The organism is Vibrio coralliilyticus ATCC BAA-450 (genome assembly GCF_000176135.1).
Classification (GTDB): Bacteria; Pseudomonadota; Gammaproteobacteria; order Enterobacterales; family Vibrionaceae; genus Vibrio; species Vibrio coralliilyticus.
The window spans coordinates 346,030-398,614 of sequence record NZ_ACZN01000014.1 but is presented as its reverse complement, the minus strand read 5'-3'; the positions used below and the strand labels follow the sequence as shown (position 1 = coordinate 398,614).

42 protein-coding genes and 1 pseudogene (1 of these 43 cut by a window edge) are annotated in these 52,585 nt (G+C 49.7%); 23 read left to right on the top strand and 20 right to left on the bottom strand.

The window, feature by feature from the left end:
* Positions 1-29 precede the first annotated feature (29 nt).
* Together VIC_RS07415 and VIC_RS07410 are read left to right on the top strand one after the other, a co-directional pair.
* Positions 30-9,422, top strand: coding sequence for a hypothetical protein (locus tag VIC_RS07415; protein WP_006958808.1), 9,393 nt, complete (start codon positions 30-32; stop codon positions 9,420-9,422).
* 416 nt (positions 9,423-9,838) lie between these two features.
* Entirely contained in the window at positions 9,839-10,729 is an 891-nt protein-coding gene (locus VIC_RS07410) for a hypothetical protein (protein ID WP_006958807.1), read from the top strand.
* Positions 10,730-11,233: 504 nt separating this feature from the next.
* On the opposite strand, the pseudogene VIC_RS27270 reads toward VIC_RS07410, so the two are convergent.
* Positions 11,234-11,579, bottom strand: a pseudogene (locus tag VIC_RS27270) (ISNCY family transposase); the annotation flags it as partial.
* A gap of 158 nt (positions 11,580-11,737) precedes the next feature.
* Positions 11,738-12,049, bottom strand: coding sequence for a hypothetical protein (locus VIC_RS07400; RefSeq protein WP_006958805.1), 312 nt, complete (start codon positions 12,047-12,049; stop codon positions 11,738-11,740).
* 448 nt (positions 12,050-12,497) lie between these two features.
* Between VIC_RS07400 and VIC_RS07395 the strand changes: the two genes are divergently transcribed.
* Entirely contained in the window at positions 12,498-13,319 is an 822-nt protein-coding gene (locus tag VIC_RS07395) for a hypothetical protein (protein WP_006958804.1), read from the top strand.
* Between the two features lie 1,025 nt (positions 13,320-14,344).
* Here the strand turns inward: VIC_RS07395 and VIC_RS07390 are convergent.
* On the bottom strand, positions 14,345-15,079 hold the full coding sequence (locus VIC_RS07390) for a substrate-binding periplasmic protein (protein WP_006958803.1): 735 nt from the start codon (positions 15,077-15,079) through the stop codon (positions 14,345-14,347).
* 463 nt (positions 15,080-15,542) lie between these two features.
* Here VIC_RS07390 and VIC_RS07380 point away from each other — a divergent pair, with 463 nt between their 5' ends.
* Complete coding sequence (locus VIC_RS07380) at positions 15,543-16,019, top strand: hypothetical protein (protein ID WP_039951479.1); 477 nt, start codon at positions 15,543-15,545, stop codon at positions 16,017-16,019.
* Between the two features lie 352 nt (positions 16,020-16,371).
* Here the strand turns inward: VIC_RS07380 and VIC_RS07375 are convergent, their stop codons facing one another.
* Positions 16,372-17,220, bottom strand: coding sequence for a hypothetical protein (locus tag VIC_RS07375; protein ID WP_006958801.1), 849 nt, complete (start codon positions 17,218-17,220; stop codon positions 16,372-16,374).
* A 356-nt stretch (positions 17,221-17,576) separates the two neighbouring features.
* Here VIC_RS07375 and VIC_RS07370 point away from each other — a divergent pair, with 356 nt between their 5' ends.
* Positions 17,577-17,789: a universal stress protein gene (locus tag VIC_RS07370; protein ID WP_006958800.1), complete on the top strand. Its 213-nt coding sequence runs from the start codon at positions 17,577-17,579 to the stop codon at positions 17,787-17,789.
* Here VIC_RS07370 and VIC_RS07365 read toward each other — a convergent pair.
* The 5 genes from VIC_RS07365 to VIC_RS07340 all read right to left on the bottom strand — a co-directional run bounded on the left by VIC_RS07365 (position 17,777) and on the right by VIC_RS07340 (position 24,540).
* Positions 17,777-18,859 (bottom strand): ParB family protein, encoded by a 1,083-nt coding sequence (locus tag VIC_RS07365; protein WP_006958799.1) that lies wholly within the window; start codon positions 18,857-18,859, stop codon positions 17,777-17,779. The two genes, VIC_RS07370 and VIC_RS07365, sit on opposite strands and share 13 nt — an antisense overlap.
* A complete protein-coding gene (locus tag VIC_RS07360) occupies positions 18,859-20,058 on the bottom strand; it encodes a ParA family protein (RefSeq protein ID WP_006958798.1) in 1,200 nt (399 codons plus the stop codon). Before VIC_RS07360 ends, VIC_RS07365 begins: the two co-directional genes overlap by 1 nt.
* 187 nt (positions 20,059-20,245) lie before the next feature.
* On the bottom strand, positions 20,246-21,310 hold the full coding sequence (locus VIC_RS07355) for a replication initiation protein (RefSeq protein WP_172845700.1): 1,065 nt from the start codon (positions 21,308-21,310) through the stop codon (positions 20,246-20,248).
* Positions 21,311-22,175: 865 nt separating this feature from the next.
* On the bottom strand, positions 22,176-22,646 hold the full coding sequence (locus VIC_RS07345) for a hypothetical protein (protein WP_039951473.1): 471 nt from the start codon (positions 22,644-22,646) through the stop codon (positions 22,176-22,178).
* Positions 22,647-22,944: 298 nt separating this feature from the next.
* Entirely contained in the window at positions 22,945-24,540 is a 1,596-nt protein-coding gene (locus VIC_RS07340) for a BCCT family transporter (protein ID WP_006958795.1), read from the bottom strand.
* 913 nt (positions 24,541-25,453) lie between these two features.
* Here VIC_RS07340 and VIC_RS26700 point away from each other — a divergent pair.
* From VIC_RS26700 to VIC_RS07320, 4 genes are all read left to right on the top strand, one after another.
* Entirely contained in the window at positions 25,454-25,972 is a 519-nt protein-coding gene (locus VIC_RS26700) for a hypothetical protein (protein WP_157622124.1), read from the top strand.
* 733 nt (positions 25,973-26,705) lie between these two features.
* On the top strand, positions 26,706-29,039 hold the full coding sequence (locus VIC_RS07330; protein WP_236612160.1) for an AAA family ATPase: 2,334 nt from the start codon (positions 26,706-26,708) through the stop codon (positions 29,037-29,039).
* Positions 29,040-29,066: 27 nt separating this feature from the next.
* Positions 29,067-30,323 (top strand): S-methyl thiohydantoin desulfurase domain-containing protein, encoded by a 1,257-nt coding sequence (locus VIC_RS07325; RefSeq protein ID WP_006958792.1) that lies wholly within the window; start codon positions 29,067-29,069, stop codon positions 30,321-30,323.
* Positions 30,304-31,062, top strand: a complete 759-nt coding sequence (locus tag VIC_RS07320; RefSeq protein WP_330217466.1) for an aspartate/glutamate racemase family protein — start codon at positions 30,304-30,306, stop codon at positions 31,060-31,062. The genes VIC_RS07325 and VIC_RS07320 overlap by 20 nt, the downstream gene beginning before the upstream one ends.
* A gap of 37 nt (positions 31,063-31,099) precedes the next feature.
* Here VIC_RS07320 and VIC_RS07315 read toward each other — a convergent pair whose 3' ends face one another.
* Positions 31,100-31,339 carry a hypothetical protein gene (locus VIC_RS07315; RefSeq protein ID WP_039951472.1) on the bottom strand — a complete coding sequence of 80 codons (240 nt, stop codon included), beginning with the start codon at positions 31,337-31,339 and terminating at the stop codon, positions 31,100-31,102.
* A gap of 178 nt (positions 31,340-31,517) precedes the next feature.
* Between VIC_RS07315 and VIC_RS07310 the strand changes: the two genes are divergently transcribed.
* Together VIC_RS07310 and VIC_RS07305 are read left to right on the top strand one after the other, a co-directional pair.
* A complete protein-coding gene (locus VIC_RS07310; RefSeq protein ID WP_006958788.1) occupies positions 31,518-32,246 on the top strand; it encodes a hypothetical protein in 729 nt (242 codons plus the stop codon).
* Between the two features lie 348 nt (positions 32,247-32,594).
* Complete coding sequence (locus tag VIC_RS07305) at positions 32,595-32,972, top strand: Rid family detoxifying hydrolase (RefSeq protein WP_039951471.1); 378 nt, start codon at positions 32,595-32,597, stop codon at positions 32,970-32,972.
* Positions 32,973-32,999: 27 nt separating this feature from the next.
* Here the strand turns inward: VIC_RS07305 and VIC_RS07300 are convergent, their stop codons facing one another.
* Together VIC_RS07300 and VIC_RS27265 are read right to left on the bottom strand one after the other, a co-directional pair.
* The gene (locus VIC_RS07300; RefSeq protein ID WP_039951469.1) at positions 33,000-33,215 is read right to left on the bottom strand and encodes a DUF2798 domain-containing protein; all 216 of its coding nucleotides are present in this window, start codon (positions 33,213-33,215) and stop codon (positions 33,000-33,002) included.
* Complete coding sequence (locus VIC_RS27265; RefSeq protein WP_039951568.1) at positions 33,215-33,514, bottom strand: putative quinol monooxygenase; 300 nt, start codon at positions 33,512-33,514, stop codon at positions 33,215-33,217. Before VIC_RS27265 ends, VIC_RS07300 begins: the two co-directional genes overlap by 1 nt.
* A gap of 97 nt (positions 33,515-33,611) precedes the next feature.
* Between VIC_RS27265 and VIC_RS07290 the strand changes: the two genes are divergently transcribed.
* Positions 33,612-34,532, top strand: coding sequence for a LysR family transcriptional regulator (locus tag VIC_RS07290; RefSeq protein ID WP_006958785.1), 921 nt, complete (start codon positions 33,612-33,614; stop codon positions 34,530-34,532).
* 120 nt (positions 34,533-34,652) lie between these two features.
* A complete protein-coding gene (locus VIC_RS07285) occupies positions 34,653-34,868 on the top strand; it encodes a tautomerase family protein (RefSeq protein WP_006958784.1) in 216 nt (71 codons plus the stop codon).
* Positions 34,869-35,081: 213 nt separating this feature from the next.
* On the opposite strand, the gene VIC_RS07280 is transcribed toward VIC_RS07285, so the two are convergent.
* Complete coding sequence (locus VIC_RS07280) at positions 35,082-35,492, bottom strand: BLUF domain-containing protein (protein ID WP_006958783.1); 411 nt, start codon at positions 35,490-35,492, stop codon at positions 35,082-35,084.
* A 66-nt stretch (positions 35,493-35,558) separates the two neighbouring features.
* On the opposite strand from VIC_RS07280, the gene VIC_RS07275 reads away from it, so the two are divergent.
* A complete protein-coding gene (locus VIC_RS07275) occupies positions 35,559-37,244 on the top strand; it encodes a sensor histidine kinase (RefSeq protein WP_006958782.1) in 1,686 nt (561 codons plus the stop codon).
* Between the two features lie 7 nt (positions 37,245-37,251).
* On the opposite strand, the gene VIC_RS07270 is transcribed toward VIC_RS07275, so the two are convergent.
* From VIC_RS07270 to VIC_RS27015, 3 genes are all read right to left on the bottom strand, one after another.
* Entirely contained in the window at positions 37,252-38,193 is a 942-nt protein-coding gene (locus VIC_RS07270) for a hypothetical protein (RefSeq protein ID WP_162048698.1), read from the bottom strand.
* Positions 38,194-38,288: 95 nt separating this feature from the next.
* Positions 38,289-39,836 carry a peptide ABC transporter substrate-binding protein gene (locus VIC_RS07265; protein ID WP_413788331.1) on the bottom strand — a complete coding sequence of 516 codons (1,548 nt, stop codon included), beginning with the start codon at positions 39,834-39,836 and terminating at the stop codon, positions 38,289-38,291.
* Positions 39,829-39,999, bottom strand: coding sequence for a hypothetical protein (locus tag VIC_RS27015; RefSeq protein ID WP_229630884.1), 171 nt, complete (start codon positions 39,997-39,999; stop codon positions 39,829-39,831). Before VIC_RS27015 ends, VIC_RS07265 begins: the two co-directional genes overlap by 8 nt.
* Positions 40,000-40,298: 299 nt before the next feature.
* On the opposite strand from VIC_RS27015, the gene VIC_RS07260 reads away from it, so the two are divergent.
* A complete protein-coding gene (locus VIC_RS07260; RefSeq protein ID WP_157622120.1) occupies positions 40,299-40,526 on the top strand; it encodes an H-NS family histone-like protein in 228 nt (75 codons plus the stop codon).
* Between the two features lie 9 nt (positions 40,527-40,535).
* Here the strand turns inward: VIC_RS07260 and VIC_RS07255 are convergent, their stop codons facing one another.
* The gene (locus VIC_RS07255) at positions 40,536-41,321 is read right to left on the bottom strand and encodes a substrate-binding periplasmic protein (protein ID WP_006958778.1); all 786 of its coding nucleotides are present in this window, start codon (positions 41,319-41,321) and stop codon (positions 40,536-40,538) included.
* Between the two features lie 196 nt (positions 41,322-41,517).
* On the opposite strand from VIC_RS07255, the gene VIC_RS07250 reads away from it, so the two are divergent.
* From VIC_RS07250 to VIC_RS07240, 3 genes are all read left to right on the top strand, one after another.
* Positions 41,518-42,777 carry an EAL and HDOD domain-containing protein gene (locus VIC_RS07250; RefSeq protein ID WP_006958777.1) on the top strand — a complete coding sequence of 420 codons (1,260 nt, stop codon included), beginning with the start codon at positions 41,518-41,520 and terminating at the stop codon, positions 42,775-42,777.
* A gap of 152 nt (positions 42,778-42,929) precedes the next feature.
* Positions 42,930-44,741 (top strand): methyl-accepting chemotaxis protein, encoded by a 1,812-nt coding sequence (locus VIC_RS07245; RefSeq protein ID WP_236612158.1) that lies wholly within the window; start codon positions 42,930-42,932, stop codon positions 44,739-44,741.
* Positions 44,742-44,889: 148 nt separating this feature from the next.
* Entirely contained in the window at positions 44,890-45,492 is a 603-nt protein-coding gene (locus tag VIC_RS07240; RefSeq protein WP_039951558.1) for a 3,4-dihydroxy-2-butanone-4-phosphate synthase, read from the top strand.
* Between the two features lie 141 nt (positions 45,493-45,633).
* Here VIC_RS07240 and VIC_RS07235 read toward each other — a convergent pair whose 3' ends face one another.
* The 3 genes from VIC_RS07235 to VIC_RS07225 form a co-directional block, all read right to left on the bottom strand.
* Positions 45,634-45,921: a hypothetical protein gene (locus tag VIC_RS07235; RefSeq protein ID WP_157622118.1), complete on the bottom strand. Its 288-nt coding sequence runs from the start codon at positions 45,919-45,921 to the stop codon at positions 45,634-45,636.
* Positions 45,922-46,043: 122 nt separating this feature from the next.
* Positions 46,044-46,358: a hypothetical protein gene (locus VIC_RS07230; RefSeq protein WP_039951463.1), complete on the bottom strand. Its 315-nt coding sequence runs from the start codon at positions 46,356-46,358 to the stop codon at positions 46,044-46,046.
* Between the two features lie 86 nt (positions 46,359-46,444).
* Positions 46,445-47,467, bottom strand: coding sequence for a tyrosine-type recombinase/integrase (locus VIC_RS07225; protein WP_236612157.1), 1,023 nt, complete (start codon positions 47,465-47,467; stop codon positions 46,445-46,447).
* Between the two features lie 563 nt (positions 47,468-48,030).
* Between VIC_RS07225 and VIC_RS07220 the strand changes: the two genes are divergently transcribed.
* From VIC_RS07220 to VIC_RS07205, 5 genes are all read left to right on the top strand, one after another.
* A complete protein-coding gene (locus tag VIC_RS07220) occupies positions 48,031-49,710 on the top strand; it encodes a methyl-accepting chemotaxis protein (RefSeq protein ID WP_039951461.1) in 1,680 nt (559 codons plus the stop codon).
* A gap of 112 nt (positions 49,711-49,822) precedes the next feature.
* Positions 49,823-50,923 carry an FAD-dependent oxidoreductase gene (locus VIC_RS07215; RefSeq protein WP_006958767.1) on the top strand — a complete coding sequence of 367 codons (1,101 nt, stop codon included), beginning with the start codon at positions 49,823-49,825 and terminating at the stop codon, positions 50,921-50,923.
* Positions 50,924-51,201: 278 nt separating this feature from the next.
* Entirely contained in the window at positions 51,202-51,861 is a 660-nt protein-coding gene (locus VIC_RS07210) for an outer membrane beta-barrel protein (protein WP_006958766.1), read from the top strand.
* A gap of 143 nt (positions 51,862-52,004) precedes the next feature.
* Positions 52,005-52,175, top strand: a complete 171-nt coding sequence (locus VIC_RS26695; RefSeq protein ID WP_006958765.1) for a hypothetical protein — start codon at positions 52,005-52,007, stop codon at positions 52,173-52,175.
* Between the two features lie 168 nt (positions 52,176-52,343).
* Positions 52,344-52,585 carry the 5' end (the start) of a hypothetical protein gene (locus tag VIC_RS07205; protein WP_039951459.1) on the top strand. It continues 595 nt past the right edge of the window, so only the first 242 of its 837 coding nucleotides appear in the window; its start codon is at positions 52,344-52,346; its stop codon lies off the right edge, out of view.

The window sequence follows — 52,585 nt, the reverse complement described above, 5'->3', positions numbered from 1 at the left end:
TTTTGATCAACCAGAGGCCCCAGGAATTGATGGGATTAAAGGAGACTCTGGATTGGCATCAATTGCACAAGGCAAGAGTTCAAGCTGAGTTGGAAGAACAATTGGCGCAGCTTAAATGCACTTGCCAAACAATAGATGACGAGATCAAAAAGTTGTCTCCGCTCTTGGGGCGTCAAACTGAAACAGTTCGTCATGAGGGAGCGGCAGCTTATTTAAATGTCACTTACACTCTGTTAAAGGAAGCAACCTGCTGTTTAAAAAGTGGTATGGAAACCTTACAGCAACAATTGGAAAAACTGCAAGATATACAGCGCTCAAGAGGAGAGATCCATGCCACTTGGAGTCCTCCTTTGACAAAATCAACGGTGCATCCTTCGATCACTGAATGGTTCACCCAAAAAGTTGCTCTGTCTAAGCAAGAAACGTCCAGCATCAAAAGCAAAGCAAATATTATCGCTCAGAAAGCGTTGACGTTAGGTCAGAGCGGGTTGCAAGCGATTGATGAGTTTCACCAGCCCAAAACAGATACTCAACTTCTGAGTGACTCGATTGTTCGTAGCATCTTGTGGCGTTTACAACAGCATCCAGTGGCGTTAATCCAAGTGGCTATCCCCTTGATGTACTGTCTATCTGAGTTGGATAAAATGAAAGGAGGAAAGTCGATTGAACCTGCAGGAGTTCCGACTCTGCCATCTAACGCGTCACCTAACGACCGACTGCAACATATGCTATTGCTTGAATCTCCAGAAATGAAGCATCGAACGAAACTTATGACATTGAGTACTTTGCTCAACGCACGCCTGGATGAAGTCGAACGTGTCTGTGATACGGTCAAGCTCAATGGCACAATCTCGGCACTGAAGTCGCAAGCGGAAGCGTTTTATGAGTTAACGGACGATGAGGCAATCAGTTTAGGTAAAACTGATAGACATCAACTGGTGGATAGGTGTGATCGTGTGTGCTTCAAGGGACATAACGCTGAGATTCGTGTTCTAGCAGAAGATCTTCGCCAGTCAACCGATCTGCTCAGACAGGCTATTACTGCAGGTAAAAGACGTACCCGAAATCTGTCTGAGGTTAAAAGGTTAGTTGAGCAGGCAGTAACGAAAGCCGTATTTGCAAAAGGGCGTTTGTCTAAACTCTCGGTGAGTGAAACGGGTCGTGATTTGAATGCACTATCGAGGGGAGCCCATCTCGCCAAATACTGGGCGATGATGTTGTCTGAACACATCAACGCCCAAGATGGAGTACCTAGTATTAGACAAATATTAACCTTGATTCACCAACATGATCTCCAAGAGCAAACACTCTCGAAGGGAGACCCAAAAGGTATCTTGCTCGCCACTCGCGTTACCATTGAGCTAAATAAGGCACAAATTGGCGAATTACAGCTGAGTATGACACCACAACAATACGCAGATCATGAAAAGGATATGTTGGAGTTTATGGTTTCATGGGGCCAACGACGCTTTACTCGTGGTTTATTGCAACATCCGATCGGGGCCTTTGAATTGGCATTCAGTATCTCGTCCCTAATGACGTTCAACATCTTAAGCCCACTTTATCGACTACCAGTGGCCTCGCTTCAAATTCCGTACAAAATTCACAAAACGAAAGAGTTTATTGCACCTGGTCACGACAAACCCTACAAAGCGATCGAAACCGTAATCAAAAAACGATTAACGCAGCTGGGTCTTCACATGGTGACGTCGCCTTTACCTAGCCCCATCAAAACTGGTCTGGGGTTCGCGATAGCCAGTGCAGGCTATGTTTATAACAATAAAATGGAAGAAAAAGATCGTACGGTGGACGCTACGTTTGAACGTTTAATAGAAGGTAAGTCAAGCCAAAAAATTAGGATGGAAACCATCAAGACTTTAACACTCCAGTCCATCACCGCGTTGCCGCATTCCGGTATAGAGGCGGCATCGCGCACCATTCTCTCGTCGGGGATACCGAAAACGCGACAGGAGGATCGTTTGGTAATGGAGTTGAAAAGTAGAGCTGACCAAGATTTCGATCACTTGGTTGAAACGGTCGATGAAGATTCGTCTAGCTCATCGCACCACACTAAACGAACTCGTCGATCGATTGACAGCATTGAGGGGCGTCGCTTATCGGTGAACTCTCTAGAGAAATCTTATTTTGAGAGGTTTGGGGGGGACATTCAGCAGTTCAGTGAGAAAATGTACAATCAACTGGAGCGCATTAACCAGCCTGAAGCGTTTATGGATTACCTAGATAAACAGGTGGGAAAAATGCAGAGAATGATCAACCGAGCTGAACGGCCAGCTCATCAAGAGTTCTTCCAGTCGGCACTAGAGTTACTAGAAGCCGCGAAAGATGCTGGGAATAAATTTCAGAGTCTCAAGGTTTTTCAGCCACCTCTGAGCCAGATCGATGAGCTGCTGTTCGAAACAATGAGTTTTAAAGTAGGGCTTAAGTACGCCGAGATTCAGCCCTTAATTGAGTTTCAGAAATCGCTTTGGTCGTTGTATCTGGTGCTGAGTGAAAAGGATTTTGAAGCTCATCTAGCTCGTTATTTGGAGCAATGTCAGCAATTCACCCATGGGTTGGATATACAGGACCCCAATCTCACAGATACAGAACGGTCTAATTTTAATACAGAGATGGTGATCAATAGCTTTCGTTTTGCGGATGATCGGGACTCAATGTTTAAAGAGTACATCGAGACTTTGGTTGAAAACATCAAAGCAAATGCGAGCCGCGAGGAGCTCTCGTCCTCGATACGTGAAGTGCAGTACAGAAAACAGTCGAGTGATCATCCGCTAGATAAGATTGTGTATACCTTTTGCGAGCAACTTCTTCTCAATGAATTTATTGAACTCACCGACTACAGAATCCGAGTTGCCAATGTGACGGAGTATATCTTTAAGGATCCACGCTTTGAATATCTGAGGGTTAGCTTATTGCCTAGCGAATTAATGTACATTCAAGATAATCTGTCGCTAAGCTCTCAAAAGATAGTTGATGAACTTCTTCTCTACCGTATGGGGGAAAAATTGTCGCTACATGACGATATCGAAAACGCTGAAGCACGGTACCTAAGCGCAATCAAAGACCACCGCCTACCGAATGGGTCTAGTTATACTCGTCAACAACAGATCGAGGAAATCAATCATCAAGGTGGACTCATCACTTATGAACGAGCGACTTTACGAACCAATCGCATTCTGCAAGCCAGACGCGACATCGAGCTTCAGAACTTATCGCGTCAATTTTGGCAGGAGCAGGGCATTGATCACCCAGATAAGGTCTCCTACATATATCGCTACCCTTCACTTCCTGCTGCCGCCCTTTATACGATGCCGGACGAAAATAGTCCTCGCTCAGAACAAATTGAGCGTTTAGAACACATTAAACGTTTCGAACCAAGCTACAACCGAGTCATCGAGTCTAAGATGGGGCCGAAATATTTACATAGTGTGAACCGTACCGAGCTAAGCCAAGATGAGATCAACTGGGATGTCGATAAGTATCATGAACATCTCAAGCTACGCTTGACCCACTTATGGGCTGCACAACCAGATGACAAGAAGGAGTACCTTAACAACGTGCTCCCCAGCGCACTAACGCCTCCAAAATATACTGAGTCCGTCGCAAAGGCACCGTATTTTATAAAACCTAGCATCAACGACTGGCCATTGGAGAACATGTTGCTGCTCAAAGATGGACTGACATATACCGTCATCAGCCTGCTTCCACCGTCCGGCAAAATTGAGGTCTTTGAGGGACGAGATGATCTAATATCCTTTTTTGTCGCGCCTGGGAATCATGAATGGGTGCTGTCGCATGCGAGTCTCTATCATCAAATGGATGGCAGGGAGCGCTACGGTATTGAATCGGCATTGGAATCGATACGGGCAGGTACACCGGCGTCAGATTGGAAATTCATACCAGAGACATCGAACTTTCGCATGGTCGAACCCGGTGTGCTTCGCACAATTGCACAGACTTCGATGGGAAATCAAGGTACAGGGCATTATGTGAGAACTAGCTTGGTCGAGGCGACATCACGCAGTTATTGGCAGGGAATATCTGGAAACCATAGTATTGAAGTGAGCGGAGAGTACTCACTGCCAGAGAAGTGGAAGGGTGCCAATGGTCAAGCGTCGTTTGACAAGCTATATGCTCTGCAAAAAACTATCGATATGCAGAGATTGGCAGAAACGGCCATCAGCCAATTCAAAAACAAACACTTTGAGGCGTACTCAGATCACCTCAAGGATAATTTTTATCGTCTGATTAACACTGCGAGGCATCGCTATGACCGTCTTCCTTGGAAAAACGAGCTACTTGAGAAGATATGCTTTGAGCCGGACAAAGTCGAGGCCTCTATACCGGGCTTGTTAGGGAAAAGCGGTGAGCATCTGCCCTTAGAGGGTATGATCATGTTTCATGACTCTAGCCCAGACAAGGCAAAGTACGTGATGGTGAGTCTCCTCGGAGAGGGGGCGCTGGTGGAGTTTGACACGATTGAGGACGTGCATCATTTTTTTGCCAACCCGGGTAATCGATATTTCCTATTGTCACATATCAGCGAACATAACAAGCAACCTGAGCCGCTTGGCGTATCGACCCCCGCGGATACATTGGATGTAATGGAAGAACAAGCCACACAATATCCTCGAAAAGTCGGAATATCACCTTTCTGGTCGAGCACTCGAAGTACTTTCAGTGTACATAAAGGTAAGATTCCGGTAAGTCCTTTAGACCCGATCGGTTCAGCCATACGTATCGCAGCCGTTACAGCGACAGACGTGACCACCGATGCACTCAACATTTCCTGTGTCTCCTTGACCAGGGATTGGCATGTGAGCATGTTTGATACTTTAGCTACTCGAAACCTTCAAAGGTTAGAGTCTGATGCAGATACGTTGTTTAAGTCCCATGATGAGTGGCGAACAGAAAAGGCATTGGAGATCACTAGTGCGGTCTTAGCTATACCCGCAATTGCTTTGAGCATGTCGGCGATTGCTGCTTCTGGGGGAGCTGCAGCGGCGCCATTAGCTGCGGCGGCTTTGACCATCGATGGCCTTAGCTTTGCTACAACTATGGCCGAGGGCATCTACATGCTTACTCAAGCAGACAGTTCTGAAGAGCGCATCATGGGATTGGTTCCGATCGCATTAGCACCATTGGATCTTCTGGGAGCAGCCGCCAGTACTAGTGATTTTATGAAAGCTATCAATGTGATGAAAAGAGCGAAAGTGATGAAGGTCGCGGGCTCTGTCAGTGATGCTGCGTTTACTGGCACACGTAACAATGATGCAATAGGCTTACTCAACGTGTTTAGTCGAGAGTCGGGAGTTGATTCAAAAAGTGTGTTTGAGGAACCTCTCAACCGAATCACAAACAGTCTGGATGAAAACTTTTTACTGAAAAGAGATTTGTCAGAGTTGGTGGAAAGTTATCCTAAAGGAACATTACCTTCTGCGGACTTAGAGGATTTCAGTTTGGATGAGAATCATCAGGTTGCAGTTCAACGTTTGGGGTCGCCCAAGCTGGCCAAAGGCAAGTGGGGTGGAATCATACAGGATGATAGCGAGGTTATACCGGCAGTACGCTCAAGTCGGGGGGAGTACATGTTTTCAGACACCCCGACGGGAGCCAAGTCAATAGGCCTTTCTGCAAACAACAGGATCACACTGATGCGATATTTGGAGGCATACCCCGACCGACAAGTAGTCAGTGACATTGAAGAAATGCCTTCAATTTACGTACGAATAGGCTCACGGCCGGGTGCTGCACGTATCAAAGGCCTCTTCCCTTTAGAAGACGCTGTAAAAAGTCTCCTCAACGGCTTAAACAACTTGGCTATAAGAACTGGAGGGATCCCCGGGCCCACTTCCTCAGCGATTCCTACTCCAGGAAGCGTTGCGAAGCCGCTGTCTAGTGTGACCGCACGCTATAGAAAAATTGTGGGGTGGGAAAAGTCACTCTCTGCTGAAGCTGGGCATGGTGTCATGCTAGAGATATCGCCATATCCGGGTGCGGGGATGATCAAAGTGGGAGAAGGTAAGGTATCATTTCGAGACATTGCAGCAGCGGCGTTTCGTGAGCCTACTAGTAACCAGATGCCACAAGTGGCGAGTCAATCTACAGAGATTGGGCTTGAGGGACGTTCCATAAACTGGAACCAGATGTCATTGCGTGCCCCTTTGATAAATGGTTCGGCTTGGCAGGGCCTTCCTGGAGTGCTCCCTGGCAGCGATCTCGATTTTTACCTTTACAAAGCACTTGGCGGACAGCCTGATGTCTACTTTTCCATACTAAAAGAAGCCAAGCCTAATATACCAGCTAAAGGGTTTAAATTCGACAATCAACGGTTGCTAGGTAAAGTGGAAGAAGGCCAATTTAGAGTCTCAGTTGATAAAGGGCTGAGATGGGAAACTGGGTCATGGCAACAAGAGTGGCAATGGCGCTTTCGTTATCGAAAAGGCGTAGTGGATTCAACAGAGGAGCTAGACAAACGCCTTATGAGGGCTAAGGAGCTAAGGACTACTGGTGGAGAGATAACTGCCTTTGAAGACGCAAAATATGCGGGTGAGCTGGACCAAAAAGTAGTGACTTGGTTAGCGAAAGGGAATAGTCCATTAGATATAAAACGGCGTGACCAGTTGTTTAATCTTGTAGGCAAGGAACCTAAAGCTTTACTGGAGAGTGGCGAGCTTCGTCAATCTGGTTTTCTTGTATTAATGGACCAAAACAGCATACCGACAGGTCAAACCTTGTATGTACATGTGTCCCCCGAAGGGGCTCACCTTTACCTATCAGAAAACCCCACCCTACAAGACGCTATGGGCAAAGGTGTTAGTCTGAGAAAGCCAGCTCCGCAAAGTTCTGTATTACGCACTAAGTATCGTATGGATGAACAGGGGATGACGAACTTCAATAAGTATATCCAGTCTCAGAATCAGGCCGTCGTTTTTACTAGCGTAGATGAAGTACACCAAAACTATATTGGGGTAAGAATGCACATAGAACGACAAAATGAGGAGATGGTCGTTAAAATCGATGGGCACACGGAGCACATGCAAATTTTATCGCCCAGGACTGTAGTCGGACGCTTGCCTTTAAATGATTCATCGGCGCAGTCGCTGTCCGACCCGCTCGTCCAATACACTGATCAATTCAAAGGTCAAAGAGGGGTCCAAGCTATCTCTGTTCATGCTGATGCTAAAGGGGGCTTTTACTACAAGGATGAAGGGGAAGTGGCGACAGCGCATAGCGCTTCAGAGTTAATGGCCTACTTGAAAGAGCACGGTGTCGACTTGAGGCAAGGCCATGGGCCAATTCATTTACTGTCTTGTTACGCCAAAAACGAAAAAAGTGGTGCCGCGAAAGCCTTAGCAAATGTGACTCAACGTCCAGTAGTCGCTTATTCAAATCGTAAACTCCGAATGAACTCACCTCAGTTAATTGGCAATAAGGAACTTAAATTGGAGACTCAAACGGGTCGACTTCGTCGTTTGCTCAGTCGAGAGGACTTTAAGCCAGCGTCCGAGAAAGTGTTTTATCCAAAAACTAGTGGCGATGCGCTCACCGAAAAAAATAACACCTTGCCCCTACGAACCAACGATTGGCATCAAACCATGACGCTTCAACCGCATAATATTTCTGACAAATACGCGGTTGAGCAAACCTCTCAATTCACAAAACCAGTATTTGATAAATATGCAAATGAACCATTGGAAAATTGTGAAAATGCATCGCGTGAGTTAAGTGATATCCTGAAAGTAAACCCCGATTATAGTAACGTTCGCCTTGGCAACTTGGCGTTTTGGGACAGCGCCTATGGTCGTGAAGCTGATGTGTATACAAACCACTGGGTGGTGATGGCCAAATTTAAGGGAGTAGAATTAGTTTTAGACCCAACTGCTCATCAGTTTTCCAATAAATTGGGTATTGAAAAACCTATATTGGATACATACTCCAATTGGGTCGCTCGATACCAAAAGGGGCTTAACCAAAAACGCATGACGCTTGCGAAAATAGTGGAGGTAAAGAGTTTCACTCAAGGTCCTTTTGCGTCGAACAATGAATTTTCTGGGTTTCGCTTTATACCAAATGCTAAAGTCTTGTCGGTTTCCCGCTGGTATCACCAGTCTGGCTATGATCAATACATCCAATCACTGCGAAGCAACGTACGAGCCCAATTTTTCATAAACGAGCCGAGCACATCATTTTCAATAGGTAGAGAGCAGGGCCTCCATACTGAAATGTCCCCAAAACAGTATTTTTCAAAATTTAAGCAAGGAAAAGTTCAAGACGGGATTTTTTTTGTGTCGATGGATTTGGGTAATACATGGCGACGAGGTAATTGGCGCGAAGAGTTTGCTTTTCGTATAGGAGGACGCCTACAGACGTTAAATGATCACCAAGTAGATGCAGCGATCAACGAGGCCAGTCGAAGAGATCCTAGTTACAGCCGCATTTGCTACACGGGGGCGTTTAATGATGCCGAGCAAGCCGGGGGAATAAGCCCTGAGTTGGCGTATCAATTGCACCATAAAATTGCGAAAAAAGACGCTAGAAACGAAATCATTAATAGTGAAGTCTATGGTAAAACCTTCGGCCTGTTTGGGCGCGGCAATGCCCCTCTCAATCGTTATGATCCCGATGTTTTCAGTGAGCCTGGCTTTATACACCTTGGAGAAGAAGTGGATTACCAAGCTTTGCCATGGGGTAAAATTGTGTATGATCATGTTGTGTATGTGCACGTTCATAATAACCAAGTTTTCTTCTATCAAGTAAATGGTTCTGATTTTCAGGACGCTCTTGGGCCTTTCGAACAAATTGGCTCAAACGTATCAAAAAATCACAGTAAACATTTGATGGATAAAGAAAGAATATCTAGTTTTAATAATTATTTTGAAGCGAACCCAAGAGCAGTTTATCACTTTACACCCACGAAGAATGTTGCCAAAGCAACAAACCAGCACGCCGCAGTCAAGGGACTGTTACAAGCATGGAGTCTAGACATTGAGTCTTTGCGGAACTTCTCTCGTATCGAAGGCAAAGTATACCTCTATTTTCCTGAACTTAATGCTGAACACATAAATACCCGACTAATTCCTCTGCTACGTTTTCTTCACGAGGAAGGGGAAAAGCCTGTCGAAATCGTATTTCGTGACTCAGAACAGGTAAGGTTGTTCAAACAAGTGCTAGTGGATACGTATGGGCCGGAACGATCCTCTGTACTCGAACCAGAGCACAGATATCTCTACTCCGTGGGAAGAACGAAGCTGCATGATTTGAGCGAAGATGACTCGGTGCGCGTTATAAATGAGGTCGATGGGGCGTCGGACAATGAAGTTTGGGAAATGGTCGAAAAGGCGATGAAGGAGATGCGCTTACCACGTTATGTAGTTGTCGACTTTACCAAAAAAGCTATCTGACGTGTAACTAGGGATTTTGTGTCCATTTCAGCAGAAAGTCCAATGTGATCCTGCTGTTCTTTTTCTATATGACCTCCCGAGAACAGGGAGTATTTAGTTTATTGCGGCTTAACAGTGCATTAGTTTTTTTCCCAAAGAGCGTTGTTTGACTGAACATGAATCTTCGCTGTTTGTTGAGATAGTAGTCTGATGGAGCGCATCTTCAATCTTCACAAGCTTAAAATTGGAGTGAAATCTCAAACGGCAAAAAACAAATTTTAGGAATGCTAAAAGTGTAGCAACATCAATGATTCAATCTAAGACCCTTGATTAAGGCTTTTTACCTTAGTGAATAGGCGGCGCTACGGGAACTTTTTACGCACGATAACCACTTACAAAACACATACATTATTATTTATCCGCCATAGAGAAAAGCCATGGACCAATTAAGAAGCCAACTCAATAAACTCTCGCTCAAACATACGCACACACCGCTTGAAAAAACGATGAGAGCTGAAGCTGAGCAATTAATCAAGTCACTCAAAAAGCCCAGTATGACAGCAGACGCCGCCAAGCAGAAAATCGATGATGCTTTATATCGACAAGTTATTCATCATAACGATAATTACCATACCAAAGCCAAACAGTTGCTCGACAAACTCACTCACTCCGAACAGTTCCAATCTCCCGGTTCACTTTACGCACCTCGCTTGGCTAACTTTACAAGTCCACTCTCAGGCATAGGCTTTGACTCTAACTCATCCGTTGAGCCTTTTGTGCATTGGCTGTCCGCGAAATTTTACGAGGGGCACCACGGTGAAAAAAAACTTGGCAAAGCTATGGAGCAAGCCCAGATGATCTTCGACAATTTGAATTCACATCGGTTCGACATCCCACAATTCATTTACCGTGCGGACAAAACTGCCCCTTCAATTACACAAACACAGGGATTGGTAGCTAATAGTCATACTAACGACAGGAACCAGAATTTGATTGACGCGGTTCGACATACAGGTTCGAGCAATGGATTGGGTGCCATCAAGTCATTCTCGGCAAGCTCCGGGGTGGCGAGCAGCTATGCTGGAAAACAATCAGGCTCTGTATACAACCACAAATTCGATACATCTAGATACAACCCAGATGACTTCATTACCACACCCGATTTACTGCTAGATCTTGCCCCTGAATTGATTAAAAAAGGCGACATGGAGTGGAAACCCTTTTTGGTTGCGATCAGAAGAGCGACAGACTCTATGTCATTAGTAGAGAAAGAAGTATTCTATATCGGACCAGAGCCCCTAAGAGCAGAACAGCAGGACCATTACTAATCACAAAGTGTTATTTTGAATATCCTTGAGATGTCGCAGAAGCTTGATGACGCCCTTCTTTGGACAATCTGAAGACAAAGCCTAATATTTTCTGTTAAACCCACTCGCCGAAATGTCCAGGAAGTGGGATATCCATACGATCAAATACATACTCGTGCACATAGGATATATCTAAACTACACCTACAAACTATGTCAATCCCAGTTAAAAATATCCTATTGTCTACGGAGCTAAAATTATAAGCATTTAGTTTTACACAGGTGTTTGAACAAAGCGATGTAGAGCATCAATTCAAAGTCTTGGCCTTAGTTCACTTACTAAAAGATGAGGAAGTCCAAGCAAATGTAGCTTGCGATAAAACTGAAGAAGAGTTGAGGCTTGGGAGTTCCTCAAAAGCGACAAGCATACGAGAATATGTTTAGAGATCGTAAGTTCTCTTGAGGATGAAACGAATTATGGCGTCTTTTTATCCGTATCGTCGATCAGATAAAGCACTTCGTTCTATTGGAATGTCAACGACTTGGAAAGTTTAAGTGCGGTCTGCCAAACAAAAATATCATCCAACTCGTCCTGGCGTTCTCACCTCCAAGATGAATCGATCTTTTAACATCTTATTCGCTTGTTCAATACGTATCATAGCCTGAGAGCTGGTCTTAAGTCACTCGAAATATCGTGCGTTTCTTTGCTGTAAAAAGCCACAGGCTTGCGATGTTAATCCAGATATTCCCGTGTAATCAAAGGCCGACTCGGTATCACTGAAGCGTAAGTTCATCAAACGTCCCGTTGCACCATCGATGTAAACCGGTAGACAGCACTTAGGACTACGTCCTTCAAACCAATCGTGGTGTGAGCAACCAGTTCGCCCAAACTAACATCCGCAAGCTGTTTATTGTTGTGCTGCTCGTTTAAGTCGAGGTAATCCGCTTCTATAAGAAGAAGCGCACCAATCATCATCCAACTGGTTTTATAGGTGTAACTTTAACAGCCCTTGGCTCACTAATACCTCCACTAAAACAACTCCTTTGCGGAAAAATCAATTGACATACCTTCCTCAAGCACACAATGAAGCCCTATATTGGTCAGCTTATCAGCCAGAAGTTGGGCTTTTTCTTCACAATATCCCACCTCATGTTGTGCAACCCATAGCGTCTCGGTTTTGGATCCTTTCGTATACCTTACCTCACATGGCACCAAGGCCTCGACGTCATCGCGTACTACCTCAATAACGCGTTCAGTATTTTCATTTTTACAAAGGTAACGCGGTTGTGCGCAAATTTGATTAGAGATAAAGATTAGTAGAACAAATAAACCATATTTCATGACACATTCCTTTTAAGTGGCAACCTATTGATAGTCAGCGTCAGGAACTAAAAAAACATACAACTTATAGCCCACTCACTAACTGTCCATCATTAGTATCATTTGAATCATTTGAGTTCCCTTTATGCATGAATACATGGAGGAGAAGAATAAACTGAACACATCATTGGTCCCACGTAGTACAGAGATACTTTACTTGCTTAAGTCACTTTGTCGGAACTCAATAAATGTCAATACCACAGAATGACTAATCATAGAACTATGGAGAGTAGTGATGCCTTGGTACGGTTTATTGAGTGTGATTGCTTATTGCCTGATCAGCAGTGTATGGCTTATCAATTTGGGAAACATTTTTGGTTAACAAGGACAGCTCCGCAGAACCATTCTCGGAACCCCTATATCTCAAGATCCACTCATAGAAAAGATATCCCCACAAAGGAGGCCAACCATGATGCCTACAACTTCATTTTCGACAACTCTCAACCACCAAAACGCTGCATGTTCCTATCAAGCGACTGATCGTATGGCAAACACCGAGCCACGCGTTCAAGAAAAACCAGCCAACCTCTTACTTTATAATTCACTAACATTTCGAGATGTTCAGAACGGACGAATTGGCGAAGAAGCCCAAAAAAAATTTACTCCTCCGTTAAAGATACAACATTGTTGGGACGACATTTATTCTCAGTTTGGCATCAAGCAAGAACGCGCGAGTGAGCTCATAATTGCCATAAACCATGAACTGGATAAGACGACAGATGATCCACTTCAGGTCGATCGAACGCTGGATTCCTATCTTAGAAAGCAAAAAACCGAACTCTTGGACCTCAAGTCTAAGAACAAAACGATCGAAGCTTGCTTTGATTTCGTTTCCGTTGTCTGTACTGGTTCTTTAGGGCTAATGGCAGCTTCATATTGGAAAGCCTATAATGACTGGGATAACGATAGCGCGAAAAGTGCGGCGCGAAATATAACTATTGCATCGAGTGCCGTCACCACAGCCCTAGCAGCCAAAACGTTTGTACCTAAATACAACGAAGGCTGGCGTCAAACACCAGCTGAAAAAGAGTTAGCGTTTACCGAAGAGATGGTCAAAGCTGCAAAAGACATCAACAAAGACGCAGACAACAAAGTGTATTTTCTGCCGTTGCCCCCAGGAGAAGCTCAGTTCAAGCCGATCGCAGAGCTCAACCTTCCAAACGTACGACTACAGCCTGCAGAGCAAGGTAAGCCAGAACACACCGTAGTTGATATTGAGACTCACCTTTAAACCAAAACTGAGAAAAGTCCTCTGAGTTACTCTAAGCTCAGGGGACATAACAAAATATTGCCCTTTCTCTATTTGTCCACCTTTCCTAGTCCCTTAGAAGCAGCCTTGATAGCAATCATAGTGACGGTTCGAGAAATATAGACTGACGGACATCAGCCAAATTACCGTCACACCCTGCAGAGAGAAGCTCGTACGTCGTTCTCTTACTTTAGTTAAAGATAAGACACAGGCTAAATACGTTGAATAGTAAACCTTGTCGATTGGTTTAAGCTTATCACCGACACTAGCGCCATAAAATAAAAAAACTTGCGCTTGATTTCGTGGCATCAAGCGCAAGGCAAAACGATAGTAAACGAAAACACACCACTTGCGTAACACCTTGACGTTTTAGGTCACATTGGAGTCGGTGGCAAGCAACTCAGTTCACTATCAAATGAGACACACTATACGGCGTTATCAGTGGTATAGTGACCTTGGTTTGAGTCGGGTTTAACTATATACAGAGTACCATTGCACCAAATACTGCAGGAAAACATTATTTTCCTCTTAGCCCTATCAATGAGTAAAGGGAGATGTTGTGTTGAGTCCACGTCGCGAAAGGTACAATGAATATGAAAACCTTCTAACGAGGCCATCACCTCACTGGATAGTGTATCCATGAGAGAATCTAATGTACTCGCAATGTGTACAGGCGCTTTATGCTTACGTGGGCTCACTATAGCGATCTCATTGTTATTACATTTCCGTGTAACCAAGGGTAATGAACTTACCACGACCATGTCTAGATGCAGAGGGGTTAATAACCTAAAATTTACTCAAACCTCTGAAAAATAGTTATAATTTTCCAAATCAACCGATAATAATGCAGTATTCTAAAATAATGTGAAGTGCAATCCCATAGTTTGCCCAGGACACAAGCAAGACGTCATGACAAACGCATTTTATCGATAGCTTTAAATAGCCATCCGTAAAACAGACTCACCGCCCTATCATATTGAGCAACCCCGGTTAGCGAGGAAATGCGTTTAATGCTGGCTGTATCGCTTTAAAATAATGCGATAACGTTCGGTCTGTTTAAAACGGAACAGAGATTGTTGCCAAGAGGCAACGATCGCCTCATCAGTCTGTTTCGAAAAAGCTATGTACAAGTCCACATGAAACAGCCGCACGTCACTACGAAAAAAACTCAGTGACGAGAGGCCCAAAGAATCAAGCAATGGCAGAAACGCATACTCACCTGACACGATCGCATCAACGCGATTTTTGACTAGCAGTCTTACATTTTGTAAGGGCATAGACGTTGCCAATAAGTTGGTGAAGTTATGACTTTGAAGAAAGTTGTATTCTGGGTAATCTTGGGTCACAGCAATAGCTGTCAATACTCTCGCTGCCGCCAAATTTTCCAGAGCTCGGACATTATTCTTATACTGATAGAAATACACCCCATCTGACAGTAATGGACCCACCCACCAATAGTGTTCCTCCCTTTCTGGGGTTCTCGCCATGCAAAATAATGCGTGATTGGGCTGCGTATCGAGTTGCTTCAAGGCACGAGACCATGGCAAGACAGTGATCGATATGGGTAGCTCCATTTCAGCTAAGAGGCCCTTAACAAGTTCGACTCCGACCCCAGTTAACTGCCCTTGGTCATCATAAAAGCCAAACGGCGGAAACTCTTCCGTCATGAGTTGAACACGGGGCATCGCAACTGACATCGGTATACTGGACATATACCATATCAAAATAAACCAGCGTTTCATAAAATTCCCCCTGTTCTTCTATGACCTCATGCTGATGGAGTGCTCTCTGAAAGTCGTTGGGATGGACTGTGGCAAAGCATTGAACATGATCCATCTTTTGCTCTGCTTGTTCTTCCATTGTTGCGTCTTCTGCATAACAGTAGCACATTTCATACGGTGTCGACTCTTGGTACTGATCGAAGGCAAGCTCATGGCCTGAAATTCTTCAGGTGCAAAGGGACACGGTGAAATAAATGTAAAAGCCCTGAAACAGAAGGGGGATTGAGCCGTGTGATCCATCATAGCGCTGATAACCATCATTTTCAGTTCCTCACCAAATAGAATACTTCAGACTGATTGAGCGACGGTTCGCTTGAGCTCAATGGGTTTCAAACAGGTGTTATCATCAGCATGATCAGCGATGAGGAACTTTTATTTCGCCCTGACCACTGATCTAAGATACATAACCAGCAGCGAGGTCATCATGAATCTAGATAAAATTCCGCAAGATCTGTATCACGGCTTAAGGGAAGCCTTCACCCTCCGACCCGATACTCCAACCTCCGTTCAACCCGAACGCCAGCAACTCAAAGAACATCTCCAGAAAGAAGAACAATTTTACTCCTCAAGTAAAGCGCGAAGCAGCAGAGTTTTTGCCCACTGCCTAAATCAAGTGAACGATAACCTTATCTCTCACCAACATACTGGCTTACCTGCTCAGAAAACAGAAGGATACAAACAGCTCGCATCAGAGGTATATCGTGGCGAACGCTCGAATACCTCTGCGTTTATGGCTTCTGCTGGTCAGTGGCTCGACGCGTTCAACGGCGCGTCAACACAAAGAGACAAAGTTGACTGTTTGATCGGACTAGTGGCGAACACCGCCGGAGGCTCTATGTCGGGCGCTTTGGATGATAATAACTACAAAACAGGTAAAGCCTTGCATCCAGCAAAAGAGTGAGCATCATACTAGGCTGAGTCAGACGAAATTACTATAGTTTAGCGGTTTACAAAAACGCACTCCCCCATAAAGGGGGTCTCCTAGCGCTGAATTTTACCGCTTATTAAAATTTAGGCTAACCATGACCTTTGGGCACGATTTTCCCACACTTTTGTCCTTTTTTGGTAGTCGCAATCTGCTGAAACGCGTTTTACCAACACAAGCTGACTCAAGAACATACATCTTTCTGTTCTTGAGTCAGCCTGAACAATTCGAAGTAAGTGCTACAACACCTTGAATCTAGAGTTAAAAACTAAGACGTTGTCAGGCCGATTAAGGATTCATATTCGAGTATCCAAATACACACCACTGGTCAACTCATGGTTTGGAAGTTTACATCGTGCATAGCGCGTTGCTCACCGTCAATCACAATACCCTCCCCAATCTCTGAATGTACATTTCCGTTCTCATCCGTAAAACTCTGATCTGTTGTATAACCGAGGTTCACAGAATTGACTGTATTATCCGCTACTGTGCCATCGGCATTCATAAGCACAAGTCCCGTATTTTCGTGGATTTCTTTTAGTTCCGATTGATCAAGTACACCATCGGCAGTCGAGCCAGGGGATCCCTCCTCAGCTAACGCTTCCAAAGCTTCAAACCCATTACCATAGCCATCTGGTTTGCCATCACCATCCACATCTGAGTAATTTCCTAGTAATTCTTTCCCATCTTCACCTGCAACCCCATTTCCATTAGCATCAAATGCAGGTATTGCATCGCCCTCACCAACACCCGCCACAGTTTCTAATTTACCATCACCATTAGCATCGAATTTTTTGTCCATTTTGGTGGTAGTGATTTCTCTATCCCCGTCCTTATCGACAACTAAAGGATCGACCATAGCCACAGCCGATGCCCCAGCAACAGCGACAGGGGCTAGTTTAATGCATGCTTGAATGGCAAAACTAACCATTTTCATCAGACCTTGCGCCATGTTTTTAAAGAACCCAGGGCCAGAAGAGCCCGAAGCACTCTCTGATGAGCTCCCCTCCGAATTCGCGGTAATGCTAGTATCCGAAGTGATTGAGCTATCTGAAATGTTCCCATAGCTGACTTGATTGCTTGAATTGACGTTGCGATCATGGTCAGATTGCTCGGATACATTTTGCTGGGGAGGCTCCTGACGTAGCGCAGGGATTGTATTGCTGATTGTGTTCATGTTGTCTGTTCCTTTAGTTATCAACTTCTCCAATAATATGTGTCGCTGATTCGAAACAAATTCCAAATTTCTGCCTCAATCATCCTCTTTGATCGCCAACAGTCCCTCATCGAGTTCTTTATACAGACATGGTAATTCCGTCAGCATACGTGAGCTATGACCACAATAGTTTCATCCTGGCACGAAACTTAGCATATTTGGTTAAGTAGGCGTTTTCGGCAACGCTCGCCATCGAACACCACTGGGATGTCGTACTTCTTAGTTACCAGGTTAGGGGAGGAGGGAGAAACGCCCGTTCAGGAATGGGGCAGCTCAAGCACTATCTTCAAAAGCTGAGTGAACGCGGAGTTGATGTCATGAGCGAAGCCAGTTCTGATGTGCTGCCCATGCAAGTGGCGAAAACGATTATCCGCCGGGGTGAGGCATTAGATGAGCAGTTGCTCGTGATGGTCAAGCACAGTCATGCTTCCTTCATCCTACGCGCGTTATCATTTTCAGTGACTCAAGAGGTGACCGAGCAGGCTCGCTGCCCGGTATTGGTGATCCCGAAAGGCGATCAGTCTTCGTGATACGCGTCTAGGACCTGGCACACCGCATCATCGAGCGCTTGCTGCACGGATTTGGGTAATCGCCCAAATTCGTAACTGAAGTTACGCCCTTTCACTCGCTTTCGGGCGAACTGCGCACTCGATGAGAACGCTTTTAACTGGGTGACTGACACGCTGGCATCGACCTGCTTCGCTGTCACTATTTTCAGTTCCGCTCCAATTCGCTGGATCAACCACTCCTTGACGGTCAATTCTGCTTCATCTCGCTCGCTGCCAGACAACTGTTCCGCCAAACGCTCAATGAAGGCCACTAAGCCGGCCTCGTCGCGTTGGAACGTCTTCATCACTTTATCCAAAACCGCGTAGTCGGTATGGGATAAATCATTGACCACAGGGAACAGGGCAATCAGCCGCGCGTCCACGTTTGCGGCTTTGAGTGCTCGGCCGACGGCCTGACGGCTAATCCCTAGCACCTGCGCCGCGTCTTCTTGGGTACAGTCTTCACTTTGCATAATGGTCAAGCACTGCAAACCAATTTCACGCTGGTTGTGCTCTTTCGCCGATTGAAGCTGTTTCGCCAACGCTTTGGCTTCCGACGTGGTAATCGACTCTTTGGTTACCAACACCCGAAATGTCACCACCTCACCTTGCTGGAGTAGGAACCAAGCACGGCGACGAGAGCCGTCGAGGATATCAATCTTACCGTCCACTTCACGACCCACCGCCGGATAAAACTGCTGAAACGCCAGTGAATTGAGATCCGTCAGCGACGCTTCGGTCAATTGCGTCTGATCGCGACCGTTAACATCAAAGGTGACCACCGTTTCGTCACGAACCTGTTCGTACGTCAGCGTCAGCTCATTGAACGACACCGTACGACCGGTGTTCAATCGCCATTCGACGCTTTGCCCGACCGATTCAACACCAAAGTGGCGCTGTAAGAACTTCTGAGCGCTTTCTCCTGAATTCTCTAACTCCACATCAAGTTGGCGCGTTAAAGACTCCAGAGTGGCCTTAGCGGCGCTTTTCTGGGCTTGTTCGGATCCGACTGCATTCCCTAATGGACTGATTGCTCCGCGTTTCTTCGCCATTATGCTTGCTCCTGCTCACGCCAAACGTTGATGATGTCGCGTAAGATCTGGCTGGTCACTTCGTACGCGTTCTGCTGTGCACTCTGGAATGTGGCTTTGCTCTTAGGGTATTCACTTTTCGACATGTCAAAGACCGTCGACAGCAAGGAAGAAGACTGTCGAATCGCTTCGCTGTGCTTGAATTCCTTGGAATAAAGGTAAGACGCGAAATGATCGTACAGGCTGTTCATCAGCTCAGTCGTCGTCGAGCTATCACGATGGTTGGTCAGCAAGATCTTCATGAAATCGTAGCCTTGATGGTCTGCATTGGCGAGCAGGGCCCAGACTTGGGGTATGTAGCTGAAATACGAACAGGTCGCGTCGATGTCGTTTTCGGTGATCGACAGCGGGAAGACCACACTGGTGGCGGCAAAGTAGGCGTTGTAGGTCGCATACCCCAATGACGGAGGCGTATCAATGATCAAGATATCGAACTCGTCTTCTACCGCCGCAATGATGTCTCGCAGTAATGAGTACGGCGAGGCCAACTTCTGGCTAAAGACCTGCTCATGAAACCAACCTTCAATCGCGCGATCGGTTTGAGAGGCAGGCAGTATACGTAGGTTAGGGATGGTCGTTTCTAAAAAGGCCTCTGATACCGCCTGTTCATACGTTTCGCCTTCGTCCAACTCGAAATTGCGCATCATTAAGTCGCCAATCGACAAGCACCCTTCCATTTCAGACTCTGGGGCATAGTACATGGACAGCGTTGCCTGGCCGTCCATGTCGATCAGACCAACACGGTATTCTTGGTGAAATTCGGTTGCCAGACCAGACGCTAGGGTGGCCGCAGAGACGGTTTTGCCAACCCCACCTTTTTGGTTTTGGATCACCACCACTTGCATCGACTGCTTCTCGCTGCGAGCGAACTTCGGTTCTTTACGCAGTGCGTCCGGCAGCAGATCGCGGACTCGATACATTTCCGCCATGTCGATGGACCATTGCGACTCCTCGTGGCGGCGCGGGTCGATTTCAGCCGTCGCTACGTATTTATCTAAGGTTTTGGCGTCGATGTCCAAGTAAGTCGACGCTTCCGCACGCGTGAAGTTACGCAATTCTTTACGATGATTGGCCAGTAAACGTAGATTGCGTCGCTTAATGTAGCGATCGGCGCCTTCTTTTAGATTTTGAAAGGTTGCCGTTGTTTGCAGGGTATCCATTTCTATCTCCACCAAGATTCTGGATTTAGTATATCCTTCACTTTTTGGTTTACACAACAAAAATTAATGGAAACTGAGAAAATAAATCCCGAAAGACGACAGGAAACGAAGAGGGGAGGACGATACACAACAAAAAAGTTTGCTTTGTGCGGCTAAGCAAACTTTTCTGTGTGGTAAAAATCCAGACTCAGTAGCCCTTACTGCCGTTCATGCGTTCCAGCTCGGCCAATTTGTCCAAAAAGGACTTATCTTCGAGCACTTCTTCCACTACATCGTCGGCAGGCGCATCGTGGCTTCCGCTGCTCTGACGGCTAGCCAGTGCTTCTTCGACGAACTGAGCTTTCTCTTCCTCATCGATGGAGCGATAGGAGCTTGCCAGCAATTCAAGTTCATCGACGGTCAAGGGTTCTTCGGTGGTCAGTCGCTTGGTTTCAAGCCGAGTGATGTTGCGCTTGGCGTCTTCAAAATTGAGTTTATCCACGGGTGTGGTGGTGTTGATCCAGCGATACAAGAACTCCACAGCGTGAATATTGCGCCCGTGTTTATGGAGTTTCAGTCCCAGGCCGTCCTCGGACTCAAGAAACAAGATCTCCTTGCGCGTTTTGGGATCCTCACTGAGCTCCTCGATGCTTTCCTTGATGCAACGCGAGATAAATACGCTGTTGTTTTTGAATGACGTCTTATTGGCTTTGAGAGACCCATCCTCGTTGAGCAGGCCCATAAAAGCGCGCAGATCGTCGACCTCAATGGGTTTGAGGCTGGTGCCGTCGGTTTTAAAACGCGACAGGATTTCGTAGAGTCGCTTCGTGTACTCTCGCTTGAGTCCCAGAAAGCTTTTGGTATTGATAAGCGAAAACCCTTGGTTGTACTCAATGTACTCTTTAGACAAAGCATCGTTGGGGATCAACGTCAACACGCGATCTTTATAGGTGGCTTTCTTAAACAGGGGAGTGAACTCGAACTCGGTATCGCCTTGCTTCTCAATGATGATCCCGATCTTTCGAGAGGCTAATCGACCCACCACTTGCTTCAATTGTGATCCTATCGCTCGGTTGCTAAGTCCCAGCCATTCGGAGAGTTGGGCGGCCGTGAATCGATACTCTGGGGTTTGATTATCCCAGTCTTCTTGTTTCATGTTTGCGATCATAAGCCCGAATAGGTTCGCTTCGCGTGCGGTCAGATCTTGTTGCGAGAAGACCAGCTCGTGGCCTTTTTTGATGTGCTTGGGTAAATTCTTCGGGCTTGTGCTCATACCATACAGTTTTGTTTGCTTAAGCAAACTTTTTTGGTCTACATGGCGTTTAGAATGACACATTTTAACCAATAAGCAAACATTTATGTAGTATTAGGGCCTTTACCGCACAAATTTGTTTGCATACATCACATTTTTTGTACCGTGAGCAAAATAAGCAAACTTTTCTGTGTGGTAAATGACATCAAAATGATCATAGTGCAAACTTTTTTGTTGTGTAAAGCAAACAAAAATGATCGCAAAGCAAACTTATATGATCACAAAGCAAACAAAAATGATCACAAAGCAAACTTATATGATCACAAAGCAAACTTTTTTGTAGTGTATTTCCTGAATTCTCTTTTTAAATCAATGAGTTGGAAGCGCTATAGTTTTATAGTTTAATAGTTATATAGTTTAAATAGATCTTTATAGATAAATAGATCTTTATAGGAACTGTGGATAACTTTTCAGGTTAAAAACACGTATGAGCACGACCAAATAGCCACAGCGACGACACTCTACATCATTCATTTAATATGGTAGAAAGATAAAAAACTATATATTACAATAAGTTAATAGTAAGCAGCGTCATACAACACAATTTTATGCACCTTAAAGCAAACTTTTTTGTACTGTTTAGTCAATACCACACAAATTTATGTCACCTCAGATGAACCACTCTCAAAACGCTCTGTCAATACCACACATTTTCGTGTCATTGTGCGGCTACTCAGCGCGGAAATACGATGCAAACATATAAGTTAGTACTTACCAACAAAAAGAGTTCATTGTTGACACACGTAGAGTCACAAAACCAACAAGCCGTTTTTCATCCTGTAGACTTGCTCCACAATGGTGTCTGTATCTAAAACGCTTGGTGTACCTATTGTTCAGCCTCTAGTTCAATTTGAATATGTGCGTCCAATTGATCGTGAAAATTAGCGAAACACGCTAATTGCAAGGGCTGCCCAGCAGTTAAACAACGCTCAACACCAAGTGTCATAGTCACTCTACGGGTGTCTCGTCGAGGAAGTTGCATGGTACCGACACAATGACAGGTGATCATTTTGAATTGATTGAGCGTGGCTGGGGTGCATTCTCTTTGCAGCCACTTTTTACCCCAACGAGCACACAAAATTAGGGTGATCCCATGTAGCAGCATCACAGTGTCGGTTGGGGAAAGGCACCGTTCTACTGGGCTAGATTGACCAACAAATCGGCGCAACTCGAGCTGACTGTGTAGGTGCATGCTGCGTTGTTTAGGTTTTTGCAGGTATTCTGGGTGGATCAATACTTGGCTGATTGGATAGGCACAACGTGTGTTGATGCACTCATAAATGGGTTCCATACGCATAATCAGGATCACTCTTGGTTAAATATGAGAGTGATTGTATATAGGCACTTGGAGTAACGGCAGTTTTGTTAATCATTAATAATCCCCAAGCTGGACCGAAAAGTCTGTAACAACAATTAATAATTTTTAAGCAGTGGAAATGTTGATTCGGTTTGTTAGTCTGAATGAAGTCGTTCAGCGCAGTAGTAGACATGAGGCTGCAAAAAATACAATCGTTCGACGTCAGTTCCTGCATTCCCCCCCAGGGTGTTGGTATTGGCTGGCCTCTGTACTCCTCAAGGCCAGCCTTTTTTAAACGTTACGATGTCACGTGATGTACGCGTACGGAGTGCTCAGATACTAATCCACGTAAGAGACTTAAGCACATGAATAACAGGACAAATGTAAATGGTAACGCAGTTGCAACGACGCCTGATTGGAGTGCTTGTAATGCTTGTTTGCCCCCGATCCAGAGCATGACGGCAGCGACTGCGCCTTCGATGCAAGCCCAAAACACACGTTGGGGGATAGGTGCGTCAAGTTTACCACCTGCGGTAATGCTATCGATCACTAAGGAACCGGAGTCTGAAGACGTGATGAAGAACACTAAAATCAGACCAATTGAGAGAACCGATAAGATATTGCCATACGGCAGAGCTTCATACACGTAGAACAGAGTTAACGAAATGTCAGTGAGGCCATGCTGACCCAATTGTCCAATTTGGTTGGCAACCTGATCTAAGGCCAGTTGACCAAACACCGCCATCCAAACCAATGTTACGAACGTTGGAATAACGATCACAGCGACCAAGAAAGCGCGCACGGTTCGTCCACGAGATATTCGAGCGATGAACATCCCAACGAACGGTGACCAAGAGATCCACCATGCCCAATAGAACACGGTCCACCCGTGCATCCACTGAGTATCGTTTCGACCGAAAGGAAGACTCAATGACATCATGTGGGTACCGTAGTCAACCATACTTTGACTGATCGCGTGCCATGTGTCAGCGCCACTTAGTAGCATCATGGTAGCTAGGAGGGCAACGGCTACGATAAGGTTGAAGCTACTCAATTGTTTCACTCCTCCTTCGATGCCCCGAATCACAGAGGCAATCGCAATCAAAGTGACCACGGCGATGATGGTCAGCTGTAGCGATAACCCGCCTTCTAAACCGAACACATAATTGATCCCACTTGACGCTTGTTGTGCCCCTAATCCTAACGAGGTTGCGAGGCCGAATAAGGTCGACAATACGGCCAATATATCAATAATGTGGCCGAACCAACCCCATGCTCGATCACCGATTAGAGGGTAAAAGGTAGAGCGCAGTGATAACGGCAATCCTTTATTGAAGGTGAAAAATGCCAATGCGAGTGCGACAATGGCGTAGATCCCCCAGCCATGTAGACCCCAATGAAAGAGGGTGGCGCCCATGGCGAGTGAACGGGCGGCGTCGGTTTCCGGTTGAACATTAAACGGTGTGCCCCACCAATCGGTGTAGTAGGCGACGGGCTCAGCGACACTCCAAAACAACAGCCCAATTCCCATACCGGCGGCAAACAACATGGCCAGCCAAGACCACAAGGCGTGATCGGGTTCGGCGTCTGCGCCGCCTAATCGAATACGTCCCAGTGGTGATAAGGCCAATGCACCAGCAAACAAGAGGAACACGTTGGCGGACCACATAAACAATTGGTCGAAATTGGCTATGATGCCATTTTTTACCTGGTCTAAGACTTGGCGTGCGGACTCTGATGGGATCAACAGCAAGATGAGCAAAATACACAGAATAAGACCTGCGCTGATGCCAAAGACGGGATTATGGACATCAAATCCCCATTTCTGGACATTGTCTTGGCCAATCTGATAGTCGGTGGTGTCAATACTGAATTGATTGATGGGTTTTTCCATAGTGATGACGATGTTTAATTCGGTGGCTCCGTGACAAGTGCCGTCCCGTAAACTGCCCCTCCCTTTTGTTTTGAGTTGAAACTATTTTTAACGGTTTTATTAGGGTAACAAAGACCTTATTTGAGAGCAAATTCATACTATAAAGCAATTTTCGATTAGAAACTCGAATGGTATTTGTTATGTACTCTAAGTATTTTTCGAGGGTTAATGATGGGTGAGTGGCACCATGCTCACCCTGAGCAATGACAACGTTCGACCTCAAATAAAGCTTAATAACAAGGCGATGTGATGTGATTGTCGTTAAATCGAGGGGTTGAAACCGATCATAAGAGGCCCAGCTATGACGCCCATCCATATCAAGCAATGGACATCCCTTTCATTTTGTCTTCTTCTCAGCACGCCCATGGCGGTGCTCGCCAACGACACCGAGCCGTGGCAGGTTCAAGGGGAGTACTATGTCTTTGGAGCCGTGGCGGACACTGTTCAGCCTACAGGCGATCGAGATTCGGCCGCTGGATTGGCGAGATTGAGCGCGCAATGGGTTTCCAGTCCGACTGGCCAATTGCACATGACCATTGACCACCGACATGGATTAACGTCACTGCCTCCCAGTCAATGGCTTCCGGCCGCGTTAGGCGCGAGGAGTGTCATTGGCGCCCCTTTCAGTGATCAGGGGTGGCGGTTAACACATGCCTATTGGGATCAAACGGGGTGGTCGGGAAAGGTACATGCCATGGCGGGTTATCTCGATTCGACAGATTTCATCGATTTATATCCATATGGCAGCCCCTATTCCGGGTTCACAAACCTTCACTTCAGTACGGGATCTGGCACCATTGTTTTGCCTGACGAAGCCTCGATAGGGGGAATGATCCGCGACACGCTTTCGCCGCATTATTACCTTCAGTTAAGTGTGTCGGATGCGAGTGCTGATTCGAGCCATCCGTGGCAAAGAGCGGGTGACGTGTTTCATGATGGCCGGACATTTGAGGCGGTCGAATTGGGTTGGGTCGCAGATCCCGATCAGGCGCTGATGAACCAGTTTCATGTGACGGGATGGCAAAGTGATGGTGATGAGAGAGAGCGTGAACCTCAGGCGGGGATGAGTTTCTCCTGGACCGCGGCTCTGGGTGCTTGGACTCCGTTTCTCCGTGGGGGGATCGCGCACGGATCTCAAGTGTTGTATTCCACTTCAGTGGTGGCGGGTACTGGCTATGAGGGCATTGGATCTGGCGCTTTAGGTATGGCTGTGGGTTGGGGGCAAGCTAACGAGGATAAGGAGGTGGTTCGAAATGCGGAACTGTTTTATCGATTGCCGTTGGGGGCGTTGACGTTAACGCCTACGATCCAATACGTTGCCCCGTTGCGTGGCGAGGCTCTTGCCGGTCATTCTTGGATCATGGGGTTGCGTGCCCGTTTAGCGACGCCCTAAAAGAGCTGTGTTGGTGTCGAGAAGAAATGAGTGTTCACAAAATTGATTGAAAAATATGCAATCAGTTGTCTATATATCTCTACCCTGCAATATTGATAAAACAAATAGATGATGAGTTGCACATACTTGGTGTTACTGCCCGCCCGAGTGTGAAAAGGTGAACATTGTGGAATCAAGCAAAGGTCAGAGTGCAGGGAAGGTGCAGTTATGCCGTCAGAAGATCAAATCGCTGCGACAGTTGAACGGGTTTAGTCAAGAAGGGTTATCGCACGCGTTGTATGATGCCAATTGCCAAGTCTCGATCGCGACGGTTAAGCGTATCGAGACGGGAAAACCGGTCAGTTTTCGAATTGCAGGTCAAATGGCCAAATTCTTCGGGGCCAGTGTCGATGAGCTTATTGCCCGTCCCTCGGAGGAGGAGCTGGTACCGAAGGCACGCCCTAAGTCGGTCTGGTTGTACGTCATTTTTGCGTCCCCGAGGGGGCATGACCTAAGCGAACAGGATATCGGTGCGTGGCTCAAGGTGACGGGTCTGACGGTGATGGACAAGGTCGGTGGTTACTACATTGGTTACGACGCTGATAGCCAGACGTTGGAACGTCTACAACAATTGAGTCGGCATCAACGGCTCCCCCCTGGGGGAGGGCCGGTTAAGGTTGCGATCAAGAAAAGTGACCTGGTGATGGGACCTGATCATGGTGATCCGATCAAGAAACGCGATCTGGATGAATTGGTGTCGCTGGTACAGCTGTTGGGGCCGTGGAGTTGGGTTGTCGATGACGCCAGTATGGTGGCGTTGTCTCAGTGCTACGTTATTGAACGTATGTCGGTCCAGATCGCAACGGGTTATTGGTTGCTCCATTTAGGGGCCGACCTGACCACTCAATTGGTTGGCCGCCAAGCGGAGTGGCAACAGATGACACAAGTGTTGAGGGGAGAGAACCCAACTCGTCAACCGGTACAGTGTGTGCACATTCAAGGCGATCGAGGTGTGGGGAAGTCACATTTGATGCACGCTGTGGGTGAACACGTCATTGCGGCACTATCGGGACGTCGGATCACGGTGATGGCTCGTGAGCAGGTGGATTCACTGAGCGTGTTGGCCAAGCTGTTATTGTCGGCGCTGGCTTTGCCTGGCTGGGCGTCGACGTCAGAGCGTTCGGATGCAGCGCAACGCATAGGGTTGTCGATCAACGAGACTGAGCGACTACTGGTATTACTTGACGCCAAAGCGATGCCGAGAACTGAGCGTTTGGCGCTGCGCGTTGCCACAACGGATGCGAAATTGGTGCGACAGGTACTGAGTCAAACGCAGGTGAGGGTACTCGTGCTTGACGATGCGGAATGTGTGGATGGAGACAGTTGGCAAGTGATCCAACGTGCAATGGAACAAATGTCGGTGCCACCCAGATGCCTGATAGCCAGCGATCGGCCTCTGCCATGGGGGTTTTCTGATCGCTGGCACATCCAAGTGCACACCTTGTCACCGTTAACTCGAGAGGACACGACGAGTCTGGCTCAGCGCTGGGCGCCGAGTGCGGTGTCGGACGTCGTATTAGCGCAGTGTGTTGACATCTGTGGTGGCAATCCGGCGTTTCTGCGCCAACTCATCTTAGAAGCTCCCTTTGAGGCAGAACCGCTCGCTCCGTCGTATTCGTTTGTCGATCAGCAGCTGGAGCGTTTGACTGTCGAGCAAAAACGGGTGCTTTGGGCGGCTGTCGCCTGTGGCCCTTCCGTGGACAGTGACGTGATCCGTGCCACGTTTAGCTATGGGGACGCCGCGCTCGCGATCTTATGTCAAAGCTCGCTTCTTCGACGAGTGGAGTCAAACAGATACACGTTTCTGCATTCGACAGTGCATGCCTACCTCAAAGATCGTATCACGTCGCCTGTGTGGATTGATATCAACACACACTTGACTCAAGCGCTAGCGCCACGGCTGGATCAAGGAGGCACTCCTGCTGAGTGGCCGCTGCTGTACGCCCACTGTCTTGCACAGCAAGGGCAGCCGGCAAAGGCCTTCGAGCGTTATATGGAGATCGCACGAGGGCACAAAGATCAGGGGGAACTGCACCAAGCCATCACGACTTTGCAATGGGCGGAGTCGTCGTTGCAACTAGCGTACAGTTTGCGTCGGGAAATCAATTGGTTGCTGCTACTGGGGACGGTGTACAAGTCCCACTATGGTTGGTCGTCCCCACAGCAAAAGCGCGTGTTCGATCAACTGCAACGGGTGTGCGTGAAAAGCGCGCAGCAAGGTGGTTTGGGCAGTGTGTTTTTTCATCAATGGTTGGAAAAACTCATGGCGCTCGAGCTGGATGAAGCGTTGCGTCTGGCGAGCGTTATCCAACAACACGGTGTGACGATGGCGGATAGCTGCATTCAAGTGCATGGTTGGGCAGCGCAAGCCAATACGCACTTTTGGGCGGGCGATCTCGATGCGGCCATTGTTTGTGCGCAGCAAGCCCTTGATCTGCACCAAGTCCAGGACCATTCGCGAGATCTGCGTGAGTTTGGTCAAGATCCCCGAGTGGTAGCCACCTTGTTTTTGGTGCTGAGCTATTCCTTGAGGGGAGAGGCGCCGATAGCGCGGCGTCATTTGGTGGCGATGACGGATCTGGTGGCCTCCAGTGACAATGTGTTCAGTGAAGCGATCGGGGCGCAAGCCGCGTTGTTTTACTACTTCCATGCTGAGCAAGCGGAGGAGGTCGAATCGCGAGCAGAAGCCCTGTTGGCGCTCGCACAAAGATTTGAAATGCCGTTCTTTATTGGCATTGCGAAAGTCTTTTTAGGTTGGTCTCTGGGTCGACAAGGACAAGGTGAGTTGGGGCTAGCTCTACTGGCTGACGGATATCATCACTGGTTGGCCAAGTCCGGGCACCGTATGGGGCATTCATTGTACTGCTGCATGAGTGCAGAATTGAGGCTCAGCTCTAAGCAGCCGCATCGTGCTCGAGCGGTGTTGCAATCGGGTTTGCATTTTATGCGCAGTCACGGGGAGCTGACGTATCTTGATCGGGCGGAACGGCTCATGGTGTGGGTGAGAGGGGCACTGAACATCGATTAATTTTGTTAGAAATCAGGAGTGAGCAAGATGGAATTAGCACGAGAGGATTTGTTTGACATCGCCAGTGGCGCCACGCTGTTGGCCAGTGGAGGGGGCGGTTCGATTCAAACCGCGTATGCATTCATCCAGCAGATCCTAATGGCGGACCATGGTGTGCAATTGGTCGACATGCAGGCGCTTGAAGCGCAGGATCGAGGTGCGGTGGTGGCGGCGATGGGATCGCCCGAGAGTTTTGAAAAAATTGGGCTCAATGGGGCAGAAACTCGGGCACTATCGGTTTTGCAGCGCCGGCTGACGGAGCCTCTGACGTTTGTGGTGTCGGTAGAAACGGGGTCAAACTTGTTTGTTGCCATGTTGGCGGCGATTTCCAAGCGAGACGGGCCACTCAAGGTGCTGAATGCCGATGGGGCCAACCGCTCTGTGCCAACGTTGAGTTTATTAACGTTCAGCGAGTCGATTGCAGCGACCCCATTGGTGATCTTGAATGCCGCGGATGGGCCATTTAAGGGGGGACAATATCCGGGGGCGTTGACGTTGGACCTGACCCCAAACAGTACGCCTGTCGAGCAGGCGCAAATCGCTGAAATGACCTTGCGTCCCTTGTTGAGTAGCGTGGGTACGTTTGATGGCATTGCCGCGATTGCGGGTTGGGCGATGACAGCGTCAGAGGCACGTCAGGGGTTGATCGCAGACACGGTAACGCACTCTCGGGCTATCGGTAAGATGTTACGGCAAATTGCGCCGGACTGCCCTGATCCACTCGGGGCGTTTCGCGATGAATACACCCAAACTTTCGATCAGCCACTGACGCCATTGTTTGACAACACGCAACCTTGCCGGTTGGCTAAGATCTCCTCGCGATCGCAGGGGGGATTTGATTTCACTGTGCTCACCCTCGTCCAGCAGGATGACACTGGCGCCGAACGCACTCTCGTGGTCGTCAATCAGAATGAAAATTTGATTGTATGGGATACGCAATGCAGTCATCCATTAGGAATGGCGCCCGATCTGCTGTGTTTGATGGGGCGTCTTGAACCGCCGGTCATTAAGCGGATTGTGCAGCCTTTGTCCCCCGATGAGCGCGAGGCTGCGCAGGCGAATTTGCAGGGCTTCCATGGCCTATCTGTCGAAGATGTGGTGGAAGGGCAAGAGGTGTTTCTGTTCAGGTTGCCTGCCGCCCCAGCCTTGACGACGGGGGCTGAATTGGCGCGTTTCAACACCTTATTGCAATCTCTGGGCTACTTTGGCCCGAACCTAGCGACACATGCTCAACAAGGAGACTGACATGACTGAGCAACGACTATTGGTGATCATCCCCATTTCTGAAGCGGGGGCTCGCCCGTTCATCGAGGCATTCAAACGCGAGATCGAACCCATCCGTGCCCCTAACGTTCACGTCGACTATCAAGCGCTGGGGGATCGGGCTACCCCCTTCATTCAAAGTCGAGCGGCCGAATTGTGGGATGGCCGTGATATCGCTCGGGTGGCACTCGAAGCGGAACGCGATGGGTATGATGGATTGTTCATCAATTGCTTTGGGGAGCCAGCGGTGGAGGCGGTGAAGGAAATTGTCGACATTCCAGTGGTGGGGGGCTTTGCCCCTGCAATGATGAACGCCGCTATGGTCTCGAGCCGGTTTTCCATCGTGACCGTGGTCAGCTCTGTGGTGCCTATGTTGTGGGACTTGGCACGCCAGTGGGGCATGGCCAATCATTTGGCCTCTGTGCGCCAAGCGGGGATCCCAGTAGAGAAATTGGACAATAAAATCGAACTCCAACAGGCGTTGTTGGCACAAAGCCTTAGCGCGATCAGAGACGACCAAGCTGAGGCAATTGTGCTTGGGTGCACTGGGATGTTGGAAGTCAATCAGTGGCTCACGGACGCGTTGGAAGACGAACTGGGGCGTTATGTACCTGTCGTGGCCCCTGTCGGAGCGGCTATTGGTATGTTGCAGAGTTTGATGAGTAACCGACTGCGGGCGAGTCGTATTACTTACGAGCCCCCGACGGAATTCCCTCAATAAATGGGGAGAACTGAGGCGCCTAAGGGCGCCTCTTTTGTCACTTCATGGTGTAACTCCAGCACAGATCGCGTTCGGCATCAAACTTGGTCGCGAGTGACAGTTCGGCTTGTGTGGTGGTGAGATTGTGCAAGATGAGGTTGGCTTGTGTCATATCAAGCGCACACGAAGGGCATTGCTGATCCCACCACCTGACGAACTCTTGAGTGGTGAGGACACTGGCTGGGGTGGGATGGGCCTTGGCGTGTTGCTGAAGAAAAACGAGGGGATCAATACTCATGCGCAACCTCACATTCTGCGATAAAAAGATTGGGTGTACCTGTTATAAAGATAGTCCAGGATGGGTGGTTTGCTGGCGTCGAGTGGGAAACTGATACTGTATTGATACGGAGCGGCTACGTTACACAGTGCATAGTATAGGAACCCGGTGGGCAGTGTGACTAGTTAGGAGGCAGAATATGACCACTTATTCCGTTACGATTCGGTTAGATGCGGCCAGTATCGCCGCGCTTCAAGGGCATCAGTTACAGGTATTCAAAGGGGTGAAAGCGTGCGATCCCGATCAGGGGGTCTCGACGGTCTGGGCGACAGTCGATCGATTTTATCACCTGATCCATCTTTCCTGGCGCTCAGAATGCCACGGTTTTTTTCACGTCGGTTCCCTGCATGATGACGATGCCGTCGTGCCTACGTGGACAGAGCCTGTGCAACCGGGCGAGCTCCTGACCCTTGAAAAGGGGGCGCAGTTAACACGAACCGTCACGGGAGCACGTGATGCGTACACCTTGCTCAATCGCGTTGGGCGACCAGTGTGGTCGGGATTAATGAGTGCTATGAGAACATATCAACAGGGAGCTCGGCCAAGTCCGTTGTGTGTGTTTCCGCATCGAGATGGCGACACGCGTGTATTGGAATCGTACGAGAAGATTGTGCTGGTGTTCTCTCCCCAAAAACGCGCGGTGGGCACAGCGGTGAAGCAGTGCATTGCGCGGTCCGTGTCGTTGCACTTCTTTTCGTCGATCACTCACATATCGGTCGACTACTCTCATCAACGCGGCTGGGATACTTTGGGCAATCCGGTGGCCAAGCGTAACGGGATGAATCTATTGCTGGCACCGGAGTTGATTGTTCCCTCTTTTACGCAAGGGGTGTTCCCGGGGGATCTGGAATCCTTGACGTTACATTGAGGGAGCGTTGGGTCAGTGGCTTAATAAACCCTGTTAATGATAATTAAGTTTGCAGCCTAAGGGGGCGTTTCTAGGATGAAACGCCGCTCCAGCCCGAATCCTTCGTCTGAGCGCGAAGCGGACGGTCCCCCAGACTGAGGGGTACGGAGCCGTGATTAAGTTGACCACATCCTCAAGAGGGCTCGCTATGTTTACACTGGTCGTATTGATGCTTGGGGCCTTGCTGTGCCTAGCGAGTGTGTCTGATGTGCCAAGCGGTGTGTGCGCTGACAACCGCGACTGAGCCATGGTGTTGGTTGACCATCCCCGAGTCTTTGAGTGAACGAATTGTAACCAAGGAAACTGACCATGAAACTGACCTCGTCAAAACGGGCCCCGAAAGCGGTGGGCCCATACTCTCATGCCGCGATCCTCAGCAAGACCTTATGTGTCTCTGGGCAATTACCGCTCGATCCGAAAACGATGCACATGGTCTCAGAAGATGCCGCGGAGCAAGCCAAGCAGTGTTTAAAAAATGGTTTAGCGATTGTCGAAGACGCGGGGGGCACCAAAGCCCGTATCGCGAGGGTAGGCGTGTACGTGACCGACATGACAGACTTCGATCGCATTAATGGGGTGTATGAGGCTTTTTTCGGCTCTCATAAACCTGCCCGCCTGTGCGTTGCGGTTGCCGCGTTACCTTTGGCCGCTAAGGTCGAGATGGAGTTCATCGCCGACCTGTCCTAGGGCAGTGATACGGCCAGATCTCGTGGACTATCGAGGTCTGAGCAGCCGTGTTGTCATCCGTTGAACATATGGCCCTAGGCTGATGGCAATGGCCGCCGCGGCAGGCCAAGCACAGACGAAGGCTTTGCCCCATGCGGCGAAAAACGCTGGGGTCATGCCGAGATTGAGCCAAGTTACCCATAGGGTCATTAAGCTAGAGAGTAACAAAGACATCAAGACGCCAAAGACGATACGTTGTTTCATTAAGCCTCCGGCGACGTCAACGAGTAGTGTTTGTGTAGAGACTCGATCCGGGTCCAGCCTTGGGATAGGTATGCGCGGGTGTGCGCTTTGTGATAATGGGCGTCGAGGGCTGCCTCGCTATCCCAGCGCTCCCAGAGGGTGAAACGCGAGGGATCGGCGTGGTGGGCCAAGAATTCAAACGACACACAGCCCGGTTCCGTTAGGGTGGCTTGTGTCAGTTGACGCATGGCGGCTAACACCTCTTGACGGGGCCTCTCACTCGACAATACCAGTCCTGCCGTGACGTATAATGTGGTCATGCTGTTCTCCTGTTTCCTTGTGACGAAAAAAGCATAGTGAATTTCATAAATGATGAATATAATCCATTTATGAATTACTAATTCCATAAATGAAATCATGTTCGATGATATGGCGCTTTTTGTCCACATTGCTCAGTTGCGCGGGTTGAAATCGGCGTCCGCGGCCCTGGCGTTGCCCGCGGCGACAGTGACGCGGCGGCTGAAAAAGCTGGAGTCGGAGTTAGGGTGTCAGTTGATCCATCGTAGCGCCCGTCAATTTCGGCTCACGGCGGAAGGCCATGCGTATTACGCGGCTTTTGCTCCGTTGGTGGCCGACCTTGAGAAGACTCGCGATCGGATGAGCCAGCAGGTGGCGTCGTTAGCTGGCCCGCTGACGGTGCTGGCCCCGACCAACATTGCTTTGGGCTTTCTTCAGCCTCTATGGAGTGAGTTCCTGTCGGCGTATCCTGATGTGGTATTGGATCTCAAGCTCAACAACGACAACAAAGATGTGGTGCAGGAGCAAGCTGACATCGCGCTGCGTATTGGTCCCCAGCCCGACTCTGGGTTGTACCAAGTCGGGTTGGGGGCGATCCCCACATTACTGGTGGCGTCGCCTGCCTATTTGGCGAAAGCGCCTCCCTTGACCGCTTTGACGGATCTGAATCAACATCGCTGCATTACGGTGTCGCATTTGCCCGTTTGGCCGATGCAGCGCGTAGGGTTGGATCAGACAGAGGTGATCCGACTGCCGCGCGGCCTGCAAGTGGACGATATTCGTATGGCCTGTCTGTGGGCCCAAGACGGTTTGGGGATCGCGTTGCTGCCCGCAACAGAAGTGCTGAGCAGTTTGGAGTCAGAGACATTGGTGACACCTTTAAGTGAATGGGTTGGGCCGTCTCGCGACGTGTACTTGATTTGGCCAAGTGGCCAGCTTATGGGAGCGAAAGCCCAAGCCTTTAAACGATTCACGCAGCACTACATTCACAACGCCTTAGAGCCGATCCACCGGTGGGTGGCGAGTCACGGGTCACGGTAAGGGGCCTGGCCTGTGTGCCACGTAAGCGGGTGTGACCGTGGCACTTGCCGTCTGGAGGTATTCTCGGCATGATGGGGGCTTGTCCTTTTTCAAGAACTGGCGATCATCAAGGAGACGTGTATGCCTGTCGTGACGATTCAACAATCCCCTGGTCGGAGCAAAGCGCAAAAACAATTGCTGCTTCAGCGTATTACTGAAGCGTTCGAGGAAGCGTATGGCACTGCGCCAGAAGCAGTGACGGTCTTTTTTCAGAATTTCGACGAGGAGCATTGGGGGAAAGGTGGCCAGTTGCACGCGGATCGCGCGACGTCTCCCCAGAGCAACGTAAAGACGTAATGCATCATTACCGTGGTTAAAGAGTGTGTCGGCGCTCGAGAAACCGAACAAAGCCGAGGTTGGGTTATCACTGAGGGTCGCCCTCGGCCCCCGAACGTGATACCGTTCTGTAGCCGGAAAAAAACGGCACGTCTTATTGTTAACTGTGTGACTTACGCTGGCCATCGACTCCAAGGGCCAGCTTTTTTATTGGTCGAAGGCCTTGGACTGCCATCACACGGCGGTTTGGGCTTTGGAAAGGTCGTACAGCAATACCGCGGCTTGTTTGACCGTGAGTGCGGTCGGATCAAAGCTGTCCATGTTGAGTGTTTGCATGTGGCTTTGCAACGTTTCGCTGCTGCCTGCGTAACCCATATCCCACTGACCAAAGGCACGTTTCTCGATCGACTGCACACCCATGATGGTGACATCATGGTGGCGCTCATCTCGACCTATGGTCAAGAACAAGTCGGTGACCTCGGTGGGCTCGCCTTCTAAAATTTGCAAGAAATACTCGTTGTCGTAGCACAGCATGCCGGTCACATCCCGGCGGCCGTTGTTCTTGCGAGCCACGTCTAAAATGCCTTTCAGATCCATCATGGTCATCTCACTGGAAGCCACACTGTAATAAAGTAATCGAATCATAGTTGTCCTTATGCATAGATGTGCACTACCGTTATAGTAGTCTCAAATTCGCCAGAAGGACAAGTCGTGACCGAACTCTTAGTGGTTTCCCAACGTGATGAAAAGCCAGCGTATTTCAGCCAGTTGAACGGGGAAGATACCGCAGACCTCAAGCAGGTTAAAGCTTGGCTTAGATCGCGTAATGTAGGTGTAGTGGTGGTGGACATGGAGGCGCAGACCGAGCGTTATGTGGCGGATCTGGTGCCATTTGTGCGTAAGAATCTCAAGAACCACTTTGTTGCTCTGTGGGTGGTCGCTGAATCGGGAGCGGCGTTTTCTGATGTTGATCGCATTGTGGAGCCTGCGTTGTTTTTTCAGCCTGATCTGCAGAACGACATCGAGCGAGAGCTGCGTAAGCAACGGGCGATCAGTAAAGCTTTGGGACAGCAGAAGGGGTATTTGAAGCTGCTGGCGAAAATCAATAAGTTCAACCGGAGCAATGTATCGCCTAATCAGGTGTTGGCTGAGTTTGTCAATGAGTTGAACGCGTTTTGTGGAGCCCGACAGACCTACGTGTTGCGTCAGTCCAAAGATCCCGACGATACTCTGATGGCTTACAAAGCCCTGCCTGAGGGCAAACTACAACGCAGCGAACTGGCGGCAGAGGTGACGACCCTATGGCAGTCTTACCTGACGTTGACGAAGCCGGACATTAAGTTTGCTGAGCAGGAGGCACAGCCCCATGCGTTGGTATTTCCTGTTTGGGTGCTCGATAAGCACTCCTGTACAGTGATTTGTCAGGTGGATCAGGCGGAAGCGGCGAAGTTTACCTTTTCAAAAATCAAAGTGTTAGAGGAGGCTGCGGCGCAACTGAAGATCATCTTGGAGAACATGGAGTCTCAGCGTCGCATGAAACAGCACTACCAGCGACTCAAATCCTCGCTGGCGGAACTCAGTATGGCCAAAGAGCAGTTGGTGCATTCTGAGAAAATGGCCAGCTTAGGCCGTTTGACGGCGGGGATCGCCCATGAGATCAACAATCCGCTCGGGATTGCATTGGGGAACTTTACCCCCCTTAGCGATTACGCGGAGGCGATGATGAAGCTCATCGCCATGCACGATGAGTTCATTGGCAATCTGGCGGCATCGGGCCAAGCGGACGTCCCGGACCAAATTGCGGACTACAAAAAGGAAAAAGACGTCTCCTTTATTCTTGAGGACTTGTCATCGGTGATCGCCGACTCGCGCGCGAGTTTGCTGCGTGTCAAAAGCATTGTATCCGATTTGAGCAGTTTATCCCAAGGGGTGCAATCGGAGCGTGAAACGTGCAAGCTCAAGCTGATTTGCGACGAAGTCATTAAACTCCATTTCTATGAAAACGAACGTCAGCCTCGGATTGACAATTTGGTGCCTGAAGACGTGGTGATCCACACCAACCCTGCGCTATTGACTCAGGCGCTTGGGAACCTTCACGCCAATGCATTGGAGGCTCTGCAAGGTGGTGATGAGGAGGCGGTGATCACGTATCGATGTGATGGAGAGCCGGGCCGAGTCATATTGACGGTCGCCGACACTGGAGTGGGGATCGCCCCGGACGATTTGCACCGAGTCCTCGATCCCTTTTTTACGACTAAACCGTTGGGGGATGGTCGGGGTATGGGGTTGACGGTGGCATTCAATGTGATCCACGGTCTCGGAGGGGAGTTGACCCTGGCCAGTCAGGTCGGGGAAGGCACGCAAGTCATGTTGTCTCTCCCGACTGACCACACCTAAGTTGGTGTTACATCGGGTCGGCATTGACAACGGGCATCGGGCGGTGCATTGCTCGATTGATGAGCGACATCAGCGTCTGACTGTAGGAGGTGTCTTCTTCGGCGAATGAGGCGGCAAGCACCCCGTCTGGATGCAACGACGGCAGAGTCCGTATCTGCAAGACCTGGCAGCGGTGATGAGGACTTAACGCGACGTGAAACAAGGCGGCGCCTTCAAGGAGCAACTGGCGATAATACTGGACGACCGTTTGTTCAATCAGGCTCAGCTCGGCTTGACTTAACCCATTGACCAAGGTCAAGGGTGTGACGGATTCACGAAGGGTGGAAGACGCGTTATACAGGGTCATTGCCGTGGGGTCGAGGCGCAAGTCATGCACCACCACCTGATACTGATTGAGGTAAGTGCGATGGGGTTGCACCATGACAGCGCGTTGCCCGTCTAAGTGCTGCGAGAGGTAACGATGAAATTGCCGCGCATTCTTGATGTTGGTTTTATTGCCGAGCGGGTCGGGCGATGAGATCGGCACCAAATCGAGCGTTTTGCTGCGTAAATACTCGGTGAGTTGTTGATAATCCGGAGTGTCGTCTTGCGGTTTGAGCAGCATGTGTTCGGAGTAGGTGGCGTGGCAGCCGTAATGCACCAGATCCAACAATGCAGGATGGTAGCAAATCGTACTGGCACATCGCCCACTGCCAACATAAGGCAGTTGCAGCCAGTCACACAATCCCTGGAGCTGACCGTCTTCAAAAAACTGGCCCTGAGCGGCAATGACCAGCACGGATAGGGCGTCCATCGACAGTCGCTGAATCAATTGGTGATTGTCTCCGTCAATAAGTACCGTGTCGTATTTCAAGTCGTCGAGGGTACGCTGAATATGAAGGTGAGCCGGGGGATCGCCGGCCGACTCATTGTGACGCTGACGAGAAGAATACAGAATGCCAATGTGCATGAAGGTCTCCTGAAGAGTGGGAAGCCAAGCTGGTGACCAGTTGCTTTCCTGGTAAGGTTGATGATAACGGGATGTGATCATAGATGCTGCTTGAATTAGGGATCGTTCGAGGCGCCTGATACCCACTGGAGGCGGAACAAATTCTGGCTCGACATCGGGCCTGCTTGTCGGGGCAGCAGGCCTTGGATTTCCGGTGAGACTAAGTGGGCGCGAACGGGGAAAAATAGCGGGGCGATGGGCATAGCGTCCAGGAGATAGTGTTCCGCTTGGCGGTACCCTTCGCGACGTTCTTCGTCGTTGTGACTGTGGTTGGCGGCTACCACTAACGCGTCATAGTGGGGATCGGCAAACTGATGGCCGCCTAAGTTGCCGCTTTCTAGGTAGCTGAGCATGGCACTGGCATCGTTGTAGTCCGCGCACCACGCGGACCGAGCAACGTCGTAGTCCCCCTGGGACATTGTGGACAGGTACGCTTTCCACTCTTGATTTTGAAGGTGTACCTTGATCCCAAGAACGTGATGCCACATTGAGGCCACGGCGATCATCACTTTTTTGTTGGTGTCAGAGGTGTTGTAGAGCACGGTGAACTCTAACGGATGTCGCTGGTCAACCCCGGCTTCCTTGAGCCATTGCCGGGCTTGGGTCTCCCTTTGCGCTTGGCTCAGGGTCGCGTACTCAGGAACCCAAGGCGTGTACCCGGCGATGTGATCAGGCACGAAGGTGTAAGCAGGTGTCTGGCCTTGGCGAAGCAGTCGTTCGGTGATGACATGGCGATCGATCGCCCAAGATAAGGCTCGCCGTACGCGGCGGTCATTGAAAGGCGCTCGCTGGGGGTTAAATTGTAGAAATTCCGTACAAAGTGCGGGTTGGACCCATAGTTGTTTGGGGCGTTCGTGCAAAAGACGGGTGAAGTGTTCGATGGGCACGGTGGAGGTCACATCGATTTCCCCGGTCAAGAAACGAAATAATTCGGAGGTGGGATCCTCTAAAGAGAGGTAGCGGACGCGATCGATGGCGGTATGGATATTGTCCCAGTAGTAGGGATTACGCGTGAGATCAATCGCTTCATTGACCGTCCAGTGGTGTAATTGGTACGCGCCGTTGGAGACCAAGTGTTCGGGCTGTGTCCAACGGTCGCCATACTGTGTCACTGTGGCCATATGAACAGGCAGTAGGGTTGTATGGGCGAGGGTCGCCAAGAAATAGGGGGTCGGGGCATCGAGTGTGATCACGAGCGTGAAGGGGTCGGGGGCACTGACGCCCAGTGTGTCTGGATTGGCTTTGCCTTGTGCGATGGCGTGGGCATTGCGGATATGGGCAAGCGAGAGATACCAAGCGTAGGAAGACGCAGTCTGAGGGTCGACAGCGCGGCGAAAGCTGTACACGAAGTCGGTGGCAGTCACGGGATCTCCATTGGACCAACGCGCATTGTGTCTAAGAGAGAACCGGTATCGTTGATGGGCCTCGTGGGACCAGCTTTGTGCGACACCGGGCACGATTTCCCCTGAGGGGCTGAGCCGGACTAAGCCTTCAAACAGGTCTCGTAAGATACGACTTTCTGGGACACCTTGAGCCTTATGTGGATCCAGAGTCGCGACTTCGGTCCCGTTACCGAGTGTGAGGGTTTGTGGGGTGTCAGCCAAGGAGGGCAGCGGTGAGGCTGTGGCCGTTACGCTGACCCACCCACTGACGCATAATAGCAGCAAAGCGAGCTGTGTCATGGGATCTCCTGGCATCGATGGCAACCCAAATAGGCAGTGGGTGTGTCAACCCACCGCCTAGGGTTTTGGCAATACTATGGTTCATACTGCGAACAACCTTACTCATCTGGTGGGGGCCAGGAGTAAGGAGAGGAAGTGTTCGCGAGACACAAGCTAACCCGAGGAAGACGAAAGCGGGAGTTATTAGCGTTTATTAATCGCACCAAGGTCAGTTTTTAACGCACTATAACTAAATGGTTTGACAGTCACGAAGAAATCTTGCTTACCGGGCGAGAAGGGCGAATAACCTATAATAATGTTTAATAACTCCATCCTTTGAGTGGAAAGGGCAGGCTGGTGACAACGCATGGTTGGGAACAGTAAGGAGCATGGATGTCGAATCAGTTGGCGACATTACGGCACGTACGTCGTTTGCGAGCGTGTCTTCGCTCGCTATCACTTGAAGAATTGGAGGTGGCATTGAGCAATCTTCAGACGGTGGTGCAAGAGCACCGCACGCGCGAGCGAGAAGCGGCGCTGGCGTCGATTGTTGAACGCATCAGGTGCAGCGGATTGAGTGTTGATGAGATCCTCACGGGGCTGAAAGCGTTGACGTCCCGCTCGGCTGAGTAGCACGCAGGGCTACTGTTTTTGGCAAGACTGTCGGTTGAGTAATGCACGATAGCAACCACTGGTGATAAGGCGTTGAAGGCCTTGCTCAAACACGTGGCTCAACTCTTGCCCGAAAGCATTGTGGTGAAATAGGACGTGCATGGGTTCTTCCAGAACGGGGTGAGGATCACGTTGCACGCTGGGGGCGTGCTCACGAAAGACCTTCGCCACCCAATAAGCCCCCACCCGCTCTTCGGCGGCGATGAGATCCACTCGGCCATGGTAGAGCTTTTGAAAATTCTCGCGCTGATCCATGGAGGGCAGAGTGGTGACGTCGTGGCGATGCAGCCGCTTCGTCACCGTGTAGCCGCCCACAGACCCAATTCGATAGGCGGCGAGATCGGCGAAGGTTTGCCAGTGCAACGGTGTGCTTTGACGATGAAAGAACACGGTTCGAGTGTGGTTGATTGGGCTTGGTGAAACGAGCAGATCGGATGAGTGGATTTCAGAACGGTACCACGGAAACGTGGCGTGATACTTACCTCGATCGACGAGTTTTAAGCTTCGCCCCCACGGGAAGTAATGAAAGTGGACCTGATAACCGGCGTGTTCAAAAATGTCTTGGATGATCGGTTCAAGCAACCCTCCCTGCCCGTGCGTCGAGGTGTAAGGGGGCCACTCTCCTATAGCGAAATAAAGGGGGCGATGCGGGTACTGTGCGTGACTGGGAAGTGCGCACAACAGCAACCACAGCGGACGCCAATAAACGAGTTGCCAGAGGCGATACAGCGCAAGGTAAAGGGAACGAGGGGACACCGGCTATTCCTTCAAAGTTGGGCAAGAGGATAATGGTTATCTATAATACTATCAATATAGCTTAGGGGATATAAATAGGGTGTGCAAAACCAGACTTGGTGAGTGGCGATGATGCTCGAACACCAAGCAGGCGTCCGTGGGCAGCATGTTGACGCAAACACACTATACTTTAGTGATACTTGCTATGGAGTGCACCATGAATGCAACGTCCCCGACAGCGCGCTCGACCGAAGCGTGCCACCCTGCTGCCTGTTCCATGGTGGCGAGACAACCTATTCTTGACATCGAACGCCAGCTGGTGGCCTATGAACTGCTGTACCGCGGAGGTAGTGACAACCAGTTTCCGGTAGGGGTTCGCTCAGAACATGCCACCTTGCAGATTTTAGCGGAGCAGTTTTTGACCTATCAAAGCCGGACTTTGGAGGGGCAAAAGGGGTTTGTCAATTTTGACTACAACAGTCTGTTGGCGGGTGTTCCGCTGGACTTTCCTAACGAAGAAATCGTGATTGAAGTTCTGGAAACCTGCCCGCCCGATGATGCGTTGTTTGCGGCACTGACAGAGCTCCACGCTCAAGGTTATACGCTGGCATTGGATGATTTTCATCCTAGCCAGGCTTGGGAGCGCTTTTACCCGTTGGTTGACATCATCAAAATTGATGTCCAGATGATGCCATTTGAGGAGTGTGCTCGATGGATTGCGACGCTCAAGAGTACGGCGATCGTCTTCTTAGCGGAAAAAGTGGAGACTTACGAGGAGTTTGCGCGCGCTCAGCAGTGTGGTTTTGAGTTATTTCAGGGATATTTCTTTCAAAAACCCGAAGTGATTTCGCGCAAGAAGGTGTCGGCGTCAACCATTGACCTGTTCAAACTGTCCAACTTAGTGGCGAAGCGGGAAATCGATCATGCGGCGATCAATGACGTGATTTCGCGCAACCCAGTGTTTTCGGTGCAATTACTGAATTTTGTCAACAACAGTGCGTTGCTGCGCACCCCGATCCGCTGCATTGAGCAGTCGCTCCATTATCTGGGGGACGATCGTATCCGCAAGTTTGTGTCCTATACCATAGTGTCGGCTTTGGCGCCGGGCAAACCGGATATCTTGTGCAAGCAGTCGTTGGAGCGTGCCAAATGTTTAGAAAGTCTGGTGCATGAAGTGGGTGAAACGAGTGTTTCGGAATCGGCGTATTTGTGTGGGTTGCTGTCATTGATTGACGGCATGCTCGACATGGCGATTGAGGACGTGCTGTCGCACTTGCCGGTGGCGCCCGTGATTGAAGAGGCGTTGGTGGCCAGATCGGGCCAATTGGGCATGTGTTTGCAGATCATCGAAGCCATTGAACGTTCTGACTGGCGTTCTTTAGAGCGTGTGCGGTTGGCGATGAGCTTAGAATATGCGCAGATCCTGAGTTGCAGCCAGTCATCTAAAGAATGGGTGAACGACGTACGCAGTGCCTAGAGGGATACTATGAAATCAGTTTGACATTCGAACATTTTCTGTTAACACTTAACCTATGGACGTCACAGGAGCATCCTCTTGCTATCGGCGTCTTGCACGGGAGACACTGGCTAGATCTCAGCGACACCTACTCACAGAAGTAGCGGCTGACTTTGAGCGCCAGATCCACTGACAATGCGCCACAAGAGCGTGAAGGGTGGGTCCATTTGGCGTGTATCACTCACGGTAGAGTGTGGCCACGTGTATACGATGGCCCCGCAAAGGGGAAAATGATGCTAACAAAACTCAATATTGGTCAAAAAGTCTTTCTGATGGGGGCGGCGCAGCTGCTGATCATGGTGGTGATGGGCTGGTATGCACTCAGTCAAATGAATAAGATCGGCAACGAGCTGGTCGAGATCGCCGAAGAAGACATTCCTTTGATGAAAAAACTCACAGTGATCACTGAGCACCAGCTCGAACAAGCCATCTATTTTGAACGCGCGATGGTCAAAGCGATTCGGTTAGAGCAAGGTTTGGGCTCCAAAGACGCGTTTATCCAATACAAAAACAAGGTGCACGATTTGACGCTCAAAACCGAAGCGGAAATTATCGATGCAGAGCAGTTCATCAAAGATGTGATGCCACTGCTGCACTCCCCGGCAGCGAAAGCCGCGTTTCAAGATATTCTGATGAAACTCGAACAGGTTGAGAGCGCGTACGATACCTTGCTGTCACAAGTCGACGCGGTGCTCTTGTTGGGTGAGCAGGGCCGCATCGATGAGATGCTGACCCAATCGGTGCAGGTTGAGGCATTAGAAGACCAGCTGGATCGGCAGTTGATTGCTATTCTAGAGCAGATCCAAGATTTCACGCTTGCCAGCGCACGGCAAGCGGAAGCCGATGAAAAGCACGCCATCCAAGGCATGACGGTGTTGCTTGTCGCCTCAGTGGTCTTGAGTATTTTATTGCCATTGATGGTCACTCGCGCGATACGCAACCCAATCTTGACGTTGATCGAGCGCCTTCAACAAGTGGCAGACGGTGACGGTGATTTAAGAGTACGCCTTGATGCGACGCATCGCGATGAGACTGGGAAAGTGGCGGGCGCGTTCAACCAATTCTTGTCGGTACTGACAGGAACGCTGGAAAGCATCCATACGCAAACCCATCAATTGGGCCAGTCGTCGCAGTCGGCTAAAGACTCGATGCAGCGTATGCTGTCGAACGTAGAGCAGCAGCGCAGTGACATTGAACAAGTGGCGACGGCGATCACACAGATGCACTACACGACGCAGGAAGTGGCCACCAGTACGGCCAATGCCTCGTCGGTCACTGATCAAGTCAAACAGCGGGTGATGGATGGTCAACGTGACGCGGTCGCGACACAGTCGGTCATCCAGTCGTTGGCCGACGAAGTCTCCACCTCCTCGACGGTGATAGAAAACTTGGTGGCTGAGACCAACAACATTGGGCAGGTATTAGAGTCTATCCAAGGCATTGCTGAGCAAACTAACTTGTTGGCATTGAACGCGGCTATTGAAGCTGCGAGGGCGGGGGACACGGGTCGCGGGTTTGCGGTGGTGGCAGACGAAGTCCGTGTGCTTGCGCAGCGCACTCAGGTGGCTACCGTGGATATCCAAGAATTGGTGGAGCGCCTGAAAACCGAAGCGCAAAACGCCATCACCAGCATGCAGCGCGGTAACGATACCGCGAGAGTGTGCTTAGAGAAGAGCTCAGAGGCGGCGGCAACCTTTTCTGATGCGGCAGAAGCGGTCGGACAAATCGCCAGTTTGAATCTGCAGATCGCGACGGCTGCCGAAGAGCAATCCTCTGTTGCGAATGAAATCAACAGCAACCTCGAGAGCATTCGCATGATGGCCGAGCAGACGGCCACGGAAACCCACAATACCGCTGACGAGAGTGAAGCGATCGCTGGAGGGGTGGACGACTTGTATATGAATATCCGCAAGTTCCAGATCTGACAAGGGTTATTTATCCTTATTAATGCTGTCTAGCGCTAGGCACCGGGTGGATAGCAGATACAATGTCAGAGCGTATCGGCCACGGTCAACAGGGAGCGTCATGGACAGCAATGAGGAACATAGGGCGACGCTTTCGGGTAAGGAGGCAGTGTCGAGAGTGATCGCGGCGGCGGCACAAGGGAGCGGATTCATGGTGTACGATGACCGTGGTGGAAGAGGGACGCTGCTCAACTACCCGGCATCCACGATCAAGCGAGCGCACGTGTCGCAGTTGATGAGCCTAGGCTCTGGGCACGTTTCTGTGGCGGTTGATCAGTCGACGGCGGCGCGGTGCGGATTGCCTCTGATGATGGGCTCGCACCAGAGCACAGCGGGGCCGGCGTTCACGGTGTCAGTCAATGCCAGGTGGGGGCGACATTATGGTGTGAGTGAAGCCGAACGTTGGCAGACGATTCGTGTTCTCGCTAACCCATTATCGAGCAGTTTCGACTTAGTTAAGCCAGGGCATGTCTTTCCCATTTTGGTGGATCCGAATGGTTTGTTGGGTCGCCAAGGCTTGGCAGAGGCGAGCGCCGATTTGGTCCGGTGGGCCAAGCTGCCTCCAATCGTCGCGATGTCGTTGATGACCGATGGGGGTGGGGAGATCATGGCGTTGAAAGAAGTGTGGCAGGTGAGTCAGGCACTGTCGACTCCAGTCGTTGCACTCAGTTCGGTGATTGATTATCGATTGTGGACGGTTATGTCAAGGTAGGTACTCACTTACCTCGCTGTGTTGATTTTTGTGTGGTTAGGGCGTCGCGATCTCCACGTCTGAGTGACGACGTTGTCGTATTATCTGTTGAGTCCGTTAACTGATTTTGTCTCTTGACGGCTTAGGTATACGTTAATCGATTTAAGTTCTTACCTCGACAACGGATTTGTAGCATTTTATCGTTTCTCTTAATGCTTCTTTAAGCTGTAATATTTCACTGTGCAAGTGGCCACTGTCGAGGTGCGTATGGACTTGAGTGGCGGCCGCGTGGAGGCGATACGCTCCGAAACTGTCGGCGCTGCCCTTGAGTATCAGGCAGAGCGCGCGCAATTCCGTTGTGGTGTAGTGTGTGTTTTCGAAGAACGGTTGGTATGAGGTGAGTTCGGCGATAAACAATGTTAACGCTTGCTGTGTGCTGACTGGATCCATCGACGCGCTATGTTGCGCGAGCCAATGTGGATCCATAATGGAGAATTGTCGAGTCGGTGCCGCGTGCTCGAGGGTGGGTGACGAGACTGACTTGGGTGCGTGTTTGTCCATGTGTGTTGGCTTCAATCCTGTTGAATGTATGCGGGTAAACCATGAGCCTGAGATTTGGCAAGTTGGCGCGCTAGGGATTGATACCGTTCAAACGCCTCGTGTCCTAGGACGAGGATATCACGAAAGATCGCGCGCACTTGCTCGGGACTGAGATTGACCTCATGTTTGATTTCTGGCCATCGCTGCTCAAGGAGACTCATGGCTTGTTGGTGTTCCTCTGACGATAAATTCAATGACGTTAAGTAATGTGACCACAACCATTGCAATACGACTTCGCGGTACACGTCGATTGAGGGGGGCATTATGAGGGAGGTCTCAGTCGTCATGGATCATTCCAGGTTAAAAAATATTCACCGAGTCTATCATAATTGATAATAATATTAATATAGTGGAACTCCCTTTTACGTCGGGATCAGCGCTGACGGCGTTTTTGTGCCATGGCGCTGGTATGGGCATGCAGGTGTCGACCGTACCTTAGGACCATTTTTTCTGAGCTCCACCCTCCAGCTTGCATCACTTGGAGGGTCGAATACCCTTCTTGCAACAAATCTTGTGCGGCGCCAACACGTGCGCTATGGCCCGTGTAGCGTGGGCCTGTCTCGTGGTTGAGGGCTCTCCAAGCGCGTTCAAACACCCGGCTGATCAGCTTTTCGGACACCGGGTGATGACCATTGAGTGTGTTATGTGACTCTGGGTTAAGCGCCTTTCCTGAGCGCTTGACCCGTTGAAGTAAGAAACACTGCGGATCGGCATCAATGTTGGGCAATTGCAAATACGCGTGCACTTGGTTGGCGACTTGGGGGGAGATCCAGCGCACATCATCGCGGCCCGAGTGATTGGTCTTGCTGAAAGGAATGGTGATCAGTGCGCTGCCGTCTTGGCAAAATTCGATGTCACCGACTTTCATTTGCTCGAGGTTGTTTTTTCGGAGCAGAGTTTCGTACGCGAGGCTGACGATCATGAGGTCGCGTTGTTGGGTCACGGAACGAGTCGCAGACCAAAGTTCGGTTAGGCGATCCAGATCCGACTCACGAAAGGCAGGGGCTTGCTCAATGCGCTCGCGTTCGCGCACTTTCTGATGAGTGATTTGTGCCATTTGCGCTTTGACATAACGATGAGCACACGGGTTCGGTAGTCCGGAAATAACATGCGTCTTACCAATGGCCCAAAGGTGTACTTTTAAAGTGTTACGGTGTAACTCGTTGCGGCGCTCAATCAAATAACGCTCGACGTCCTGATGACGCGCCGGCAACGCGGGGATACCTTGGTGAGTGCACCATCGGACAAATACATTCCAGGCATTACGCAAGCGTTGCAGTGTCGCGGGTTGCCACTCTCCCTGGCGACGGACAAATTCGTCTTGAAAGTGGCTGATGGCGGATTGGATCGCAGGGTGAGCGCCCGCTTGAGGATCACGTTTGATCGCCTTGCGCACCAGATCGGCAAACTCGTCGGGCTCGAGATGTTCGAGCGGTGGGAAGGGGGTCAAATCCGTCATGCAGTCCTCGCCAATGATCCAATACGTCTGAGAATGGGCGTTCTCAGACCTATTTGATCTATTATATACTGTTGATTAACACAGTATCAAGGCCGCTCTCTGTTCTGTGTGGGGAACACCAGAGGGTTGCTCTCCCACTGGGCCATGCCTGTTTGGGATCGTTCAGGACGAGAGGGCGATCCTATCGCGTGCCCTATGGCATTCGTATCAGACAAAGACCATTAAAATCAGGCGATTAGTGTTCGTTGAGCAGTAGGAAGACCGCTTAATCTCTATATTGACCATACGATTTCTTATTTGACCACTCATTTATTAAGGGTATGAAACAGAGTCAGTTTCTCGCTAAGGTACCGCTTTTGGTTTCGCCGACGTTGGCAGGCCCTTTTCCATACCAGACCCCACATTTTGTGATCCCTATGGTCAGCGTCGCAGAAGAGGCTACCTCCAACCCCAGCCACGACGGCAACCGTCCCCGAGCGTACAAGAAGATGGAGAGATGTATGAGTTTTACGCTGAGCACCCGGACCAAACTTCAATTGTTGACGGTGATCCCTTTACTGTTGATGACCACACTGATCACCCTCGTGTATTACTGGAACGGCAGTCAGGCCCTCAACCAGGAATTGGTGGAGTATCGCCATCAGTTGTTAGACAGTCGCAAAAAAGAGCTTAAAGCGTATTTGATGATGGGCGTGACCGCGGTCAAAGCGTTGCATGATCAGGATGTTTCAGGTGAGCATCAAGCGGAAGCGAAAGCGATTTTGAAGGCGATGCGCTTTGAAAAAGACGGCTATTTTTTTGCGTACGATTCGGCAGGGGTCAATACTCTGCACGCCATTAAGCCATCTCTCGAGGGGAAAAACCTCTATGGGCTGACCGATGACAATGGCGTCGCGGTGATCGCTGGCTTGATCGACGCCGCGAAACAGGGCGATGGGTTTCTGAACTTTTCGTGGCACAAACCGTCGCTGAATACGCAGGCACCAAAGTTGGGTTACGCTGAGTACCTGCCGAATTGGGACTGGGTACTGGGCACGGGGATCTATATTGACGATATTGATCGCCAGGTGGCGGCGTATCAGGTCGAACGTGAGCATCAACTGACGAAAGATACGCAGTGGGCGTTGTGGTTGTCTCTTGGGGGACTGCTCCTGACCATCGCGTTGGTCAGCGTTTTTGTCAATAAAGGGGTGGCGCCTTTGCAGCATGTGGTGACTTCATTGAAAGCGGTCGCGGCTGGGGATGGGGATCTGACGGCCAGGCTGAGTGTGCAAAGCCGCGATGACATAGGTGAGGTGGCTTTGGCGTTTAACGCGTTCATGGACAAACTTCAGCCGATGGTAAGCGCGCTACAGGCGTCGTCCAATGAAGTGATGGCGGCCGGCAGTGAGTTGGAAACGCAGACGGCGCAATCGGCGAAATCCATGCAGGATCACAGTTTGGAAACCGAGAAAATCGTCACCGCAGTGACAGAAATGAGCGCCACGTCGCGTGAAGTGGCCAACAACACGCACGCGACGTCTCAAGCGATCGAGGCGGCGAACACCCAGATCACCGACGCTCAGCAGGAGGTCGCGCAGGCCATCGATGGGATTGGCCGTTTGGTGGCGGACGTCAATACCACCTCCGAAGCGATCGCCGCGCTGAGTGAGCAAACCGAGCGCATCACCCAAGTGCTGCAAGTGATTGGTGAGATCGCTGAACAGACCAATTTGCTGGCGCTCAATGCGGCCATTGAAGCGGCGCGAGCGGGAGAACAAGGTCGTGGCTTCGCAGTGGTGGCGGATGAAGTCCGGTCGCTGGCGAGTCGCACGCAGAACAGTACACAGGAAATTGGTGACATGTTGACGTCACTGCACAATCGAGTTCGCCAAGCGGTGGAGGCGATGGCTTCCAGTCAGCACCGAGGCGAGCAGACCGCGACTGAGTCGGCGCACATCCAAACCAGTTTAACCGCCATTCAGGCGGCGATTGTCACCATCCATGATATGGGGATCCAGACGGCGACAGCGGCGGAGGAACAAAGTGCCGTGGCGGAAGACATCAATCAAAACCTCGTCCGCATTCAGCACATTGTTCACGATCTGAGTGGTTCGGCTCGCGAGTGTGCGGGGGTGAGTGCGCAGTTGGTCAAGTCTGGGCAAAAAATGACCGGTTTTGTTGGCCGCTTTAGCGTCTGACAATGAGGTAGGGCACGTGATGAACGTGCCTTTATAATAAACGCTAATAACTGCCTTTTTGGCGGGCGAGTGCGTAGGGTATGCCCTGTGTCGTCAATGAAGGGGAAGATCCGTGAGCAGAACCACAGCCTCAGCGCCTCATGCGTTGATCATTGGTGCCGGGATCAGCGGCCTGACCACGACCTACTGTCTCCAAGAGCAAGGGTTTCAGTGTACGATCTTGGCCAGTCACATCGTCCCCAATGTCGTCTCCTCGGTCGCCGGTGCGCTATGGGAATGGCCTCCGGCCATCGGTGGTTATCGTGATAACGCGTTGTCACTGACGCGCACGAAACGATGGAGCCTGCGGTCATTACATCGCTTCTTAACGTTACCCGATCCCCGTGCTAGAGGCGTCTTCTTGCGTCCAATGAACGTGTATTTTCGTTGTCCTGTTCACGAACACCATCAGAATGCTGAAAGAATGCGTGACATTCAGCGCCATGTTCCTGGGTTTGTGCACGATCCGACGTTGGCCAAGCAATACGGCGTCTCTCCCTCGTTTGACATCGTGGACGCGTATCAGCATCTGGCCCCGATGATCCAGACGGACGTTTACCTCCACTGGTCGCTCTCTAGCGTTCTCGCTAATGGTGCACGCCTGCGCAAAATGTGGTTGTCGGGTGCTTTGTCGGATGAGCAGGAAAAACTGCGTCAGGTGCATCAAGCGCAAGTGATCGTCAATTGTACGGGGTTGGGCGCGCAAGACGTTGAGGAAGCGGGCATGTATTCGCTTCGAGGGGCGATGGTGAGACTTCGGTGCCGAGGCCGGTCTTCCCGGCGTATGCAGGTGGGTCATTGCCTGGCTCACGACCACATCACGTCAGAGCAAGACAGTGTGTTCATCTACCCTAGGGGCGTGCGGCATGTGGTATTAGGTACCTTAGTGGAGAAAGGCCCTACTGACACGACGTTGCGCCTCGATGAGTACCCGCCTTTACAAGCCATGTATGAACGTTGCATGGCTTTTCTGCCTGCGCTCGCCAACCTGCCGGTTGATCCGGTGGAGCCCCTCCAGATCGGGCTGCGTGCATTTCGACCTTGCAACGTGCGTGTGGAACGGGAGTTGGGTTTCCCGGTTGTCCACAATTACGGGCATGGCGGCATCGGATTTAGTTTATCGTGGGGGTGTGCAGAAGAGGCGGCGGCACACGCGAAAGCGGTGGTCGAATAACCGAAGAACGTCATTATTTAGTGAATACACACTGACCAAGATAAACCATGAATAAAATAGCGAAAATTGTTCATGTTTTCTTTATCAATAGTAATTAATTTTCTCCTTGTTATTGATGTAAAATACCGAGTGAAAAATAGAGTCCTTCTATTTTAATTCTTTCCAAATGTCTTTCTATATTTATTGATTTTAGTTTTCCTGCCTTTTTTATTCAAGAAATTGGAACGTTTGGATTGGTGATAATACGTATTTATTCAAGAATAAAGAGGTTGTAAATAATGAATAAGATGACTCGGTTAGTGATGCCTTTGCTTTGTTTTTCGTTGCCAGTGAGTGCTCAAGATTGGTCTGATGGCTGGTATGTCGGGGTCGATTTTGCGCAATCGACGGTTGATTGGCAATCCGATTACGATCAAGTGAAAGGGGTATTGATTGATACCCGCTTGGACGATGAGATGAGTGGTTTTTCACTGAACGTTGGCAAACGCATGACGTCGTGGTTGTCACTGGAAGCCAACTACGGGCGGGTGACGTCGGATGTGATGTCAGAGATCCGTTCACTCGGCGTCTTAGGTCTGGAATCGTATGTGGCTTTGTATGAGCAAGACACGCTGTCAATTGGCGCCAAGTTCATCTATGAAGCGCCTTACCAGTTTACCTTCTATGCCAAACCATCACTCGACTACACCAAAACGAGAACCGACTTTAATGCGAGCCAGACACTGGGGCTGGCGTCTGGGAAAATCGAGATCAACGAGTCAAAAACCGCAACGGCGCTCGGCTTGGAATTCGGGAGCGAATGGTTTGTGACCGACCAGTATGCGATTCATGTCGCGTACAAGCGTCAGTTTGATGGGATGACCGCCGTGACTGCTCTGCGTGAAGAGATTGAGTTTGATCTCGACACAATAAAGCTAGGGTTGAACTACTACTTCTAGTCTGGGTGTTCCAGCCGTGAGTCCATCACGGCCCTGCGTAGCCGATGCCCTCTTTGTTACCGTCAAGTTTCCTTCATCATAGACGTTCCACCTTGGGGCATGAACAATGACACGCGTAATCGTGCCCCGAGTGTGATTTTTGAATGAGCGGTAAACTGGCTAAGCGCATTAGTGGGTGCCTGTGTGGCTTGGGCAAGATAGTGGCAAGTTCGAATGGTAAATCGGTGATTGATGATCCACCGCAGATTGAGTGTCATTACATTGAGGCACAGGGCCTTTGGAAAATCATCAAGTGGGATTACTTAGAAAGATGATGAAATTGAAAAGTGACTTTGTATTTCCAATATTCATTTTGTTAAATATAGAAGATCACGATTGTGCAAAATATTTTACTAATCGAATGATCATGAATTATTGCTTTTAAGAACCCTGCTCGAACATTAAGCATAATCATTTTTAGCCGTATTATTGCGGTCTCGAACGTGGCGATGGTATTTGTAGCGATTGGCGATGGCTATGATGACTGGAAGAGCGGGAATACGGGCTCCTTAGCGGGTAATATCTCGATTGGGTTAGGGTCGGCTATCTTTGCTTATGGCGCGGTATACTACGCAATTACAGGTGTAGCGATTGCTCTAACGTGGGGAATTGCCGCGTTCGTGCTCATTGTTGCAGGCGGTGTATTATCATGGATTTACGGTAAAGGGGCTTTTGAGAACTTGCT

Excerpts from the sequence above, each read along its gene's own strand:
- VIC_RS07375 (WP_006958801.1), bottom strand. The coding sequence starts at position 17,220 with ATGAACACAATCAGCAATACAATCCCTGCGCTACGTCAGGAGCCTCCC.
- VIC_RS07310 (WP_006958788.1), top strand. The coding sequence starts at position 31,518 with ATGACCACTTATTCCGTTACGATTCGGTTAGATGCGGCCAGTATCGCC.
- VIC_RS07380 (WP_039951479.1), top strand. The coding sequence starts at position 15,543 with ATGAATCTAGATAAAATTCCGCAAGATCTGTATCACGGCTTAAGGGAA.
- VIC_RS07400 (WP_006958805.1), bottom strand. The coding sequence starts at position 12,049 with ATGAAATATGGTTTATTTGTTCTACTAATCTTTATCTCTAATCAAATT.
- VIC_RS07345 (WP_039951473.1), bottom strand. The coding sequence starts at position 22,646 with ATGCGTATGGAACCCATTTATGAGTGCATCAACACACGTTGTGCCTAT.
- VIC_RS27015 (WP_229630884.1), bottom strand. The coding sequence starts at position 39,999 with ATGAACCATAGTATTGCCAAAACCCTAGGCGGTGGGTTGACACACCCA.
- VIC_RS07230 (WP_039951463.1), bottom strand. The coding sequence starts at position 46,358 with ATGACGACTGAGACCTCCCTCATAATGCCCCCCTCAATCGACGTGTAC.
- VIC_RS07315 (WP_039951472.1), bottom strand. The coding sequence starts at position 31,339 with ATGAGTATTGATCCCCTCGTTTTTCTTCAGCAACACGCCAAGGCCCAT.
- VIC_RS07410 (WP_006958807.1), top strand. The coding sequence starts at position 9,839 with ATGGACCAATTAAGAAGCCAACTCAATAAACTCTCGCTCAAACATACG.
- VIC_RS07415 (WP_006958808.1), top strand. The coding sequence starts at position 30 with ATGGGATTAAAGGAGACTCTGGATTGGCATCAATTGCACAAGGCAAGA.
- VIC_RS07270 (WP_162048698.1), bottom strand. The coding sequence starts at position 38,193 with ATGCACATTGGCATTCTGTATTCTTCTCGTCAGCGTCACAATGAGTCG.
- VIC_RS07365 (WP_006958799.1), bottom strand. The coding sequence starts at position 18,859 with ATGGCGAAGAAACGCGGAGCAATCAGTCCATTAGGGAATGCAGTCGGA.
- VIC_RS07395 (WP_006958804.1), top strand. The coding sequence starts at position 12,498 with ATGATGCCTACAACTTCATTTTCGACAACTCTCAACCACCAAAACGCT.
- VIC_RS07280 (WP_006958783.1), bottom strand. The coding sequence starts at position 35,492 with ATGATTCGATTACTTTATTACAGTGTGGCTTCCAGTGAGATGACCATG.
- VIC_RS07290 (WP_006958785.1), top strand. The coding sequence starts at position 33,612 with ATGTTCGATGATATGGCGCTTTTTGTCCACATTGCTCAGTTGCGCGGG.
- VIC_RS07390 (WP_006958803.1), bottom strand. The coding sequence starts at position 15,079 with ATGAAACGCTGGTTTATTTTGATATGGTATATGTCCAGTATACCGATG.
- VIC_RS07250 (WP_006958777.1), top strand. The coding sequence starts at position 41,518 with ATGAATGCAACGTCCCCGACAGCGCGCTCGACCGAAGCGTGCCACCCT.
- VIC_RS07325 (WP_006958792.1), top strand. The coding sequence starts at position 29,067 with ATGGAATTAGCACGAGAGGATTTGTTTGACATCGCCAGTGGCGCCACG.
- VIC_RS07340 (WP_006958795.1), bottom strand. The coding sequence starts at position 24,540 with ATGGAAAAACCCATCAATCAATTCAGTATTGACACCACCGACTATCAG.
- VIC_RS07305 (WP_039951471.1), top strand. The coding sequence starts at position 32,595 with ATGAAACTGACCTCGTCAAAACGGGCCCCGAAAGCGGTGGGCCCATAC.
- VIC_RS07355 (WP_172845700.1), bottom strand. The coding sequence starts at position 21,310 with ATGAGCACAAGCCCGAAGAATTTACCCAAGCACATCAAAAAAGGCCAC.
- VIC_RS07210 (WP_006958766.1), top strand. The coding sequence starts at position 51,202 with ATGAATAAGATGACTCGGTTAGTGATGCCTTTGCTTTGTTTTTCGTTG.
- VIC_RS07320 (WP_330217466.1), top strand. The coding sequence starts at position 30,304 with ATGCTCAACAAGGAGACTGACATGACTGAGCAACGACTATTGGTGATC.
- VIC_RS07220 (WP_039951461.1), top strand. The coding sequence starts at position 48,031 with ATGAGTTTTACGCTGAGCACCCGGACCAAACTTCAATTGTTGACGGTG.
- VIC_RS07360 (WP_006958798.1), bottom strand. The coding sequence starts at position 20,058 with ATGGATACCCTGCAAACAACGGCAACCTTTCAAAATCTAAAAGAAGGC.
- VIC_RS07300 (WP_039951469.1), bottom strand. The coding sequence starts at position 33,215 with ATGAAACAACGTATCGTCTTTGGCGTCTTGATGTCTTTGTTACTCTCT.
- VIC_RS27265 (WP_039951568.1), bottom strand. The coding sequence starts at position 33,514 with ATGACCACATTATACGTCACGGCAGGACTGGTATTGTCGAGTGAGAGG.
- VIC_RS26695 (WP_006958765.1), top strand. The coding sequence starts at position 52,005 with ATGAGCGGTAAACTGGCTAAGCGCATTAGTGGGTGCCTGTGTGGCTTG.
- VIC_RS07370 (WP_006958800.1), top strand. The coding sequence starts at position 17,577 with ATGAGCGAAGCCAGTTCTGATGTGCTGCCCATGCAAGTGGCGAAAACG.
- VIC_RS07285 (WP_006958784.1), top strand. The coding sequence starts at position 34,653 with ATGCCTGTCGTGACGATTCAACAATCCCCTGGTCGGAGCAAAGCGCAA.
- VIC_RS07235 (WP_157622118.1), bottom strand. The coding sequence starts at position 45,921 with ATGGATCCAGTCAGCACACAGCAAGCGTTAACATTGTTTATCGCCGAA.